General features: G+C 40.3%; 46 protein-coding genes (2 of these 46 running past the window's edge). 12 read left to right on the top strand and 34 right to left on the bottom strand.

What is annotated here, in order from left to right; all coding sequences use genetic code 11:
- The 8 genes from NSQ99_RS07860 to NSQ99_RS07825 all read right to left on the bottom strand — a co-directional run.
- Positions 1 to 86, bottom strand: the beginning of a protein-coding gene (locus tag NSQ99_RS07860) for a PadR family transcriptional regulator (protein ID WP_285855802.1). It extends 241 nt beyond the left edge of the window; 86 of the gene's 327 nt are visible here — the first part of the coding sequence; its start codon is at positions 84 to 86; its stop codon lies off the left edge, out of view.
- A 229-nt stretch (positions 87 to 315) separates the two neighbouring features.
- Positions 316 to 1,029 carry an ABC transporter permease gene (locus NSQ99_RS07855; RefSeq protein WP_340838759.1) on the bottom strand — a complete coding sequence of 238 codons (714 nt, stop codon included), beginning with the start codon at positions 1,027 to 1,029 and terminating at the stop codon, positions 316 to 318.
- A 43-nt stretch (positions 1,030 to 1,072) separates the two neighbouring features.
- On the bottom strand, positions 1,073 to 1,999 hold the full coding sequence (locus tag NSQ99_RS07850; RefSeq protein WP_340836068.1) for an ABC transporter ATP-binding protein: 927 nt from the start codon (positions 1,997 to 1,999) through the stop codon (positions 1,073 to 1,075).
- A gap of 80 nt (positions 2,000 to 2,079) precedes the next feature.
- Positions 2,080 to 2,778, bottom strand: a complete 699-nt coding sequence (locus NSQ99_RS07845) for a response regulator transcription factor (RefSeq protein ID WP_340836067.1) — start codon at positions 2,776 to 2,778, stop codon at positions 2,080 to 2,082.
- On the bottom strand, positions 2,771 to 3,694 hold the full coding sequence (locus NSQ99_RS07840) for a sensor histidine kinase (RefSeq protein WP_340836065.1): 924 nt from the start codon (positions 3,692 to 3,694) through the stop codon (positions 2,771 to 2,773). Before NSQ99_RS07840 ends, NSQ99_RS07845 begins: the two co-directional genes overlap by 8 nt.
- A gap of 200 nt (positions 3,695 to 3,894) precedes the next feature.
- Positions 3,895 to 5,157 carry a group II intron reverse transcriptase/maturase gene (gene ltrA, locus NSQ99_RS07835; protein WP_340836062.1) on the bottom strand — a complete coding sequence of 421 codons (1,263 nt, stop codon included), beginning with the start codon at positions 5,155 to 5,157 and terminating at the stop codon, positions 3,895 to 3,897.
- 163 nt (positions 5,158 to 5,320) lie between these two features.
- Positions 5,321 to 5,494: a hypothetical protein gene (locus NSQ99_RS07830; RefSeq protein WP_251671621.1), complete on the bottom strand. Its 174-nt coding sequence runs from the start codon at positions 5,492 to 5,494 to the stop codon at positions 5,321 to 5,323.
- Between the two features lie 304 nt (positions 5,495 to 5,798).
- On the bottom strand, positions 5,799 to 6,248 hold the full coding sequence (locus NSQ99_RS07825) for an SRPBCC domain-containing protein (RefSeq protein WP_340836061.1): 450 nt from the start codon (positions 6,246 to 6,248) through the stop codon (positions 5,799 to 5,801).
- A gap of 122 nt (positions 6,249 to 6,370) precedes the next feature.
- Between NSQ99_RS07825 and NSQ99_RS07820 the strand changes: the two genes are divergently transcribed.
- Together NSQ99_RS07820 and NSQ99_RS07815 are read left to right on the top strand one after the other, a co-directional pair.
- Positions 6,371 to 7,174, top strand: a complete 804-nt coding sequence (locus tag NSQ99_RS07820) for a helix-turn-helix domain-containing protein (RefSeq protein WP_340836059.1) — start codon at positions 6,371 to 6,373, stop codon at positions 7,172 to 7,174.
- Between the two features lie 26 nt (positions 7,175 to 7,200).
- A complete protein-coding gene (locus NSQ99_RS07815; RefSeq protein WP_340836058.1) occupies positions 7,201 to 8,181 on the top strand; it encodes a BtrH N-terminal domain-containing protein in 981 nt (326 codons plus the stop codon).
- Positions 8,182 to 8,204: 23 nt separating this feature from the next.
- On the opposite strand, the gene NSQ99_RS07810 is transcribed toward NSQ99_RS07815, so the two are convergent.
- Positions 8,205 to 9,119, bottom strand: a complete 915-nt coding sequence (locus NSQ99_RS07810) for an ArsR/SmtB family transcription factor (protein WP_251670341.1) — start codon at positions 9,117 to 9,119, stop codon at positions 8,205 to 8,207.
- A 194-nt stretch (positions 9,120 to 9,313) separates the two neighbouring features.
- Here NSQ99_RS07810 and NSQ99_RS07805 point away from each other — a divergent pair, with 194 nt between their 5' ends.
- From NSQ99_RS07805 to dptH, 3 genes are all read left to right on the top strand, one after another.
- Entirely contained in the window at positions 9,314 to 10,498 is a 1,185-nt protein-coding gene (locus tag NSQ99_RS07805) for an IS256 family transposase (RefSeq protein ID WP_210178541.1), read from the top strand.
- 72 nt (positions 10,499 to 10,570) lie between these two features.
- Positions 10,571 to 11,290, top strand: coding sequence for a DNA phosphorothioation-dependent restriction protein DptG (dptG, locus tag NSQ99_RS07800; RefSeq protein WP_340836055.1), 720 nt, complete (start codon positions 10,571 to 10,573; stop codon positions 11,288 to 11,290).
- Positions 11,271 to 16,673, top strand: coding sequence for a DNA phosphorothioation-dependent restriction protein DptH (gene dptH, locus NSQ99_RS07795; protein ID WP_340836054.1), 5,403 nt, complete (start codon positions 11,271 to 11,273; stop codon positions 16,671 to 16,673). Before dptG ends, dptH begins: the two co-directional genes overlap by 20 nt.
- A gap of 23 nt (positions 16,674 to 16,696) precedes the next feature.
- Here dptH and NSQ99_RS07790 read toward each other — a convergent pair whose 3' ends face one another.
- The 14 genes from NSQ99_RS07790 to NSQ99_RS07725 form a co-directional block, all read right to left on the bottom strand.
- A complete protein-coding gene (locus NSQ99_RS07790) occupies positions 16,697 to 17,092 on the bottom strand; it encodes a hypothetical protein (RefSeq protein WP_340836052.1) in 396 nt (131 codons plus the stop codon).
- Positions 17,093 to 19,135, bottom strand: coding sequence for a DNA sulfur modification protein DndD (gene dndD / locus NSQ99_RS07785; protein WP_340836050.1), 2,043 nt, complete (start codon positions 19,133 to 19,135; stop codon positions 17,093 to 17,095).
- Between the two features lie 36 nt (positions 19,136 to 19,171).
- Positions 19,172 to 19,348, bottom strand: coding sequence for a DNA modification system-associated small protein (locus tag NSQ99_RS07780; RefSeq protein ID WP_340836048.1), 177 nt, complete (start codon positions 19,346 to 19,348; stop codon positions 19,172 to 19,174).
- Between the two features lie 2 nt (positions 19,349 to 19,350).
- A complete protein-coding gene (locus tag NSQ99_RS07775) occupies positions 19,351 to 20,484 on the bottom strand; it encodes a cysteine desulfurase family protein (RefSeq protein ID WP_340836046.1) in 1,134 nt (377 codons plus the stop codon).
- Positions 20,481 to 20,861 carry a DNA sulfur modification protein DndE gene (dndE, locus tag NSQ99_RS07770; protein ID WP_340836045.1) on the bottom strand — a complete coding sequence of 127 codons (381 nt, stop codon included), beginning with the start codon at positions 20,859 to 20,861 and terminating at the stop codon, positions 20,481 to 20,483. The genes NSQ99_RS07775 and dndE overlap by 4 nt, the downstream gene beginning before the upstream one ends.
- Before the next feature lie 9 nt (positions 20,862 to 20,870).
- Positions 20,871 to 22,838 carry a DNA sulfur modification protein DndD gene (dndD, locus tag NSQ99_RS07765; RefSeq protein WP_340836043.1) on the bottom strand — a complete coding sequence of 656 codons (1,968 nt, stop codon included), beginning with the start codon at positions 22,836 to 22,838 and terminating at the stop codon, positions 20,871 to 20,873.
- Positions 22,835 to 24,232 (bottom strand): DNA phosphorothioation system sulfurtransferase DndC, encoded by a 1,398-nt coding sequence (gene dndC / locus NSQ99_RS07760; RefSeq protein ID WP_340836041.1) that lies wholly within the window; start codon positions 24,230 to 24,232, stop codon positions 22,835 to 22,837. Before dndC ends, dndD (NSQ99_RS07765) begins: the two co-directional genes overlap by 4 nt.
- A 1-nt stretch (position 24,233) precedes the next feature.
- Positions 24,234 to 25,322 (bottom strand): DNA sulfur modification protein DndB, encoded by a 1,089-nt coding sequence (dndB, locus tag NSQ99_RS07755; protein ID WP_340836040.1) that lies wholly within the window; start codon positions 25,320 to 25,322, stop codon positions 24,234 to 24,236.
- Positions 25,323 to 25,777: 455 nt separating this feature from the next.
- Positions 25,778 to 26,464 carry an N-acetylmannosamine-6-phosphate 2-epimerase gene (locus tag NSQ99_RS07750; protein WP_340836038.1) on the bottom strand — a complete coding sequence of 229 codons (687 nt, stop codon included), beginning with the start codon at positions 26,462 to 26,464 and terminating at the stop codon, positions 25,778 to 25,780.
- A 12-nt stretch (positions 26,465 to 26,476) separates the two neighbouring features.
- Positions 26,477 to 27,382: a dihydrodipicolinate synthase family protein gene (locus tag NSQ99_RS07745; RefSeq protein WP_340836037.1), complete on the bottom strand. Its 906-nt coding sequence runs from the start codon at positions 27,380 to 27,382 to the stop codon at positions 26,477 to 26,479.
- Complete coding sequence (locus NSQ99_RS07740) at positions 27,369 to 28,301, bottom strand: ROK family protein (RefSeq protein WP_340836036.1); 933 nt, start codon at positions 28,299 to 28,301, stop codon at positions 27,369 to 27,371. The genes NSQ99_RS07745 and NSQ99_RS07740 overlap by 14 nt, the downstream gene beginning before the upstream one ends.
- A 9-nt stretch (positions 28,302 to 28,310) precedes the next feature.
- Positions 28,311 to 29,195 carry a carbohydrate ABC transporter permease gene (locus NSQ99_RS07735; RefSeq protein ID WP_340836035.1) on the bottom strand — a complete coding sequence of 295 codons (885 nt, stop codon included), beginning with the start codon at positions 29,193 to 29,195 and terminating at the stop codon, positions 28,311 to 28,313.
- Between the two features lie 12 nt (positions 29,196 to 29,207).
- Complete coding sequence (locus NSQ99_RS07730) at positions 29,208 to 30,110, bottom strand: carbohydrate ABC transporter permease (RefSeq protein WP_340836034.1); 903 nt, start codon at positions 30,108 to 30,110, stop codon at positions 29,208 to 29,210.
- Positions 30,111 to 30,196: 86 nt separating this feature from the next.
- Positions 30,197 to 31,609 (bottom strand): ABC transporter substrate-binding protein, encoded by a 1,413-nt coding sequence (locus tag NSQ99_RS07725; RefSeq protein WP_340836033.1) that lies wholly within the window; start codon positions 31,607 to 31,609, stop codon positions 30,197 to 30,199.
- Positions 31,610 to 31,878: 269 nt separating this feature from the next.
- Here NSQ99_RS07725 and NSQ99_RS07720 point away from each other — a divergent pair, with 269 nt between their 5' ends.
- Together NSQ99_RS07720 and NSQ99_RS07715 are read left to right on the top strand one after the other, a co-directional pair.
- Complete coding sequence (locus NSQ99_RS07720; protein WP_340836032.1) at positions 31,879 to 32,640, top strand: response regulator transcription factor; 762 nt, start codon at positions 31,879 to 31,881, stop codon at positions 32,638 to 32,640.
- Positions 32,641 to 32,677: 37 nt separating this feature from the next.
- The gene (locus NSQ99_RS07715; protein ID WP_340836031.1) at positions 32,678 to 34,462 is read left to right on the top strand and encodes a cache domain-containing sensor histidine kinase; all 1,785 of its coding nucleotides are present in this window, start codon (positions 32,678 to 32,680) and stop codon (positions 34,460 to 34,462) included.
- Between the two features lie 422 nt (positions 34,463 to 34,884).
- Here NSQ99_RS07715 and ligD read toward each other — a convergent pair whose 3' ends face one another.
- A complete protein-coding gene (gene ligD, locus NSQ99_RS07710) occupies positions 34,885 to 37,308 on the bottom strand; it encodes a DNA ligase D (protein WP_340836030.1) in 2,424 nt (807 codons plus the stop codon).
- 318 nt (positions 37,309 to 37,626) lie between these two features.
- Between ligD and NSQ99_RS07705 the strand changes: the two genes are divergently transcribed.
- The gene (locus NSQ99_RS07705; RefSeq protein ID WP_340836029.1) at positions 37,627 to 38,097 is read left to right on the top strand and encodes a hypothetical protein; all 471 of its coding nucleotides are present in this window, start codon (positions 37,627 to 37,629) and stop codon (positions 38,095 to 38,097) included.
- 23 nt (positions 38,098 to 38,120) lie between these two features.
- On the opposite strand, the gene NSQ99_RS07700 is transcribed toward NSQ99_RS07705, so the two are convergent.
- The 3 genes from NSQ99_RS07700 to NSQ99_RS07690 all read right to left on the bottom strand — a co-directional run bounded on the left by NSQ99_RS07700 (position 38,121) and on the right by NSQ99_RS07690 (position 42,812).
- The gene (locus NSQ99_RS07700; protein ID WP_445670543.1) at positions 38,121 to 38,570 is read right to left on the bottom strand and encodes a DUF6944 family repetitive protein; all 450 of its coding nucleotides are present in this window, start codon (positions 38,568 to 38,570) and stop codon (positions 38,121 to 38,123) included.
- Positions 38,519 to 38,851 (bottom strand): hypothetical protein, encoded by a 333-nt coding sequence (locus NSQ99_RS07695; RefSeq protein ID WP_340836027.1) that lies wholly within the window; start codon positions 38,849 to 38,851, stop codon positions 38,519 to 38,521. The genes NSQ99_RS07700 and NSQ99_RS07695 overlap by 52 nt, the downstream gene beginning before the upstream one ends.
- Before the next feature lie 334 nt (positions 38,852 to 39,185).
- Entirely contained in the window at positions 39,186 to 42,812 is a 3,627-nt protein-coding gene (locus tag NSQ99_RS07690; RefSeq protein WP_340838758.1) for an alpha-L-arabinofuranosidase C-terminal domain-containing protein, read from the bottom strand.
- An 870-nt stretch (positions 42,813 to 43,682) separates the two neighbouring features.
- On the opposite strand from NSQ99_RS07690, the gene NSQ99_RS07685 reads away from it, so the two are divergent.
- Positions 43,683 to 44,915, top strand: a complete 1,233-nt coding sequence (locus tag NSQ99_RS07685; protein WP_340836026.1) for a hypothetical protein — start codon at positions 43,683 to 43,685, stop codon at positions 44,913 to 44,915.
- Between the two features lie 29 nt (positions 44,916 to 44,944).
- Positions 44,945 to 45,400 (top strand): hypothetical protein, encoded by a 456-nt coding sequence (locus tag NSQ99_RS07680; RefSeq protein WP_340836025.1) that lies wholly within the window; start codon positions 44,945 to 44,947, stop codon positions 45,398 to 45,400.
- Between the two features lie 844 nt (positions 45,401 to 46,244).
- Here the strand turns inward: NSQ99_RS07680 and NSQ99_RS07675 are convergent.
- Together NSQ99_RS07675 and NSQ99_RS07670 are read right to left on the bottom strand one after the other, a co-directional pair.
- Positions 46,245 to 50,705, bottom strand: a complete 4,461-nt coding sequence (locus NSQ99_RS07675; RefSeq protein ID WP_340836023.1) for an S-layer homology domain-containing protein — start codon at positions 50,703 to 50,705, stop codon at positions 46,245 to 46,247.
- Positions 50,706 to 51,148: 443 nt separating this feature from the next.
- Entirely contained in the window at positions 51,149 to 51,880 is a 732-nt protein-coding gene (locus NSQ99_RS07670; RefSeq protein ID WP_445670542.1) for a ZinT/AdcA family metal-binding protein, read from the bottom strand.
- Positions 51,881 to 52,217: 337 nt separating this feature from the next.
- On the opposite strand from NSQ99_RS07670, the gene NSQ99_RS07665 reads away from it, so the two are divergent.
- Positions 52,218 to 53,546 (top strand): IS3 family transposase, encoded by a 1,329-nt coding sequence (locus NSQ99_RS07665; RefSeq protein WP_340834771.1) that lies wholly within the window; start codon positions 52,218 to 52,220, stop codon positions 53,544 to 53,546.
- 209 nt (positions 53,547 to 53,755) lie between these two features.
- On the opposite strand, the gene NSQ99_RS07660 is transcribed toward NSQ99_RS07665, so the two are convergent.
- The 4 genes from NSQ99_RS07660 to NSQ99_RS07645 all read right to left on the bottom strand — a co-directional run bounded on the left by NSQ99_RS07660 (position 53,756) and on the right by NSQ99_RS07645 (position 56,084).
- The gene (locus NSQ99_RS07660; protein WP_340838757.1) at positions 53,756 to 54,346 is read right to left on the bottom strand and encodes a Fic/DOC family protein; all 591 of its coding nucleotides are present in this window, start codon (positions 54,344 to 54,346) and stop codon (positions 53,756 to 53,758) included.
- Positions 54,339 to 54,563 (bottom strand): antitoxin VbhA family protein, encoded by a 225-nt coding sequence (locus NSQ99_RS07655; RefSeq protein WP_340836021.1) that lies wholly within the window; start codon positions 54,561 to 54,563, stop codon positions 54,339 to 54,341. Before NSQ99_RS07655 ends, NSQ99_RS07660 begins: the two co-directional genes overlap by 8 nt.
- Before the next feature lie 121 nt (positions 54,564 to 54,684).
- Positions 54,685 to 55,170: a GNAT family N-acetyltransferase gene (locus tag NSQ99_RS07650; protein WP_340836019.1), complete on the bottom strand. Its 486-nt coding sequence runs from the start codon at positions 55,168 to 55,170 to the stop codon at positions 54,685 to 54,687.
- 92 nt (positions 55,171 to 55,262) lie between these two features.
- Positions 55,263 to 56,084, bottom strand: coding sequence for a lipid II flippase Amj family protein (locus NSQ99_RS07645; protein WP_251668084.1), 822 nt, complete (start codon positions 56,082 to 56,084; stop codon positions 55,263 to 55,265).
- Positions 56,085 to 56,200: 116 nt separating this feature from the next.
- On the opposite strand from NSQ99_RS07645, the gene NSQ99_RS07640 reads away from it, so the two are divergent.
- The gene (locus NSQ99_RS07640; RefSeq protein ID WP_210178541.1) at positions 56,201 to 57,385 is read left to right on the top strand and encodes an IS256 family transposase; all 1,185 of its coding nucleotides are present in this window, start codon (positions 56,201 to 56,203) and stop codon (positions 57,383 to 57,385) included.
- A 275-nt stretch (positions 57,386 to 57,660) separates the two neighbouring features.
- Here NSQ99_RS07640 and NSQ99_RS07635 read toward each other — a convergent pair whose 3' ends face one another.
- A protein-coding gene (locus tag NSQ99_RS07635; protein WP_340838756.1) for a tRNA dihydrouridine synthase crosses the window boundary here: on the bottom strand, positions 57,661 to 57,671 show its end. Its footprint extends 910 nt past the window's final position; the window shows 11 of its 921 coding nt (coding positions 911–921); the start codon falls outside the window, past its right edge; its stop codon occupies positions 57,661 to 57,663.

The following is a 57,671-nucleotide window of genomic DNA, read 5'->3' as shown; positions in this document are numbered from 1 at the left end:
TAGCCATAGGTTTCTTCGCGGCTTATAATTTCAAGTACGCAGCCCTCAAGTACGCCTTTGAGCATTTCTGTTAAGTTATCCAGCATCTACACCTCACTATTCTGTATGACAGGTATTCAGTATTACTTACTACCACTATATAGTATTACTAAGTAGCAGTCAAGTCAATAGGCATGCAGTAAAGATTCTGTAAAAAAATGTAATCCCGGACAGGTTTCGTATGTGCATATCAACAAGAAAACCACACCTCTATTTGGCGTGGTTTTCTTGTTGCATGTAGAGTTGGATTGTTGTTCGATTGCTACTCCTCCTGTTTTACCTCAGATCCTCTTTTATTTTTAACCGAATAGCAATAAAAGCGAACAGCAGGAGTGTCACAGTCGCTACGCTAGCGATATGAATTAAATCCCTTCCATGATTATAATCAAATGTGCTGTAGATTGTACTAACTAGCAAGTATTGAGACAAGTAGACGTTGTCCAGCAATGATTCTAAAACAGCGAATATCATACCAACCACATTCAGTACTAAGACCAGCGCGATACCAAAGCTTACAAGCATGCTTCTAGTGAATATGGAGGTACATAGGATTAAGATGGAAAAAGCCCACAGGAGTAAAAACAAGCCGATCAATAATTTTGCAAAATACCCCAGATCACCTATCGAAGTATTATCAAAAAAGATTCCCCTGCCGATCAAATCAGATACAACCATAGCAACCATCATAAAGACCGTAAAAATAGCTTGAACCAAAATTTTTGAAACGACCGAGTAAACTCGAGCCTTCTTCATCGTAATATAATTTTTATAAAAACCAGAATTATATTCACTGAAATAGAAATATACACAGAATACAAAGATATAGATCAATATCCAAGAGGGTGGCTGCGAGAATAAGTGTTGAATAAACTCACTCTCATTCATTTTACTAATATCTATTCCACCAGCTTGAATTGGCTGTGCATATTGCTTAAACATAAATATTCCGAAAATCTGAAACGCGCAAAAAACCAAGAGCAGTATATACATGATTTTGTTCGTAATAAAACGATGCAAGTCCATCCTAAATATATTAAGCATGCAATTCACCTGCACTCTTTGTCAATTCTAAAAAATATTGCTCCAAGCTCATCTTATACTTAACAATGGAATGCACCAGCTTTTGATTTCTAGCAAGTAGATGAACGATTTGATGATTTTCAATATGGGAGTCGTAGATATGCACATTCTGTTGATCAATGACTCTATAATTGCTTATGTTCAGCTGCTGTTCCAAAACTGGCAACACCTCTTCAACATGATCAACTTCAAGCTCGATCCGTTCCTCACACTTAAGCAGTAAATCATCTTTAGAGATAACTTCTATGATCTTACCTTTATGGATGATGGCGTATGTTGTCGCGATCTTCGATAATTCCTCTAAGATATGGCTAGAAATAATAATGGTAAGCCCCGTCTTATTCAACTCTAGGATTAACTTTCTCATCTCAACGATACCTTGCGGGTCTAAACCATTAATCGGTTCATCTAATATTAAAACGTCTGGACTTCCAAGCAACGCAATGGCAATACCTAGCTTCTGCTTCATCCCCATGGAATAGTTTTTTACCTTTGTCTTATCAGAAGCATCAAGGCCTACTAGTCGTAACAAGTCAATAATATATTGGTTTGGGCTCTTGAGCCCATAAGCGATAGCTAATAGCTGCAGCGTTTTATATGCGGTGTACTGAGGATATAATCCCGGATTTTCAATTAGCAGCCCCATTCTCTCAAAAAAAGACTGGTCCTTTGATTCTGAGCGGTCAAAGAAATAAATCTCACCCGAGGTGGAATGAATTAGCCCTCCAATCATTTTGAGCAAAGTGGATTTACCCGCTCCATTTTGACCAATCAATCCGAAAATTTCACCTCTCGCTATTTTGAAATCTGCGTTATATACCGCTGTTTTCGCCTTAAACTTTTTTGTAAGCTGTCTAACTTCTATGATTGTGCTCGTCATATTTGACACCTCCCGTTAGACATAGTCTACAAACTAAATGCCAATATATCTCTCAGAAAAGGTAAAGAAAGTTCAAAGTTTTATGGACTTAATCTAAAACCAATTCCCCAGACGGTATCAATATAAGTTTGATCATCATACATTTTAATTTTTTTGCGAATATTGCTGATGTGAACAGTAATAGTCTTGTCCTCTCCCATATACATATCGTCCCAGCCGAGCTCGTACAAATCCTGCTTCGTAAATATGCGAGAAGGGTTTTTCAGCAATAGCTCAATAATTCGATATTCCTGCCTTGTTACATTAAGCTCGGTTTGATTAACGACGACACTTCGAGTGGTACAATTTAGGATAAGATTTTTGTGACGATAATGATCAGAGCTTTCCGTTTTTGTGTTTCTATGTAAATGTACATTGATTCTTGCAAGCAGCTCCTTCACTTCAAACGGCTTTGTAACATAATCTACTGCACCTAACTCGAATAAATTCAGCTTTTGATCTAATTGATCTTTGGCCGATAACACGATGACCGGCGTATCGCACTTCAGTTCATCCCTCAAATACTGCATAAAGCCTTCCCCAGACAGTCCAGGAAGCATAAGATCCAAAATAATCAGCTGAAATTGATCGCGTGCTGCAATGAGCTTGGCTTCGGTACCGGAGTATGCCTGTGTGCATCGTAAATTCTCTTTTTGAAGAACATCCTTAATAATATTGTTGATATGCTCGTCATCTTCAACAATTAGAATTTGGTGCGGCTGCACCTTGAACTCATACATATTCCTTCTCCTTCTCAGCCTTCACAAAAGTTATACTTAAACAAAATTGCTTCCCTTCCAAGCTTACCTGAACACTGCCACCCATTTTCTCCATTAATGTTTTCACGATGAAAAGTCCTAACCCAGAAGAATGTATGCTCCGTGAAAGATCTTCTTTATAAAAACGAGTAAAAATTTTATCCGCTTGAATGGACTGGTAATGCTTCAATTGATTAGTAAAGTGAATAACAACCTTATCCGACTCGTTTTCACACCGAATGGAAAGTGAACGGTCACGGTCACCGTGCAAGAAATAATTTTTAATAATATTTTCAAATATTCTTTCCAACGCATTGCTATTACTAAGTATGTAAATTGGCGATTCAGGCAACTCCAATTCAGGCTCTGACTCACCACGAGAAAACTCATCAATAAAATAAAATAGTCGCTTTTGCAAAACATCTATTACGTCCAATGAATCTAACTCTAAAACGAATTCCGGGTTTTGAAGTTTTGTATAAAAGAATAATTCATCTACCAATGTGACCATTTGCTTCATTCTAGTTTGAGCTAGCCCGATGTAACGCGATTTTTCCGTTAAAGATTGTGTACTTTCAGCCATTTGAAGATAACCGCCAAGTGATGTCAATGGCGTTCTTATGTCATGAGACAAGCTTATAATGGTCGTATTAATTTCTTCATTTTTTTTAATAAATTGCTGGTTTAATTCCCTCTGACCTCTTAACAAGCTGTTGCAAATATCGACTAGTTGATAAATTTCTTTAGGTCTGACTTGTATATGGACAAATTTGAAAGAATCATGCTTAGAAATAAAAGATAACTGATTACCGATATCTTTTATCTGATTTTTATAGTAAAGAAAATATACCGTCTGAGCTAATAATGCAGTGGATAATAAGATCAGGGCTATAATCATAATCCAGCTTCCTTTCTAATCTACAATAAATATCCTCTTTTCTATTTTCCATACTGTCATAAAACTAGAGAGGTGTCTATTTCAAAACGAAACATTAAACTAAGAAAATCCTTATAGATCCTTAATAGCAATCGAGTAGGAGGGGGCGGCTAGCCCCCGTCCTCTCACACCACCGTGCATACCGTTCGGTACACGGCGGTTCATGTCATATTCCGCAAAAGACTGTATCTGTCCGTTAAACTTCTCAGTCCAAGAGATGACCAATATTGGTTGTTCATTGACCGATGAAGAATCGGACTACATGCAATTCGCCAGTGTTTCTTCCTCGAATTTCCCCATTCATGTGCCTTTTGTTTCGAAACGCCTAACGACAGCAGTTTTCTGACCTTTGTCTTCGGCTGCTTCCATTCTTTCCATATACACATTCGAAGCCTTCTTCTTATCCATTCGTCCAACGCTTGGAACACACTTTTCGTATCGGCTAATGCATAATAACCGCACCAGCCTGTGAGATATTGATTAAGTTCCTTTATTCGTAGTTCGATCGGGATTGGCTTACTCCGAGAGGTGATCGCTTTAATCTTTGCTTTCACTCGATCTAGTGATAGCTTTGCGATCTTTATTCGCGGATTTTTCTTCTCCCAGCTGAACGTGAAACCTAGAAATTTACGCCTCCATGGACGGTCAACCGCGCTTTTCTCTCGGTTAACTTTCAACTTCAGTTTTCCTTCGATGAATGCAGTAATGGAGCTCATCACTCGTTGTCCTGCCTTCCACGTTTTCACATAGATGTTGCAGTCGTCGGCATATCTCACGAAACGAAGGTTCCTCTTTTCCAGTTCCTTATCTAACTCGTCTAGGACGATGTTCGATAATAGCGGACTAAGTGGACCTCCTTGCGGAGCCCCTTCCGTTGTCGCTTGAACGAGACCTCCTTCCATTACTCCCGCTTGCAGATAGCCGCGAATAAGTTTCAGCACCATTTTGTCTGTCACTCGTTCCGCCAGCTTTGCCATTAAGCGGTCGTGATGGATTCGGTCGAAGAATTTCTCCATGTCAATGTCTACCACAATGCGGTATCCCTCTTCCATGTAGCTTCGTGCTTTCCTTACCGCATCATGCCCTCGCCGTTGTGGGCGAAATCCATAACTTTGCTCGGAAAACGTTGGGTCAAATACAGGCGTTAATACTTGGATGATTGCTTGTTGAATGAGGCGATCTGTCACCGTAGGTATGCCTAAGAGCCGAGTTCCACCGTTCGGTTTCGGGATTTCGACCCGACGGACTGGGCTCGGTTCATAGGCTCCTTTCTTTATGCTTTCGCGAATGGTTTGCCAATGTTGTACGAGGTGTCTGCGTAAATCTTTTACCGACATGCCATCTACGCCGTGGCTTCCTTTATTCGCTTCGACCCTCGCTAGCGCCGATAGCATATTTTCTCGTGACAGTATTTCTTCGATCATCCTTAGATACAACTCCCTTGCGTGAATGATTCTTTCTCTTTGTGCCGCTGATGAGCTCTGCCCTTCCGAGTACCCTCGCGTATTCACCGCTACTTTCCTCAGATAAGTCCTTTCGGATTGTCTGCTTTCATCGCCCATCCTCGAACGCCAAGATTCTTCATTCCTATTCCATGTTCGGTCCTTCCGCTAGCTGTTGCAACAGCCTGCGTACTATGACCTCTGCTGACTTCTGTACGTTCAGCTCGCCCTCGTGGGCAAGGTTACGAAGTTCACTTCGCATTCCGCACAGATCTCCCCAGGTAAGAACGCTATCTTCCTCTCCATCTATCTGCTTCATTTACTCTCGTACGCCTTCGGCAGTATGGACTTCAGTTTGTGCAGCAACCTCATCCAACGTACGCTAGCCTTGTATGAAGTTCGTGTCCCTCAGACCGGAGATTTGCCGCTGGCTTCCTTCAGATTCCACCTCGCGATGGACACCCTTGCCTTAAGCTATGGCTACTACTGCCTTCACCATTCGGGACTTGAACCCTAGAGATAGCGCCCATGCTGGGCACACTGCAAAAAAGGCTGATTCAGTTAGAATCAACCTAGTCTCGGTGAATCGGAACACACGATTAAGATGCTATACCAATCTATTGCTAAAATCCAAAATCTAAAGGCTTTCCAGCTTCCGCCATTGTCTTAATATTACAAAGAATCATCCACCAGTATTGCTCTGTCTTTTGGAATAACGGGTTATTCTCTGTCCATTGATCATTAATAAGGTGTAGTTTGGTGCAGCCCCCTACTCGTTCCAACGATAAGATGACTCGGCTTTCCATCTGTGCATGCTCGGCATAATGAGATGGACCAGGATGATCTGTATAGCTCAGCACTCGGTTTGGCTCATATTGAAGGAGCTTCCCATAAATATGTACCGTGTCATCACCATGGGCGCCTGGTCCTACAAATTCAATGTCCTCGCCCACCTGAAATGTTGAACGGATGGCTCCACCCAAAAATGCTTTTATCGATTTCTCTGGATTGACTAAGACATCCCACACCTGCTCAGGACTTGTACCGATATAAAATACATACTCTAATTTCACGAAATATTCCTCCCATAGCTATTCCTTTAGTAATCATTTTAGTTTATGGTGAGATCATAGCATGCCGGATATGCTAATGATTGTAAAATCGCGCCAACCATAATGTTTCAGGGGTGGAACCAATGAATAATCAACTTCGCAATCCGAATATGGGAATCTTAAATTTTGATACGGGTATGCATAAGTTTTCAATTTCACGACATGCTCCGTCTAACGATCTTTCGTTCTTTATTCAGCATTATTGGCTAATCACATGGGATTTACGAGAGCATCCCCCTTATTCTCAAGAGGTTTTGCAGCATCCAGGGGTAAACGTCGTCTTTCAGCGTGGACATTCGTATATACGTGGCATTGAAAGCAGAAAATCTATAAATGTGCTTCAGGGGGAAGGACAAATTGTAGGTGTGCTCTTTAGACCTGGGGCTTTTCATTGTTATGTTCAAGCACCTGTCTCTACTCTTACAGATCAAACCGTTAACATCTCTGACTACTTTACGCTAAATGTTAAAGCGTTCGAAGAAGAATTATTTTCGCTAGAGCGCGAAGAAGAAAAGATTCTGCTTGTCGAAAAGCTATTACGACAAAGCAAGCCTGATTATAATGCAACGGTCGATTTACTTAATGAAGTAATTGATGAAATTATTCATAATACGGAGATTACCAAGGTCGAACAATTAGTTGAGCAGTTTGACATACCTAAAAGAACATTGCAGCGCTGGTTCAATCAATATATAGGAGTGAGCCCTAAATGGGTCATTCGGCGCTATCGCATGCATGAGGCGATCGACCGGATAGAACGTGGAATGGATTTGACTCAATTGGCCATGGATCTCGGCTATTTCGATCAAGCCCATTTTAGCAAGGATTTCAAGGCCGCTGTCGGCAAATCTCCTACGCAGTATATGAACGTTAAACTATCTTATTAATGAATTGTTGGAGGAGAACGGAATATATGACGACCATTATTGAAAATTTTGTTGCATATGAAGGCGAGCATTGCGAGACAACTGCCATGGGCAATCTACTGCAGCATGTAGGTATTCAATTGTCTGAACCAATGCTGTTTGGTCTTGGGCAAGGTCTTGGATTTATATATTGGGACTCGAAGGGAATGGAGTTTCCATTTATCGGTGGAAGAATAAAAACAGATGTATTGAGCGCTAACCTTGCCAATCGCATTGGCTTAACTGTCAACACGCTAGAAACATCGTCCGTCGATAAGGCTTGGAAGAACGTACGGCTTTGCATTGAAAAAGGAACTCCCGTTGCACTGAAATTAGATTCCTACTACTTAGATTATTTTACGAACAAAGTACATTTTGCTGGTCATTATGCAGTCATGTACGGCTTCGATGATGAGTTCGCCTACATGGCCGACACCAGGCAACAAGGTGGACAGGTGAAAACGCAATTGACTAGTTTAGCTGCTGCAAGAAATGCAAAGGGATCGATGAGCTCGCGGAATCGTTCCTTTACGATCGAAGCAATCAAGAAATTACCACCACTTATTCCCGCTATTCGCAAGGCGTTATCTAACAATGCACATGACTATTTGAACCCACCTATTCGTAATATCGGCAATAAAGGCATTGTTAAAATGAGCAAAGAAATATTGAAGTGGCCTTCCCGCAGTAACAATTTCGAGCATGATTTGTGCTTAACCGCATTACTGATGGAGCGAGCAGGAACTGGCGGGGCTTTATTTCGAAATCTGTTCCGAGATTTTTTGCGAGAATGCGCCGATCAATTGGAAGAACCGAGAATCGAACAAGCTCACCGCATGTTTTCAGAAATCGCCCCACTGTGGGTAAATGTCTCAAATTTAATTGATCGTGCGGGCAGAACAGGAGATCAACAGGAGCTAGTACAAGCATCTGCCCTTCTACTGGACATAGCGGATAAAGAGCGCAGTGCTATGGAGTTATTGTTATAAGAGCAATCACTCCATAGCCGCAACTACTTGCATACGATTTGGCAGCTTATATCCTGATTGTAATTGCCGAAGCCGCTGCCAAACAGTGTAACCCCGCCACAATGCTTCGCATCGCTACGACTACTAATTCGCATAACGATCTCTTCATCGGCACATAATGATAACGCATCTATCGTTACATTAGATACCTGTACACCGTCAATATACGTCCCTTGCTCATTGATACGAATATGCTTCAATACACCATGCTGAATATCCTTATGCCACCACTGTGGAGTGAAGATAGCCCTACCCTTCCCTATCTTTCCTGGGAACGTCCACGCAGCAACATCGATTCCATTGAAGCTAAATACAATGTCAGAGGGCTGCAAATGTGTCGAAGAGCATGGTGTTTGGGAGCAAATCTCTAAAGATACCTCAAGCGCACTCGCCTGCTCACTGTACAGCATAAAATTAGGTATACGGTATTCAATATAGCCGCTGCTAAACCACAAAACATGCGCATCACGATGAACAGGATCTCCGAAATACCTAGGATCATCACACATACCGAGCATGCTCTGCTCTGAAGCAAGACCGCAAGAAGGCTCAATATTATAGTCTGAATACATACCAATAGGAATCATAACTTCATATTTTTGCAGCTGTTGCTTCCTATCACCATGCTGGCATTTAAAATTCAATACCATCTGATCAAGCTGCAAGTAGCACAGCTTCTGCTGTCCTCTCTTACCTGCGATCAGCTCGCTGCGAACAATACCAGCCTTTTCAAGCATTTGAATATGACGTGTAACGATCGGTGGTTTTATCTCTAGCGCCTCGGATAAGGCGCGAATATTCATCGGTTGTTCGTTTAATAGCTCAATAATACGAATTCGAGTAGGTGATGCGAAGCTTTCTAATATCGAAAAATTATCTCGATTTACCGAGATTTCCATAATAGATCCCCATTTCTCTATGTATCTAGCGATAATTGTATAATTTGAAAGTTAATTAATCAATAGATTAGTTCGCATTTGACACGGTATTTTGAGAGTATAAAATATTATGTGTAAATGAATAAATGCAAAAGGAAGACCTTTTCTTGTAGAATTGAGTTACCACACAAAATTCACAGAGAGAGGTCTTCCCTATGAATCATTTTACAACAGATTTAGTCCAAGCTCTAGTTACAAAACAAGATGTGACTGAAATTTTTCGTATTCACCTCGAAAGAGCGATGAATCACTTGTTAACAACCGAGTTAACCGCCTTCCTAGATTACGAAAAGTATGATCGTGCAGGCTTCAATACAGGCAATTCTCGTAACGGCAGCTATACACGTACGCTCCATACGGAATACGGCGATCTGCACCTTCAAATCCCTCGTGATCGTAATGGAGAGTTCAAGCAGCAGACCGTAGCGCCCTACAAGCGATCCAACGACACGTTAGAATCGTTTGTCATTCATATGTTCCAAAAGGGCGTAACCATGACTGAAATCGCTGATCTGATCGAGAAAATGTATGGGCATCATTACACACCACAAACCATATCTAACATGACGCAAGTGATGGTAGAGCATGTTGATGCGTTCCTAAAGCGCCCATTAGCCCAGCGCTATGTCTGTGTCTATTTGGATGCAACCTACATTGCTGTAAAGCGTGAGACTGTTTCGAAAGAAGCCGTTTACCTAGCTGTAGGCATTCGTGAAGACGGTTCTAAGGAGGTGCTTAGCTATGCCATCGCTCCAACTGAGTCTGCCTACGTATGGAAAGAGCTTCTGCAAGACCTTCGAGAAAGAGGCACAGAAGAAGTGCTACTCTTTATTTCTGATGGGTTAAAAGGTATGGTTGATGCCATTTTCGAGGTCTTTCCAAGTGCCAAATACCAAACCTGCTGTGTTCATCTTGCTCGCAATCTTGCTCATAAAGTGCGTGTGTCTGATCGTGCTGAGATCTGTGATGATTTCAAAACAATATACCGCGCAAAGGATGAGCAAGCTGGTCGTGAAGCGCTAGAACGTTTCTGTGATAAGTGGAAAACTGCTTATCCTAAAGCAACGAAAGCTTTAGTGGAGAATCCGTATATCTTCACGTTTTACAGCTTTCCACAGTCGATTTGGAGAAGCATTTACTCTACGAATCTTATTGAATCTTTTAACAAGCAGATCAAGAAATACACGAAACGGAAAGAACAATTTCCTCACGAAGAAGCACTAGAGAAATTTTTAGTTTCACAGTTCGAAGGCTATAACCAACGCTTTGCTACAAGATGTCATATTGGCTTTGACCAAGCTCGTGCAGAACTACAAGCCATGTTCAAAAGCAACACGTAATTCAACTGCTACAAGTAAAGGTTATTTTTATTTACACAAAATTCTTGACGCTACCCGCATTATTACTCATTCATGTATATTAATCAATTAGTTATTAAATTTAATCAGTTTACTAATGCTGACTATAATACGATTTCTCCAGTTTACTTCTGTATTGAATCTGAAAAACTCAATAAAAATCGTGATGTTGTAAGAGAAAGTCATCTACTATTAAAAGAACAATATACTTATTTGTTCTCTCATATTCATACGATTTACCAACTAAGTCATATGCAACTGCCAGACTATGAAGATGAATATCAATATCCAATTTTAACTTATGCTGATTTCAAAGACTTGGAATATGATCAAGAACTAAAAAATAGTATACACGCTTGGATTAAAGAGTATCAGCACATCTTTTCAAATGCAAAACAAGTTAATATTAACGCTGACTCCTTACAAGCATTAATAAAAAGTTTATTTGAATGTATTAAGATTGGTATGAATATGGACAACATTAAGCGCTATAAAGAAAATGCACTGCATGTTGGTCGTAACACCTTTACAAAAAATGGTCGTTCGTTAGGAACAGTTCTTTCATTAAGTCAAGAACATTTATTATTGTTAATCGCTGTATCTATTAAAAATGAAAGAACCCCTTTATCTAACCTCTACCAATCGCTCGAAAAAAGAGGGGTATTTTTAGATAAACATTCCAAACTTCATGTACGGGAAATATTAACAAAACTAAATTTGATCGATAAAAAAAGTGATAGTGGAGATGCTCAATATGTTAAACCAATCCTATAATAATATAGCTGAATTAATTCTTAACTATTTTGACGAACATACTTTTTATCCAGGGGATCGTTTTTATTTACAACTTGAATCGCAAGAAGAAATCGATTTGTTATTACAATCTCTACAAACCACTGGTTCAAATCGTATCGAAACCTTTACATTCTCACATGAACAAAGTACAGATCAGTACCAAACATTCTCCATCTTGTTAGATAACCAAATTAAATTAGTCATAGCTGCTACAAATGATACGGTTACAGCTGATTATTTAGTTATGCTCCGTAACCAGACAGGTGAGCAACAAGGGGTATGGAACAATACGATGCTACTTAGTATTGTTCAGTCCTCCCTAGAATCAATTACAAACGGAAGTAAAAATCTACAAATTGAAGGAATGCCATTACACGTTGACTCTATTATTTCTACTTTGCATGAAAAAATTCAAAATAGTACATTATCTATTTCTGAAAAAGAGATTTTATTTCAACGGATGAGTGATATTCAGTTTGAACAATCATTCCAGCAAATTACATTTCACGATTTTATCGACATATTTAAGATCGTCGAAAATAATGGCTTGTTACCCGAAAACTATAAACAGTTAGGTTTATTCTTTGATACCGATCTAGAAAGTTATCGTGGTAAAGCTATGAGAGAACGACTACAAGCTAACAAAGACTTATTTCAATACATACAAAAACATGATGAACGTGCTCAGTTGACTGGAGATTATAGTATCTTTGAAAAAAAATTTCTTCCTAAAGATATTGAAGAAATCAAGAAAAATGATTGGACAGGATTCAATTTTTCAAAGATCTACACTATGAATGAAAACTTTAACAAGCAGAACAAGCATTCACAAGTAAAGTTTTCTAGAATCATTAGTACGTCTACCGATATCATCTGGGAGCGTCCTACCTCAGATCATACTGCGGGAGGTTTAAGAAAACGTCACGTCATCATTTTTTCAAATTCAAAAGAGCCTATTACTTTAGGTTTAGAATTTGATGTTTCCAGCAACATTAGTAAATTAGAAAGAAGCTTCTCTAAAATCAAGCAAAGTTTTAACTGTGACTGCATCATGAAAATCACAAAAAACATTATCAATTTGGAAATTACTTCTCAATCAAATGGACTTTCAGCATTAAAGTATATTTATAAACATGAGGATAAAACTACTTTAAGTTGTGAATTTAATATTTTAATACTACCCGTTAAATCAATGTATTTTTCTAAGTATTTAACAAACTACCAAGTAGATATTTCAAGTCGTTCTGTGTTTTTAAGATTGCCAATTGAAACAGAATCACTATACTTTGGTGATGAGAATGACTCACCACAAATAACAGAACTTAACAATAGTGAAGAACGAGTAGATATTTATCAAGGTAGTTATTTTAGAGTTACACCATTAGATACTTGCTATAACGATAATGATGAGTTAATTTTTAACCTTAACTTTATCGAGGAGCAATGTACTCTTCCATGCAAAGTAAAACGTGAATCAGTACACGTGACGCCATTGAAAATGACGGTTATTCGAAAAGAAAAACTTAAACATAAGTATTGTTACTACTATCCAAGTTTTGACAATAACAAGATAATTCAAGGTAATCGTGAAAACTCACTTTATGAAGAAGAATCCATGTTTATTCAGTATGAAAAGTTATGGGTCGATAATGGTTATATGGCTGCTAGAGTTGATAATGATAATGCACTGGAGGAAATATCATTAAGCCTCTCGCTTGAAATGAAAGCATTATACAGTAAATTCATTAATAGAGTAAACATTGAAAAAACACTACCTTCTCTAATGGTTTATCAAAGCGATGAATTAAGAAAAAGTGCAATGGAGTATGTACAACAGTATAATTTTGAAATTAATAACCTCAGTGATTCTTCTCCGGCGGGACAGAAAGGTAAAGATTTATTCTTACTTGGTACAGTTGAAAGTTCGAATGACTTTTATCTTACACCATTTCATCCACTCATCGTAGCCTATCAATTAAAATTGTTCGATGAAGTTGCTGGTGAGGATATCGATGACAATATTATCAAACGTTTGACGCCTTATGGACTATTACCGTATATATATGTACACAATAAGTTATATCGAGTAGATGATTCATTCGATATGCCTGAATGGATTAAATACCAACCGATTGAAAAAATATCATTGCATGATTCAAGTAAGTATCTTGCTACAATCGTGTACGATAAATTAAATCAGTTCCATAAGCATTTTAGGTATTTATTCACGGCATCTGCTCAATCTCCATTGTTAATCAATATTATTAACATTAATAATGATAAAGAAGTTGTTAAAGGTATCTATAGATGGTTTATTGCATATGTCGCGAAGAATGGATTGAATAAATCAATTAAAATTCGTATCTCTTTCTATCAATCTAATGCTAGCTCTAGTTTCATAGATGATATGAACAATGATAAATTATTTGATCTTCTTAGTGAAAAAGAATTCCAAAAAGTAATTGCTGATTATTCATGTGAAGAAATAGTAAATTTAATTCAACGGGATATCACTTACTACAGACATACTATGGACAGTGAATTTAATTATAGTCACATTACATTTTATAATATTAATGGTGTTGAGTCTGATGCATCTAACTTAATGTCTCATCTTCAGTCTGGTATCACATTAAGTGGTCTTTACTCTACTGTACCTTATCTATCAACTGAGGAAGATTACCGAAATGGATTTGGAATAGGCAATTTATTATTTAATAAACAAGATTTACTTATTAATACTGCTTATTATTGTAATGAATTATCACGTAATATGAAAAACGATGCGAGTGATAACTATAGAAAAGGTGAAACGATCGTTACACGTACTACCAAACAAGATGAACAATTACTAGAATCAATCTATCAAGCATCTAACTGGGTCACAATTGTTGATTCTAAACTAGATCTATCCTATTTCCAGAATCAGTCTAAGTTAACCGTTATACATTATAACGATCAACATTCCGATTCTAGTAAGTATGACGCCATTACTGTTACTCAGCAAGCTGACCAATACCATAAAGTGATTCGAGATATTCTTGTGTCTAAAGATATTGAAATCGATTCAAGAACAATTCCATCCATCATTCAATCATTTAATGTTTTCAATGGTGAATGGTTACTGAAAATAGTTGGAAGTTCTGGTCATTATGATCGCGAGAAACTTAGTATTATCTCTGCGATCAAATATACACTTGCATATTTTTATCATCCAAATATTACATGGATCCCTATATCTTTAGAAGAAATTTTACGTATTGCTGGAATATCTGGTCTAACGAAATCAAAAGGATTATTTAACTTAAATACGTCAACAAGTGCATCTGACGATTTACTTCTAATTGGTGTTGAAGCTCATCCTAATCAGCTAAAGTTACACTTTAATCCTGTTGAAGTGAAAATTGGTTTGAATTCAAGTTCCGTCATTAATAAGGCTAAAAAACAAATCTCTGTTACTAGCGATATTATGTTTTCTTCATTAACTGAAGATAGTTTTAACAGTAAATACTTCAAATTTTTCTTTGCTCAATTAGTTATTGTCAATTCAAAAAAACTAATTGAAAGTAATTTCTGGAACAGTAATCAACAATATTCACTTAATGATTCTATCATTCAAAAACTTAAAAATAATGATTTTACTATTTCAACAGATCTTAATTCGTTCATCGGGAAAGGTACTGTACTTTCATTCAAACAAAATTCCTATGTACGAAATTCATTATTCGAAAACGATATCTTACACTTGAATTTTAGTGAAACCGATGGATATATTGGACTAACTAAGTCAATGGATGAACTAGTTGCATGGATTCAAAATGGTAATAGTGATTTTCCGACTGAAGAATTAATAAGTAATATTTATATCGCAAAATCTAACGTCTCAGATCGACTTGAAATTAATGAAACCAATCAAAATGTAATTCAAGAACAACAATTAATTGAATCTCTTTCTCAAGTTGCGGTGACAAATGATAATTCAGATATTCCAACGATTGTCAGTGAAGCTGAGCGTGTGTATGAAGATCCAGCAATCATTGAGTTAATAAAAGATACAAACACTACGATAGACGAACAATCTGTATATGAGGAGGCCGAGTCCGTCAGTCAATCCAGTCACAATATTGCAGCTGAAGACAGTAGAGAATATGATTCTTACAAGCCTAACACAGAGGTACGACAAGTTGCTTTAAGTTCGACTAATCAATCAACCGAAAATGTAGAATCCAATAGGGATAGGGATAAAGCTAGAATTTTAGTTGGAACTTTATCTAACTCTACTAAAAAGATTTATTGGGAATATGAGCATTCCCAACTTGCAAATCGGCATTTACTCATTTCAGGCATGTCAGGTCAGGGAAAAACTTATCTTATTCAATGTTTACTCTTGGAACAATCTAAGCTAGGTATTTCTAATCTAATTATTGATTATACGAATGGCTTCTTGCCGAACCAACTTGAACCAGAATTCGTTAACGCTTTAGGAAATAAATTAGAGCAGCGCGTTGTTTACCAACAAAAGCTTCCGATTAATCCATTCAAGAGTAATGTACGTGATATTGGTGGCTTCTTACTTCCAGAGAGCTCCACTGATATTGCGGAGCGTGTTAAAAATGTATTTTCTAAAGTGTACTCTGGTTTAGGGATTCAACAGCTAAATAGCATTTATGAGGTTACAAAAATAGGGGTAGAAAAATACGGAGATTCATTCGACTTAGAGTTATTAAAAGAACTACTAGAGAAAGATCCTTCACCTTCAGCAAAAACAGCTCTATCTCAAATCAAACCTTTAATTGATCGGGCTCCATTTGATTCTAACCAAACGTTCAATTGGAATGATCTAATTGAAGCTAAAGGAAAAGTGCTTATTATTCAACTCGTTGGTTACCCAACAGACATTCAACAGATTCTTACGGAATTTTTACTATGGGATATCTGGAACTACTCGTTACAAAATGGAACAAAGGATGTTCCGTTTCCAATTGTACTTGATGAAGCACAAAATCTTGATCATAGAGAAGGCTCTCCAACCACTAAAATGTTAACTGAGGGTAGAAAATTCGGTATTTCTGGCTGGTTCGCAACCCAATTTTTGAAATCTCAATTAGATCAAGGTGAAATTGCTCGTTTGCAAAATGCATCACAAAAAATCTATTTTGCACAACCTGAACAGGAATTATCTTTTGTTGCAAATAGCCTTTCTAAGGATCCCCAAGAACGTAAACGAATGGAACAAGATTTAATACAACTTAGAAAAGGTCAATGTATCTACTTCGGTCCGATCGAAGATCATAATGGCAATCTAACACCTACTCAAGTACTCAAACTGGATATTACACCATTAACTCAAAGAATAAATTAATGAAGGGGCGACTGCCCCTTCTTTTAATTTATGATTATACTATATAGATCATCAATTGGATTATCTTTACGAAGATTGTTGATTTTGTCATACAATGCATGAGTCCCAATTTCTAATAAAACAGCTAACTCGTCAGAAATTCTCGAATCATCTAACTCTTTTTCATACTTCTCTATTAAGATATGCTTTAATAATAAGTAATCATTATCTGCAATCACATCCGGTAAATCCCATGATGTTTTTGAATCCATTTCCTTAATTTTACGCTCATAATAATCGTAATTGGGTTGTGTTAAACTTAAAGCTTCAGCAATTGCAAGTTTAATAACTAGCGGTCTTTCGAATATATCTAACTTGTCTTTAATTACGTCAGTATATACTTTAACAAAGCCTCTAACTCTTCTTTTTTGATTTTTCATCTATATCCCTCGTGTAAATTCAAAGTAACCCTCTTTAATTTGAGTATATTTCTTTTCCTCATTGTAATCGAGCATATAGTTTTTATAAGTATGCTCTAACATAAGTTGTTCATACTCTGAGCTTACTTCTGTATCCGTAGATAAAATAACAACTTGGTGACTTAGATACTTATAATATTCCTCAATCAATCTAGTTCGATGAACACTATCTAGTCTTCCTAATGGAGTATCGATAACCATAGGTAACTGAAATCCAGAAGCTCTTGTTAAAGCCCAAATTAATGATGATGAGATAATTTGCATTTCCCCTGCTGAACGTTCCAACAAACTAATTTCAGACATACGATCGTTATATAATCTTATACGATATGAGTTCGTATCAAATTCAATTTTTCCAAATTCATCTTGCTTTCTAATCAGCTTATTAAGCATGAAACTGAATTCTTCTTTGATTTTATTAGTTTTTATCGTTGTTAATTCATTCGTATATGTCTGCATAAGTTGATGTAACTTATCAAGCATATTTAATCTTTTTTCTAACTTCTGTGTATCATTAGTATTGTTAGTTTTTCTTGTACTTTTATTTTTAAGTGTTAGTAAACTATTTTTTAATTTATCAATTTTTCTTTTTAGTACATTCGAACGATACTTAGATTGACCAATTTGTTCTCCTAATCGATCAATAGACTCGTTTTCTTTTGAAACATCCACTTGTTCAGGTGCATTACGAATTTCTTGTTCTATCTCATTTAATTGTTCATCGATTTTTTCTTTTCGCTTAACCAATTGGTTAAACACTGCTCGATCAGGACTTTTCAAAGACTGGAGGTATGTATACTGATTATCAGTTAAATCATGTCGAACTAAGATGTTTTCATCAATCGTATTTGTAATTTTTTGTTGATTCATCCATACTTTCTGACTGGAAGTATATAACTGTTCTATTTGATTCTCAAGTAATGGTGGATCTATTTCTGCTTTTAATATCTCACTAATAAACGAGTGATATGGTTGCAACTGCGCTTCAAGCCTTAATTTTTTCAGTTTTTCCTGCTTCTCTAATTGAATTCTTTTTTGTAGTGTTCCCACAAATGGAGATATTTTCAGTAGAAACACATTATTGATAAAGAAATTTTTAGTTTGAACATCAACCTCTTTAGCCTCAGCTTCAAGAGCTCCTCTACGAGCAACTAAAACTTCTCTTGATTTTGAATTAGTGAGCATTTTTTTATCTCGCTGCTCCCTAATTGTATTAAATAATTCCTCATTATTTCTAAGGTCATTATTAATCTTTTGTAATTGTTCCTGACTTTTCTCTAATTCTTCTGTTATTTTCTTAATTTCTTCTCTATGATCGGAAATAATATCTTTGGAGTAACTTTTGTTAATTTCTCTTTCAGTAGATAACTTACTTGCATATAAGTCGCTTGTTAAATCTTTATATGCTTTGATCCCTGTGATCTTATGAATAGCATTTTTCATTTCATCATTTTTACTATTTGAGTCTGCATTAGCTTGTTTAAACACTAAATCTTTCAACTCTTCACCATCAAAAATAAAGAACGGTGCAGCATCAAATGGTATAAATCTATCCATATAATTATAAAAAGCTTCTATATTATTTATTTTTCTTGTGTTTACTCCACCCGTATGTTTAGGATTTCTTGTAGATATTTCTCTTTGTTCATTAACAAGCTTCTTACTACCATCAAAAATCCATTTAACAACAATCTCTAATTCGAAATCTTCTCTGATCTGAATGGCTAAGCGAATCGAACTTTCACGCCCACCCTCATCAAAAAAAAGATTATTGATAGTATTAGAGAAAATTCTAGTAAATTCTTCTTTTTTCATACCTCTATTACCAAATAAAGCGTAATAAACCGCCTTTAAGATTGTCGTTTTTCCCGCACCATTTAGTCCACCAATAAGTAGTATATTTTTTTTTTGGTTTTCACTTTGAACACTATTTTCGAAATCGATCTCTTGAATCCCGTAATATGTTTTATAATTTTGAAATTTTAGCTTTTTCAATGTAATCAATTTCTATCACCTATGCTTATCAAATTTTAATTATCTTTAATTATCTTTCGAAGCATAAAAATCAATTAATTCCACAAATGATGTCTGTCTTTCTTGTTCGCTAGCATTACTACTTGCCTTTTCTTTCATCTCTTTTATCAACTTATCTACCAATTCATATGGTACCCCAATTTGATGGCAAAGTTTAGCTAAAAGACGAGCTTCATCGTTCATAACTAGTCTCCTTTTAATAATTGAGTAAAAAAATTAAGTTCATCAATCGTATTATTTCTTGAAAGTGAGATTCTTAGTGAAGACCTTACTTGATCTAGGCTACATCCAATCCCTTGTAATACATGTGATGGCTTGGTGGTACTACAGGCTGAGCCACTAGATAAAGAAATTAGGTGGCTTACTTTCTTGATCAACAATTCGTTAGGTATTCCATCAATTCGAACATTAACAATACCAGGAATTTTATTTGTTATCTGCGCGGATGAATTTAAGTGAATAATACCATCAAATTCATCTTGCAGTTTCCTTACTAAGTACTCCTCTAACTCCATCAACTTACTTCTCGTCTGATTGAGGTCGTTGTATGCGATTTGAGCCGCTTTTCCCATACCCACAATTCCTGGAACATTTAAAGTACCACTTCGATAATCAAATTCCTGACCACCGCCATGCAATAATGGAGTTAACACTCTCTTCATTCCATTTATTTCTTTTTTAATTATAGCCGCACCAATACCTTTTGGACCATGAAATTTATGGGCACTAATTGACATAAATGGAACTTCACTCTGAGCTTTTGTAATATCTACTTTTCCGATTACTTGAGTTGCATCAGAATGTAAGATAATGTTTTTTCTTTTGCATAGCGATGCTATTTTTTCAATATCATTCAGAGCACCGATTTCATTGTTGCCCCACATAACCGACAATAAGACAACATCATCACTTAGTTCTGAGATTAACTCATCAATATTAACGTGTCCATATTTATCAACTGATAAATAGCTGATATTAAAACCTTTAGTTGCTAAGTATTTCATTGATTCTAATACCGATGAATGTTCTACCGCAGTTGTAACTAGAGATTTCTGCTGACCCCAGAATGGATCTGCAATACCCTTTATAATCATGTTATTACTTTCCGTAGCACCACTAGTAAAGATAACTTCATCTTCTCTACAGCCGACCAGTCTCGCTACCTCATTTCTAGCGTTTTCAACTGCGGTTTTAGCTTCTATTGCTAAAGGATAATATTTACTTGAGGGATTACCGTAGCCTTCCTTTAGATAAGGCATCATTGCTTCCAAAACTTCATCATGCATTTTTGTTGTCGCACTGTTATCAAAATAAATCATACAGATTCCACCTTATCCACCAGGTTTCTCATTAATTTGTTAACATTTGAAGCCTGTATATACTCTCTTTCCAAAATCGCAGTCCCTCTTTCCAAATGGGCATTGAATAAATCAGGGAAGAATTCGTCATCCGTAACTTCTCTATTTTCAAACTCAGTGATAAGAGCTTTATACAAAAAATCATACTTACCTGTCAAAGTGCTTCTATTAAAATCCAAGCCTAACAGTGGAATATTGATTAATTCTACTTTTTCTTTTTCACGTAGTGACAATGAAACAGCTATTCTAGCTAGTATATTCGGAGTCAGATTTGTTTTCGATTGTAGTTCCTTTAACCGTTCTGCTGTTGCTTTAGTGGTTTTTAATCGATATTGCATAATGTTCTCCTATTTCATATCAAAATAATTTGATGAAACTTGTACTTTAGCGTTAGTCAAATCAGCTTCAATAGTATATTCGTTCGCAATATACGGTTTTAGTATCTCATAATGTTCTAGGTCTATTTCTGAGTCCGTAGATAGAATGATGACTTGCTCACTACATTGAGGAATATAACTCTCAAGAATGGCTTTTTTATGCGTCTGATCCAGTCTGCCCAGCAATGTATCGAAAATGAAAGGTAGCTCACGATTAGATGTTAATTTGATTGCCCAAATTACACTCAAGAACAAAATTTGTTTCTCCCCTGCGGATAAATGTTCAACAATTAACTTTTCACCTCTATTATTGAATAAAGTAAGTTCATAAGTTCCGTGGTTAATATTCACCTTCTTAATAAAGTCTTTCTTCCTATATAATTTATTTAAGATCTTTACTAACTCATTTTCAACAGATTGTAGTTTTTTACGAATTTGAACATAACGGAATTCTCTACTCACCGACACTAATTGATTGGAAATAGTAAATATATTTTTCTGTTTATTGTTATCAATAATTTCTTTGTTAAGTTGAGATAATTTATCTGCATATTCTAGATCTTTCACTTTACACTCATCAATCATCTCATTAATGTTTATAAGATTTAGTTCTAGTAAACCAATACTTTTCTGAACATCATTCAAACTTTCCAAGATCTCTTGTAAATCACTAGCACGGTCATTTGCTTCAATTGTATCTTTTAATTCACGAATTTTTCGTAGATACACTTCATTTTGATCAATACGTCTTGTTATTACCTTTTCATCAAAATGTTTAATTTCATTGAACAAGTTATGGATTTCTTGTACTTGGTCAGGTGATGCTTTATGAATAGGTGAGCTTATTTGCGGTTTTAATCGCGTAACTAAAGCTTCTACGAATTGTTCGCCATTAATTCTATTAATATCCAGTTTTAAATCCGCGAACACATTTTCTATTAATTCTGCACTTATACTGTGCTTTATTTTTGTAGCAGCATCATTTTTTTCTTCTTTTTCAAGAGTACTGACAACACTAGCTAATTCCTTACGTACCAACAGCATCGGCAATAATTGCGAAATATCTGTTTTATTACTTTCTAGCATTACTTTACGGTCAATTTCTAACTGAAATATTTCATTCTGTAATGCATCTCTCTTTTCTTTAAACAAGCCACCATGAATATCAAATTGATGTAACAATTCATCTTTTTGATTTTTTAATTCATATAACTGAACGTTCGTTTCAGCTAATTGAATATTATAGTATTCTATATCATCTCTAACTACACGTTGTTTATCTTCTAGATCCATAATTTCATTCTCAACCTCGGGTAATTCATCTTTAATGTTGCCCTGTTTCAACATATGTTTTAGGTCTTGCTCTAGGCTTTCAAACAAATCTAGGTTAAAAAGTATGTTACTCGTCTTGTTGATATAACCAGACAACACTTCTTCTGAGATCATTTGTGAAATTTTCTCACCATCAAACAAACAAGCTTCAAACAGTTGAGGCGGGAATTCTTCTCGTAACTTTTCAAAAAACAACTCTTTATCTACACGATCTAATTCTATTTTATTTCGAATAACACTACTGATTTCTTTAATATTTGAATCACTTAATACCCATTTTCGAGAAATGGTATATTCAATCTTCTCGAAATTCTCCCTCATTTGAACATCTAACAATATTTCGTAATTACTTTCACCGAATGCCTGAGCAGTATTATTCAACTTAGTTTTAATCTTGTCATAGTATATAGGTGTTTCAGTCTTGAATCCAAAAGAAAGCGAGCCAAAAAGTGCAATTTTCACGCTATCTAAAAATGTAGTTTTACCGGCACCATTTTTCCCTCCAATTAAAATCACCTTTTGAGTATCATTTTTAGGCTTTAATTTGAATTCGTAATAACCTCTATATCCACCAATATTAAGTAAACGCAGTCGTGTTAACTTCATTCCTTATATCCTTCCACTTTTCCATGATGAACTATATCTTGATTCAGTACTTTCTGAAATTCTTCAATAAGTCCACGTCTTATTTTATAACCTACATAATTTTTCTCGATATTGATAAGTTTTTTGATCAATTGGAAATCCACATCATTTTCTTGACATATCAATTCAAGATCAGTGATTTGACTGCTATCAAAGGGAGCACGTTCCTCTTGATCCCAATCTAACATTTCTCCGTATACATCAAAATAAATTTGAGGTAATGAGTCCTCCCAATCTCCGCTTTCAATCCATAACTTCCTAATCTGTTTCAATTCATCAATCTGGATTAATTTATAATCAGGTTCGTATGGATTTTCAACTTGTTTTTCGGTCTCTAGCAATTTCTTCAAAATAAGTTGGCGCGCCTCTAACGTATACGGTCCCAATCCCAATCTTCGATCATCACCTTCACCAACATAATAGATTGAACCATTCATCCTAGATTTTTCCCTTAAGTTTCGATCATCACGGATTGATGCTAACCAATTTCTAAATTCTAAGAGTGGCGTCATCCAACTTTCACCACTATCAATAAATCCAACGAGGGCTTTATCCTCTTTAACAACGGTACAAACCCAACAACCAAATCGGCTATTACCACAAGAACCTGCCGTTTCTTTTATTTCTTTATCGACAATAAGTGGGCATTCACCAGCAGATGAATTTTGATATAAAGCATACAGTTCATAGTTATCAGTTCCCCAAGGAGTTTTCGCTTGATTAACCAAAAGATAATTCCAAACATCATCTAGTGCAAACTCTCTAATAGGGGCATATACAAATGCATTTTTCAAACTAGAGTGCTTCATTAATTTTGAGCCCTCTATCGTATGCTGTTTAATAGACTGCGCCCTAGTTGCACTTTCTTCTTCACGTACTCCCAACACCATAATAACTTCACCAAATTTAGATACTTTATCTAAAATAAATCGATTAGCAGGGTCAATTTTCATACGGTCAGTACACCATCTGAATTTTTGTCTTGGAGATGGGTATCCCTTCCCAATTAACAAACTCCAAAAAGTATTCTGTACTTCTGGTTTTACTTTATGTGTTTCGATAGGTAATTTTAATTCTATACCTTTTGTCTGAATAGAATACAGAGTATGATTAATTGATGAGATTATGAGTGGTGTTTCAACCATCGTATCTGATGAAATGATATAGACTTGTTTTTTTCTTTGTTCTAGCTCTAACTGTTGTAACATTTCAAATACTAACTGAACAACTACTGTAGAATCTTTACCTCCACTGTAGCCTATTACCCACGGTCTATCATCTGATAAATAAACTTCTTTTAATTCATCTATTTTAGTTTGATATTTACTTTTCGATTGTAACAAGTCTTTTAGCATATTAATCACCTATTTTTTTATTTTCGAATAACAAGTCTTCTTCAGTTAAAGATAATCCGATCTTAACCTTTATTTTATTTGCAGTTAACCTTATCGTTTCATTATTTTTATTAATTCTACCAGTGGAACTATAAGCTCGTCCTAACCAGTCACGATTACTTCTATTCCAATCAATATCTCTCAGACGCTTAATATAGCTAGTCCAATTCTCGGGATGATGAACATATAAATAATTTCCAATTACTCCGAGAGCTTCTAAACAAACACCTTGCGTACTGATATAATTCATGCGAATTTCTGCAGGAGATATTTTCCGTTCTTGCACCATGTTCCACTCGAGCATAACTTCAGTTAAGTTAGTCCAAAACTCCATAACAAATTTCTCTTCATCTTCAGTAATAAACTCTCCCTTTTTCTTATTTAAAAGTCGGGAGTTTGTCTGAAATATATTACTTAATGAAAATAACTTCGGGGATAGTTTCGATAATGATTGTTTTTGTCGGTCTGTATATCTCTCTAAAAATGGAATATGATTAATTACTTTTTTACTCAAATTAGCTAACTGATCCCTGTGATCATATAATATGCCCAGAGAGGAAGTGGTGTTCACCGCGTGACGATTTAAATCAGCAAACATCTGTTGACTGCGAACCAAACCTTTATCTTGAAAAAACACAACAGAAATCGTTTCATCGCCCAACTCAGGATTAAGTCTGAGCGCTTCTTCAATTGCAGCTCTCCTATGCTGGCCATCATTTATTAAGAATCGCGCATCTAGATTAATATTTAGAGTACCTATATTTTGAAAATTTTCTGACTGAGCATAAGCCTTAAACTTCATTTCACCATCAATAGATGCTGTTAATGATGAAAATACATAATCACTAGGATTATCAAGAATATAGCTACTGATTTCAGGTACACGTGATTTATTAAGTAAGCGCTGTGCTCTATACTCGGGCGGTATTTCTTCTTCATCAAACAAGAATATTCTTGAGATTAATTTTAAGGGGCACATCACTACATAATACTCTCGCTGAGCCTGTATCCCTCGAATAGCAGGAAAACTATAACTAAAAATCCCTTCCATACGAGCCTCCCATTACGTACGTAATTTTATATATTTATTCTATAACTTTTTTTTCCGAATCTCAATAGTGATTATTTATATACGTTAAAGTTTCTATTAATAACGTATTATTGTCTATTAATTAGAAAATCCTCTAATTATAAAAAAGATAGAATTTTTCCTTATCTGTACTACGCTATTCACATTATAAAATTTAAAACATGTCTTTAGTATAATCTGAATAATGCATTCATTTAAATAAAAAATAACTTGTAGTATTAATGAATTCACTTCTTTCAATTATCTTACGTTCCTACATACTTCTTGATCCATAAGCAATTTATATAGCAGCATAACTATCAATCCCCATTTCCTGAGAGATTAATTATTCCAATCAACATAAAAAGCGACCACCCTCCTGTTCCTCACAGAAGAGCAATCGCCCCTACTAGCTCCCATATCATTCCCTCACACACTTACGCATTACCCTGCATCCCCCCAACAAACCTCCTCGTAATCTCCATCGGTCGAGTAATCGCTCCACCAACAACAACACTGTAAGCTCCTAGCTCCAAACACCGCCGACTCATCTCCGGCGTAATCACATTCCCCTCCGCTATAACAGGAATCGAGACCGCCTCTAGCACATCCTTCAAATACTGAAAGTCTTGCTCATACAGCTTCTTTCCTTCCGTAGCTGCTGTATAGCCATGCAGCGTCGTAGATACACAGTCGAAGCCTAGCTGCTGTGCGTTCACAGCTTCCTCTACCGTAGCTATATCTGCCATCAGCTGCACTTGTGCGTTACGAGCTCGAGCATACTGGACAAGCTGCTCGAGCGTTTGCCCTTGAGGTCTCGTGCGGTTAGTCGCATCTAAAGCGATCATCTCGCAGCCGCTGTCTAGCAGCTCATCAATCTCGCGCGTTGTTGCGGTGATGAATACGCCGCTATCCTCGTAATCTCGCTTTACGATCCCAATAACTCCTAGCGAGCACGCCTGCTTTATCGCTTGGATATCCTCCTTCGTGTTCGCACGTATTCCTGCAGCTCCGCCTTGCTCCGCAGCTACCGCAAGACGAGACATGATGAAGGAGCTGTGCAGCGGCTCATGGGACAGCGCTTGGCAGGATACGACTAAGCCCTTATGAATCTGCTGTAGCATAGCCATCCCCTCCTACACCTCAGCGATAAGCTGCAGAATTTCATCATTCAGCGTGGACAGACTTGCATGATGCTCCTCGGAGACAGGCAGCAGAGGAGAGCGCGGCTGTCCGGTTGCGATGCCGCGAATCTGGAGTATTGCCTTGCATGCTCCATACAGTGACGGATAGGCTAGCAGTCTATTAATGATCGCATTAATCCTGTACTGCAGCTCCTGCGCTTCACGTATTCTTCCTTGCTCGAATAAGGCATCCAGTGCACAGAACAGCTGTGGCATTACGCCATACGTCCCGCCGATGCCACCTGCTGCACCCATAATTCTGCCCGCTAGAAACTGCTCATCGGGGCCATTGAATACGATAAAGTCCTCGCCTCCAGCCGCCTTTAGCTGCTGCAGCTCATACGTGCTTTCTCCAGACATCTTCACGCCGATCACCTTCTCCTGCTGCGCAAGCTTCGCACATAGGCTTGCACTTAGCTGGAAGCCTGTCGTCTGCGGGATATTGTAGATGATGAACGGAAGTGAGCTGCTATCGATCATCGCCTGCCAGTGCTGCTCAACCGCCTGCTCTGATAACCGATAATAGATCGAGGGAACCGCTGAGATCGCATCGGCTCCACACTGCTCCGCATGCCTTGCGAGCTCAACCGCATCTCTTGTTGCATTTGCTCCGACATGAACGATGACGGTTAGTCTTCCCTTTACTGCGTCCATCACCGCTTCAAGCACAGCCTTTCTTTCCTCCACGGTCTGCAGCAAGCCTTCGCCTGAGCTGCCGCCAACATATAGTCCGGTAATGCCTGTATCGATATAGTACTGTGCCAGTAGCCTTACTCGCTCTATGTCTACCTCTCCCGCTTCATTATATGCAGAGTACATCGCCACATAGATTCCCTTGAAGCTCTCATGCTTGCTCATCCTTCATGCTCCTCACTAGTGATTTGTCTGTTATAAAGCCTCGAACGGCGCCATAAAGCGCTGCTTTATTCCCGAGCTCTGCTGCAACGATTGCAGGCAGCACGAGTGACTTCTTCGCAATCTCCCTCAGCCTGCTGGTCAACTTATCGATAAGATAAGCTCCTTGTGCCGATACCCCACCGCCGATAATGATTGCTTCAGGATCAAGCACATAGATGATCGGGATTAGCCCTCGTGCGAGCTCACTTACCCATTCATCGATGACCTCAAGGGCACGCCCATCACCTGCTCTTGCCAGCTCGAACAACGCTGCACCATCCCCAGTAAAGCCAAAGCGCTGCTTCGCGTCATTCAGTAATGCCTTCATCGAAGCACGGCTCTCATAGCTAAGCTCAACGAGCCCCTTGATTGGCATATGACCGACCTCTCCTGCTCGAAAGTTCGTACCGACGTAAAGCTCATTGTTAAGCACAACGGCTCCCCCAACACCTGTACCGAGCGTCACCATAAAGAAGCTGCGGAAGCGCCGAGCTGCACCGAGCCACTGCTCTCCTAGAGCAGCCGCATTCACATCATTGATCACTCGCGTCGGCAAGCCATGCTTACCTTCAATATGAGACTTCAGATTCGTACCACCATACGTTGGCATCGTAGGCCCTGCATACAATATCTCTCCGTTCTCCATATGAACGACACCTGCGGTACTAATCCCTACACCGACAATGTCAGCATGAAGCTGAAGGCATTGCGACACAATCGTATCGATCTGAGCTGGAATCTGAAGCTGCAGGTCGTCTTGCGCAGTCGGCATCCGGTCATGCAGCATCAGCTCTAGACTGCTGCTGATGACAGCATACTTCATCTCGGTTCCACCAATATCTATTGCTAGATAGCCCTTCATCGCAACCCATCCATTCACGAGATCATATTACTTCACAGCTCCAAGCGTAATCCCCTGTGTAAATGCCTTCTGGAACAAGATAAAGATCGTCAGCATCGGTAGTGACGCTAGTGCTGCGCCAGCCATCATCACGCCATAATCGGTCCGGTATTCACCCTGCATCGTTGCTATGCCAAGCGGCAGCGTCATCATATTCGTGGAGCGTGTAATGATGAGCTGGCTAAAGTAATCGTTCCAGCTCGTCATAAAGGTGAAGATCGCTAATGCACCGATCGCTGGCTTAAGCAGCGGCAAGGCGATCGTAATAAATGAACGCAGCTCTGAGCAGCCATCGATTTTCGCAGCCTCTAGTATCTCTGACGGGATCGTTTGAGAGAATTGCTTCATTAGAAACACACCGAATGGCCAGCCTATTGCCGGGAAGATAAGCCCCTTGTACGTATTGATCCAGCCCAGCTTCGCAAGCAGCGTAAACAGCGGCACTAATATGACCTGCTTCGGCAGTGCCATCGCGGCAACGAGCACTGAAAATATAACTCTGCGACCTGGAAACTGCTTTTTAGCTAGCACAAAGCCAGCAGTTGAGGACACTAGACAGATAAGCACCATCTCAGAAACCGCTACAAAGAAGGAATTGAACGTCCAGCGGCCAACCGAATTCTTGAACAGCGTCACCCAGTTATCCAGCACGGGCTCGAGCGGGAACCATTGTGGCGGCAGCTGTGTTGCAACGACCTGAATCTTAAATGCGCCGGTGATGATCCAATAGAACGGAAAAACAAATACGATAGAAAACATGCAGAGTAGTATCATCGATATGATGCGATAAGGGTTCAAGCGTTCAATGAATGGCTTGTGCTTTTTTGAAGGAACGTTGTCTACTTTAAGCTTGATTGTATGTTCATGACTCATCTTGATCACCCCTTAGTATTCAACATCGCTGCCGAAAAATTTGAACTGAATAATGGAGATCGCTCCAATAATGACAGCTAGCATAACGCCCATAGCGGACGCCATTCCAAAGTTACCGAACGAGAATGCTTGCTCGTAAACGCTATACATCACGGTCGAGGTTTTATACAGTGGTCCACCTGACGTTAATAGCTGAATTAAGCTAAAGCATTGGAACGTGTTAATGGTCGTAATAACGATGACGTATAGGTTCGTAGGCATCAGCATCGGCCAGATGATTTTCGTAAATATTTGTCCAGAGCTCGCACGGTCTAGCTGTGCCGCTTCAATATATGAAATAGGTATATTCCCTAACGCTGCCACATATAGGATGATCGGCTGGCCAACCGATGTCGTAATGAGGATTACGGTGATTGCCATTAGCGCTGTTTTCGGATCTCCAAGCCAGAACATAGGCTTCATACCGACTAACCCCGTCAAATAATTCAATATCCCAAAGTTCGGATGATAGATCCAGTTCCACACGACCGTTACCGATACGACGGACGTTACCGCCGGTAAATAAAAGATCCCGCGGAACAGTGAGCGAAGCCATTCCTTCTTCTTATAAATGGTCATTGCGACAAAGATCGAAAAGGCGATGACGACGGGTACTGCAACAAGAACTAGCACAACCGTATTAATGACCGACTGATGAAAATTCGAGCTTTGCAAAAGCTCCTTAAAATTCTGCAAGCCTACGAATTTGAAATTCGTTAAGGAGTAATCGAAAAAGCTAATATAGATCCCGTGAATCATCGGGTAGACAACAAACATAATAAAAAAGGCAAGTGCAGGTAGTAAAAACAAGTAGCTCGTAATCCATTCCTTCTTAAATCTCCTTCGAGACTTCAGCTTAAGGGATGTTGCTGCCATAGCGTTCGCTCCATTCTGCGCTTCATTTTCGCTTTTCTGAAAGGGAAAGGAGTAGCAGCAGCGCTACTCCTTATATGCTTCCAGCTTTAGTTGCTTTCTCTGTTCTGCTTACCCTTGGCAATCGCTTCGTTACCTAGTCTTTCAAACTCAGCCAGTGCATCTGCTGGAGTTGCTGCCTTCAGCAGCACCTGCTGTAATGCTGGGAACCAATAGGTACGAATTTCCGCATAGCCATCTGCAATCGTTGGCGGGGTAGTAATGAACTTACGAGCAAGCTCAGAGTATGCGTACTCGGAGCCATCATAGATACCAGTGACAGAGTTGCGTGCAGATAAGCCTCCTGTTTGCTTTAAGGCTGTAATGCTCCACTCGGGGTCATTAACTAGAAAATCAATAAATGCCTTTGATGCTTCGATCTTCTCTGCATTGCCATTGTCAAAGATAGACAAGCCACCTAGAAACGGCTCTAATATTGGAGCTTTACCATCCACGGTTGGATATGGCAGCAGTACATCCTCAAAGTCAGAGGTTTTGTTCGGTGCAAATTGTGTTTTTAGTACGGCAGAGTAGTTAATGGCAAATGCCATCTTCCCTTGCAGGAACAAATCATTATGGTCAGAGGCTGCCATTGAGGAAGCTCCCTCTGCTAGCCAGCCCTGCTCAGATGCGTTAAGAATCCACTCAAGCGCTGCTACTCCCCCTTCATTATTAAGGGCAATCGCATCGTTCGTATCATTAAGGAAGGTCGAGCCTGCAAGATTCGTAATGAAGCCCCGAGTCCCTTGGTCACCGGCCTGCGACTTCGCGAAGAAGCCGACTGGAATAACATCTGGCGCCTTTTCCTTCACGGCCTGTAGAGCCGCCTCGAACTGTTCAACGGACCACGTACGATCCTCAGATGCAAGCGGTAACAAATCTAACGCACCAATGTCCTCGAATAACGTTTTATTAACGGCCATCGTAAATGGGCCAGTATTGAATGGGTACATATACATCGTGCCGTCGACGGAGGATTGCTCGATAATGGCCCGCTCGATATCGCCACGCACCTCTGGAGTGAACATATCGTCAATCGGTGCAAGTAAGCCGTTCTTCGCCCAATCAATGATCCGACCAGGTGCATCATAGATTACATCTGGTGCAGTATCTGTTGCGATCGCCACATTCAGCTTTTCAGGTCCACCGTCAAAGGTAAGCATTTCAAGATTGACCGTAATGTTTGGATGCTTTTCGTTAAAGGCTGCAATCAGTTGCTTTTCAAATTTACCAACCTCACCATCTAAAGCAGTGAAGTTCGGGAAGTTCCACCACGTAATTTCGACTGGATCAGCTGGCTTCACCGTTTCTTCTGCTACTGGTTTCTCGGAAGCCTTCGCCTGAGTTGTCGGTTGAACATTGTTGTCGGAGTTACTTGTGCTTGAGCCTGAGCATGCTGTCATGAATGTTAATAGTAGTGCGGTAATTGCTAACAATAATGACTTTTGTTTTGATTTGTGCATGACTGTACCCCCTATTCATTGGTAAGGTGATGATCGAAAGCTTGCAATGCTTTGCTCTCGTCTCAGCCTTGATAACATCGTAAGCTTTTCTGTCGCTAGATAAAATCCCGCTAATTTTACATCTGGGGTGCTATGTTTACCTATTTGTTATTCCTACTCGTTTTTTGTAAATCCGGTATATTTTTCATAGGTAATATTGCTTATAATCAAGTTAAAGCGATTACATCGTACATTAATAATAGTTTTTATCGACAGCAAAGGAGGAATGAATGATGTTGAAGGTTATGCTCGTAGAGGATGAACCGACGATTCGAGAAGGGCTAAAGCATTACTTTGACTGGAAGGCTTTGCAATATCATCATATCCTTGAGGCCAGCAATGGCTTAGAAGGTCTTAACCTCGCCTTACAGGAAAGGCCCGACCTCATTATTACCGATATTCGTATGCCGCTCATGAGTGGACTCGATATGATTGAGCAGCTTCGCGTTGAGCTTCCAAGCAGCTTGTTCGTTATTCTTACGGGCTACAATGAATTTGAATATGCGAAGCGCGCGATTAAAATAGGCGGCGTAACTGAATTTCTCCTTAAGCCGCTGCAGTATGATGAAAGCTTATGTGCAATTGAACGATGCACGTCGCAGCTCCTCCAGATTAAAAGCATCCCTAGCGAAGAAACCTCCGAATCCGTACTTGAACCCGATGGAGAAGATCAGCTATTTCAAAAAATTGAGCAGTTTATTCTGGAGCATATCGATCAGGAGATCTCGCTCCCAATCGTAGCTGAACGCTTCTTCTATAACCCATCCTATCTTAGCCGACTCTTTAAGCAGCGGCTAAACAAAAATTACTCCTTGTTCCAGGCAGAGGTCAGAATAAATTATGCGAAGCAATGTCTAGCACAGCCTAGCAATCTTGTCGTCGATGTATGTACGATGTGCGGCTATCGCAGCTATAAGCATTTTGTAAAAACGTTTAAGCAAATCACCGATATGACACCTACTGAATATCGGAAGCGATTGGGGCTCGCCTAGTATGATCAAAAGCTGGAGATTAGGTCTACATAACAAAATGAGCAGATTAAATCGGCAAATATTCCTCATTATGATCATTACAGTAACCTTCCCACTTTTAATTATTTCGGCTGTGCTCTACTTCAACTCCGTCCATGCACTAAAAACAGAGTACGAAAGTAGCTCCCAATTGATTCTTACCAACCTTTCCTTCAACATTGACCAATACCTGCAAAGCATTGAAAAGGGGACGATCACCGCGTTAATGGATGATGAGCTTCAGCTTGCACTAGAGCGCTGGCCCAATACGTCACTCGAGAACGAGGAGGAGCTGCGCTTAAGGTACGAAACGGAGATAGAGAGCTTTGTCGGTACGATTGAGGTCTCGATCAAAAATGTGGATAGCGTGCAGATCTATGTTGGAGATCGTGTCTTCTATTCTGCTAGCTTCAATCGTTCAGATTACAATATTGGGGATTTTACGCAGGAGGAGTGGTATCGCAGGACGATTGAAGCAGGCGGGAGAGTCGTGCTGTTCGGGACCCATAAGCCGTTTCACCGTGTCAATGCGCTGGATTCTGTCATCTCCATCGCTCGGGTCATTAATAAGGCTGGAACGAAAAAGGCGCTCAGTGTCATTCTGATCGATATTCGATTAGATTCGCTGCGAGAAATATTAAGTAAGTCTGAAACGACGAATCGCAGCTTCATCATCTTGGATGAGCAGCATGAATTAATTTATGCGTCAGATGCAGCCATGGATGAGCAAAGCATACAAGCAATCACCGCCAAGCTTGCCCAGCAGCAGCTAAAGGCTAATGATACGGGTCACTTCTATGTGAATATTGATCAGGTGAAGTCCTACGTAAACTATGTGGATTCATCCTATTCAGGCTGGAAGGTCATTCAATATATTCCTGTGAATGAGATGATTAAGTACGCGCGTAATATCCAAGGGACGATCTTTGCTCTCGCGTTAATGTCGTTCATTACGGCGCTGCTGTTCTTTATCATTCTACATAAGCGTGTCACAAAGCCGATTATACGGCTGAGTCAGCAGGTGAAGCAGGTCGGACTAGGTAACTTCAATATTAAGCTCGATAGCTCGAGAAACGATGAATTCGGTGTATTGCATCGAGGGATTAGTAAGATGATTACTGATCTGAAGCAGCATATTGAACGACTGTCGGATGCTAAGGTTCAGCAGCGTATGACGCAATACGGTGCATTAAAAAGCCAGATCAATCCTCATTTTTTAGCTAATACGCTGGAAACGATCCAGATGAAGGTCATCATTAACGGTGATCGGCAAACGAGCGAGATGGTCGGTAAGCTGGGACAGCTATTCCGCACCTTCATTCCATCTGGAAAGGATACACAGACACTGCTGGACGAGCTTAAGCAGCTGCGATTGTACATTCAAATTCAGCAGTTTCGCTTTGCCGATAAAATTAGCTATGAGGAAGACTTGGCAGTTGGCAGTGAGCAGGCGGTGATATTGCACTTTATTCTGCAGCCGATTGTGGAAAATGCGATTGTTCACGGATTAGAGCCACAGCTTGAGCCTGGTCAAGTGACCATACGGACGCTTATTACTCAGAAGCATCTGTACATATATGTTGAGGATAGCGGAATTGGCATGGATGAAGCACAGCTTGAGCAGCTTCGTTCAAGGCTGGATAAGCCTGTTGACTTAATCGAGGAGGAGCATATCGGCATTAAAAACGTGCATGACCGAATCCGCTATTACTACGGGGAGCCCTACGGGATTACGATCGACAGCGAGAAGCATAAGGGCACGACGATTACGATCTCCCTGCCTTATATCGTGGAGGAAGATTAGTAATAACTGCTTTGGTTGCCCTTTGTCGTGGTGGGAGGTTTTTATTTACTGCTTGCCAGGTATGGTGGAGTGAGCACACTCTGATTTCATTAAGCAGGGCTGTGACTGAGAGAAATTACGTTTCTCTCGTCACAGCCCTCATTTTGAAGAAATCTTTTCACTGAGACGCAATAAAAAGGCCCACCTTGGTACGCATTGTTAAGAGGCGTGGTAGGAACTGGTGACTCCAACTTATTATAAACAGAGCGAAATAGCCAACAACAACTGCAGGGTGCAATGCTATAAGCTCTTGAACTAAGCATGCTTGCACAGGTGTATTACATTTCCTTGTGCTACGAAGGTAAACTTAAAGCTTGTAGCACTTTCTCTATGAATTAAGCCTATTATCGCTCATTTCATCATTTCATTAACACCAATATTCTCTAACTAAAAAACCCCTCCCAAGGATCCTTACCAGCGATCCGCTTAACTGCTTCTTCCATCGTAATGCCATCTGGCTCAACACTATCAAGCTCATCCCATGTGATCGGCATCGACACCCTTGCCCCTGCTCTTGCTCTTAAGGAATATGGAGCCACACTCGTTGCACCTCTGCCATTACGAATCCAATCAATAAATATTTTGTCGGCACGACTGGTCTTTCTAACATTGCTGGTGTAACGATCTGGCCATTTCTGCTCCATAACCTGCGCAACACTTTTAGCAAAGTCATGGAACTTATCCCAGTTCATGCTCGCTGGAAAAGGAACCACGACATGATAGCCTTTGCCTCCGCTCGTCTTAAGATAGGACTTCAAAGAAAGCTCTTCAAGCACGCTTCTTACATCTCTCGCACCTTGACGAACTCTGCTTAGCTCCATGCCTTCATCTGGGTCTAGATCAAACACCATAATGTCTGGCGTTTCAAGTGTGTCCACTCGGCTTCCCCAAGTATGAAATTCCAGCGTACCCATTTGTGCTTCGTATATGAGCCCGGACAGGCTCTCAATACAGAAGTAATCCTCCATGCTGCCATTGCCAGTCGTAATCGGAACGGTGATCACTCCCTTGCCCTTGCTATCCGTGCCTGGGTGCTTTTTATAAAAGCAGTTTTGTGCAACGCCTCTAGGACAGCGTACAGACGTGAGAATTCGATGGCTCACATAGCGCAGCATAGGCTCCGAAACCTTGGCATAGTAGCGAACGACATCCTCCTTCGTGACGAGAGGCTCTTCGAATACGACCTTATCTGGATTCGTAATTTTAATCCCTTCGATGACAATGCTTCTTCTCGGTTTCCCCGTCCTTATAGTCGAGGGTCGAGCTAAGGTTTCCTCCTCCACTTCCTCCCGCTTAATATCTCGTGGATTCTTATCTACCCGTAGTCCCTTGAAGCTTGGCTGCCTTAGCAGGTTGTCCTTCGTCCATTCAGCAAATTTAATCTCTGCTACTAGCTCGGGCTCCAGCCATATGTACGTATCGCTTGCTCTAGGCTTAGGCACATGCTTGAACGGGCAATCCTTCCGCTTTAGCTTCTCGAACTTCCCCTCTAGCATTCTAACGTCCGCCTCACTCATGCCAGTACCCGCACGCCCAACATATACGAGGTCCTCACCCTCGTAGACGCCTAATAGAAGTGAGCTTATTCCGCTCGTTTTTTTGTCGGTCAGCGCATAGCCTGCAATCACGAACTCCTGCCGTCTATCGCATTTCAGCTTAATCCAGTCACCATTTTTGGTTCCATTGTACTTGGACTCGGGCTTCTTCCCAATGATGCCCTCCATTCCGGTCTGGCAGGCTACAGCAAAGCTTTCCTTTCCATTGCCTTGAATATGTCGGCTGTAGTGTAGGTTGACAGGCGCATTCTCCATCAGCTGCTCGAGTGCAGCCTTTCTGTCAATCAAGGGGCGATCTCTAAGATCCTCGCCATCCAGCGCTAGCAGATCAAACACGATATAGGTCAGATTCTGCCCCCGCGGATTTTTTATATAATTTTGCAACGCCTGAAAATCCGTCTTGCCCGCTTCATCCGTTATAACAACCTCACCGTCTATAATCATCGCCCTGCCAGCGGCAAGCTCTGTAAGCGAAGAAGCGATTGTTGGAAAACGGTTGGTGAAATCATGCCCGTTCCTCGTGATAAGCCTGACGGTGTTGGCCTCCACGAACGCGACAATTCTGTAGCCGTCATACTTCAGCTCATAAAGCCAGTCCTCCCCCTTAGGAACGGCTCGTGCCAGCTTGGCGAGCTGCACGTCGACTCTGTTGAAGGGATTGCTCGCTACCTTTTCTTCCTCGCCTCTTTCGATTTCATCCATCGTGCGTCCGGTCCGAATACTCGTATTAAATTCCTCTATTCCGCTAGTCCCTTGAACGTACTCATCTCTTTCCTTCAGCAATAGCCAGTTGTCCTTGTCATCGCCTTCCTTAGGCTTCAAGCGGATTAATGCCCATTTGCCCTTGAGTCGTCTGCCGCTTAGTGTGAATTTTAGCTCCCCCTTGCGAAGCCCTTGCTCGACATCGATATATGGCTCCCAGTAGCCCTCATCCCACAGCATAACGACTCCACCGCCATATTGCCCCTTCGGAATCGTACCTTCGAAGTTGCGATATTCCAGCGGATGGTCCTCGACCATGACGGAAAGTCGCTTATCCTTTGTATTGTAGGAGGGGCCCTTAGGCACAGCCCAGCTGAGCAGAACACCTCCCCATTCGAGACGGAAATCATAATGCTCTCTTCGAGCCATATGGTGCTGGACGACAAATCGCAGCGCTTGTCCCGAGGCTGCTTCTGGCTTTCCCTCTGGCTCCTGCGTTATGCCAAAGTCCCTTTTTTCGTTATATTCAGTAAGCTTCTTTGCACACATTTATAATTCACATCGTTTCCTTGTCGGTTTCTTGTACGTATAACCTGTATTGTTTCCAATACATGGGGCAGTATTCGGCTTTCCAGCTCGAAACGACCACTGATGCGACTTCATTGGAATTAGGATATCTACATTTCTGGAAACTGTTGTAAAATAGTAAGCAAGCATCATGATTTTTTATAGAAATTATGGAAAAATGAGATTTGTTAATAGAACGTAGGAGATAAAGAGATTAGTGAGTAAAATAAACATTTGAAGCAGGATAGACAGATTCGAACGAGGAATGAGCTTGTTTATCTTGTTAAGTGAGGTTATCGAATGAGCAGACTGAAAAAATCCTTTTTAGCTCTAATAATATTAACTTTATTACTTGCTGTTTTTCTTCATTACTGGGATGTGGTATATGGTCGCATAATGGCTGCTTCCTTCTTCAGTAATCTCAAAAGTGGTCACTTTCAAGACGCATCGAACGATGTGTATTATTCAAGTCAATTTAACCTCGGCAGTGATTTGAGGAATGCGAATGAACTATGGGTGAATAGAGTTCAAGATTTGAAGAACAGAGGAACATATATACAGGATTATCAAGATTTAAAGGTATTCCATGACGATGGTGAGGCAGTTGGTAAAGTAACCTTATCAATAATGGAGAACGGAAAGAGTAGCAATTACAGCGTTATTTTCTACTTTAATGGAAATATATCTAACTTTGGCATAGCTAGATTTGAACAAGTGTTTGATCCTGGACAAACCTCTGAATGGCAAACGGCTATTTCTGGTGAGATTTAAACCTATATTCATGAAAGAAGCATCTAATCGTTATTGTCTGATGCAAGTGCTGAGATGACTGAGCCAACTGCCTGCGTCCAGCTGCCAATGGCGTTCGCCTGAACCCCCTCTTCGGTATTCGGATTAGCGTAGATCTGCATGGTGACGCCAATGATTTGAATGATATTTCCTATATTGTCTAATGACTGGCTAAAGGTGAGATTGTCTTGCAAATCTAACGATAGGCCCGAGCCGACCAGCTGCAGCTCATTACCGACCATCTCTAACCGCTCACTAGCTGTCTCATTCTGATTCAAAATGCCAGCAATAACCGTTACGTTCCCGACGGACTGCAAAATATCTCCTAATTCATCCAGTGTTATCGCCCCATTATTAATCGATAACACACTTCCTACCGCCTGCAATGCATTACCAATGATATTCAAATCTGTCTGCATCGAGTCTGAAAGCCTATTTGTCGGTGTAGACCCAATGGCCGCGACAATGTTGCCAGCTGCTTCAACCCAGCCTCCAATTTCCGCAATTGTGTTCGAATTGCTTGCTTGCGTAAATGCATTGGTACTGCTGGGGGCGTTTGCTCTTTTGGGGCTGCGGGTACTGCTGGAGCTGTTGGTGCTGCTGGTACTGTTGGAGCTGTCGGTACTGCTGGTACTGTTGGGTCTGTTGGACCTGTTGGGTCTGTTGGACATGTTGGAACTACTGGACCTGCTCGGTCTGTTTGAGCTAGTGGTGCTACTGAGATTAGTCGAGTCATTCAAGCCATTTGTACGAGTGGAGTTAGTAAAGGCAACTGAGCTATTGACGCTCGTTAGATATGTAGTTTTATGCTTCTGCCATGGTTTCTTCTGCTGCCTGCTGCGATGTCGCTTATCCTTACCGCTAGAACCACCCACACCTCTCACCTACTCGTTATGTGATCACCATCCATTAGTATATGAGAGGCTCTGCAATAGGTTAGACTAAACCGTTTCGTTCTGCTGTAAAAACAAAATAAGCAATAGGATCTCAACACGATGTTGACACCCTATTGCCCTTTAACTATGCTTACTGTTCTTATGACTATTGGTTCTCATCGATCAACCTATTTATTACTCTACCGTTACCTCTGCATACCCCTTTAAGTACGTATCCGCTAGCTCACCCTTCACTCTGAACACGCCGCGCTTACTGTATTGAGCTTTATCGACGTTATTCCACTTGACCGCAACCTGTTCTGTCGAGCCATCGCTTTTCGTTACGACTACGTTAGCTGGTAATGAAGGAGCTTTACCTACAGTCGTCGTTAGCTGTACATCTTCTACAGCCGTTATGGCTGGGCCTGCTTCTGTTCTTAGTCGCAGGATCGTCACCGAATGAGCAGGAAACTCGTATTCGAAGGACTCAGCTAGATTAGACACCTGCTTCTGAATCGGCTCGATATTATTTGGATTATCAAGTGAATTTTCATCTGTAAATGCAGGGGAAGATAGCTCAAACACTGTTGCTTCCGGAGCGATAAATGCGGCCCCATTTACATTTACCTTCGCATTTTGCATAGTCGATGAGCTGTTCACAACCTTCAATATAATATCTCCAGTGCTCTCATCTACTGAAGCTGAGCTATATAATGGACCTTCTGTCGTTCCTTCGTTCAGATCGAATAGCAGATGATCATCCAAATAGACTTGAATACGAGAGCCATCGACGATAATTTTCACCTTATACGTTTTATTGCTTGCAATCCCTTGATCTAATACCGGCGTAATGATGCCTCTTGAGCCATTCGATGCTTTCTCAATAACGGTGCGAGTATTGCCCCAACCACCTACATTCAGCCAGTAATAATTGTTGGCATCGTTAGCCGCAAAGCCGATCAGGAACCCTTCATTCCCACTCTTCTTCGTCGCCTCTAGCTCGAGCGTGTAGTTGCTCCAGCTCTGCCCGCTTCCAAGCATGTATCTCGTATCCTGTCCATTACTTGTCTGCTTTAATACGCCGTCTTCGATCTTCCAGCTAGCTGCTGCATCGTTATATGCTGTGAAGTCTGAGCTCGTAGAGCTGTCAGAGAAATCATTGCTGTATAACACACTGCCGTCCTGCGACGTTACTTTCACATTGTCGTATTCCACCTGCGTTGCCCATGTCGCGAGAAATATCGAGCCAGTAATATCATTGACGCTCTCACTGCGCTTCTTCGCTTGGATCGGCAGCGTCTTATCCCCTTGATGATTCATAAATAGCTTCTGCACATAATAATTCGGCGTCTTAGCAGTACGATACTGATCGAACCATATCATGTCTGGTGTCCACTGCGTAAATTTGGCCGGCTGACGACTGAACAATGGCGCATAAGCAGCCATCTCTACAATATCCGCATTGCGCTCCAGCCCTGTCATAAATGCCGCTTCCGTAATTGCTGACTCCATATTGTTCCTCTTGCCAACTCCGTGTGATGCATATTCACCCACGAATACCTTTGGACCTGTACGACTGAAATCATCATAGCGATCTACATTTTCCAGCATCCAGGACGGCGATTGATACATATGCTCATCAACAAGATCCGCTGGGTTATTATTCTGAGCTAGCCAATGATAGGCATCACTATATGCACCATCGCTCGGGAAGGCACCAGAGCTGAAGATCAGCTTAATCTCCGGATGCTTCTCCTTAATGGCATCATAAAACATCTTGTAACGTTCATAGTATTTCGCACCCCATAGCTCATTGCCAACTCCTAAGTATTTCATATCAAATGCTTCAGGATGTCCATGAGCGGCGCGCAGCGCTCCCCACTTCGTGTTCACATCTCCATTGGCGTATTCAATCAGGTTAAATGCGCTATCAATATATGGCTGAAGCTCGTTAAGCGGCACCGTATCCGGATTCGCGGTACACGATTCGATCCCTACAAATATAACGGGCAACGGCTCTGCACCAATATCCTCAGCAAACTGGAAGTATTCCTGATAGCCTAAGCCGAACGATTGATAATAGTTATTCGCCCATTGATTGCGTTGTGTTTCTCGCTCAGCCACATCACCAATCGTGTTCTCCCAGCGATAGTGATTGTCTAGAGAGCCGCCTTCAACAATACAGCCGCCAGGGAAGCGTAAAAAGCCGGGCTCCATATCGTCAAGCAGCTCTGCTAGATCATAGCGCAGTCCATTGCTGCGGTTGTTCCACACCTTCTGCGGGAATAACGAGACCATATCTAGTGAAACGGTCGCTTTATCATGGATTAACAGGACGAATTTCGCCTCGTAATCTGTCTGTTCAGCGGTAATGACACATTGAAGCTTCTGCCACTCCGTCGTTAACCCGTCGATGCTGCATGCTCCGTACACACTATTATCCCTGCCTCTTAGCTCAGCAGTGATCGGATGCTGAAGCTTATCTTCGCTTTTCGCATAGAACGAAAACTCGTAGCTTTCGCCAGCTTCTATGGCTATACCTGAGTAGCCAGCATTAGAAATACCTACTCCGTCACCAGCTTCTGTCGCTGTCACTTCGATATATTTGTGGTTTTTATCGTTCAGTGGCATATCTGAAGAGGCTTGAATGGTCCCTTTGCCGCCACCGAACTCTTCCAGCACCCATCCATAAAACGGCGTATTAAATTCAAACGAACGATTATGGATGAGCTCACCGTACAGCCCGCCATCTGCCGCATAGTTAATATCTTCATAGAACAAGCCAAACATCGTCGGGCTAATCTCATGCTGTGGTTGATCAGCATCCACATTGATCTCATAGGCTACTGCGCCTTCAGCCCATATGGTAAGGTCGAATTCCTTCGTCTCCTGCTCGTTGTCCTTGGTTAGCGTTGCTGTTAACGTTACTTTAGCGTCCTCAGCATCCTTCGCTGGACGCGTCACTTTACCATCATCACTAACATATGTCTGGTCGGAGGATTGCCAGCTTATCGTTGTTCCGAGTGGTCCTTGCGCGGGAAGCATAAGATCATTCGTAACCTCTTGCGCATTTACACCAAGATTCAGCCATTCCTTGTCGAGGGCAATCGCTTCTGCAGCCTTCAAGCCCTCGCCCATCACCTGCATAATCTCTTGCTCATTAAGCGCTCTATTATATACTCTAAATTCTTCAAGCTTTCCCGCATAATTGGGATCTGTAGCGTATTGTGATTTGCCTATGTAATTCGCTGTCGTTACACCTAATTGATCTGGCGTAATCGTTAGATTCGTATTTTTAAGAACCTCGATCCCATTAATGTAAATGATCGCTGTTTTATCCTCTATCGTTACGGCGATGTGCTGCCATTGATTCGTTGAGGTGAAAGGAACACCTGTAAGTGATTGCACGGCATTGTCTAGATGCAAGCCTAACTGAATAGACGAGCCATTGTTCAGCGTAAAGAAGATATAATTAGTCGTTGAAGAGCCAATATCGAAAATTCTTGACCAAGCGGGCAGTGAAGCAGGGTTGATCCAGGTCGATATCGTCATCGCTTGCTGCTTGGCTAAGATGCCGTTGGGCATTTTAACATAGCCGCCCTTAAGCTCAATCGCCTCTCCCTCTCTCCCCTCTTTAAAGCTTGCTGCACCAACGATGACGCCATCATTGCCATGACCACTTTCATCTACGACCGTCGTACCGTCTGTCTGATTGAAGGTGTAGTGAAGCAGCAAATCCTCTCGGAAGCTCACTTCCGTAAGCTGAGTGTTCGCAGTTGTAGCAGCACCGTTGCTCGATTCACCGTTAGTCGCAGACTGCATCTCCACCGCCGGACTCTCCTTCGAGCTAAAAGCCCAGAAAAGTAAGCCTATCATTAATAATAAAGTTACGGATGAAATGATAAGTATATGCTTCCTGCTTAATCTCTTGCCAACTCTCATATTTATAAATCCCCCTATATTTTTATTAGTTACGGTGTAATACCTGGTGTAAACGGTTGCAAAACTGCTCGAATAACTTAGATGCAGAGAATAATCTAGTAGCTCTGGAACAAAATCAATCATTGAATCATGATTAGTCATTCATTAATATAAATATTAATAATTAACATCATTATTAAAATTTTACAATGATCTACTGCAGAAATCAACCTTTTTTCGTTCAGGTTGTTAGAATGAATGTCTCTCAACTCGATGAAGTCGAAGAGTACGATATAGCATAACAAAAAAAGAGTGTGCTTAATGGCACACTCCGATCAACATAGAGGAACTTAGGTAACTGAGAAGACTGAAAAGCACTCAATGAAATTCTTAAACAATTTTCTGCTAATAGACAAGTGCCTCTATTCAAGACTTTTTTCAAGACTTTTTAAGGATTCCGGATAATAAGAATGTAAAATGTTACTTCCTTATCCTTGGTTAAACAGCTGGTAAAGCGCAAATCTAACAAATAATAAAGAAGAAACTGCTGCCTTCAATTCGTTGAAAGCAACAGTTTTTGTTTTTATCATGACATTTGATAACAGTCATTCTGTTCTATTAGCTAGTTATATATTAAGCATTTGGCTATGAACTTATTCATTTGTTGATGGATTTGAAATCTATCAAAATGATTCTACTGTTAGAAGTTTATGGTATTGACATGGAAAAAAATTCAATATATATTTAATATATTACAAAGGAGGTATTTTTTTGAAAACAAATATTTTGAAAGTTTTAGCACTTATTTTAATTTCATCTATGCTAGTAGTGCCTGTTAATGCTTCAGAATCAGATTTTTCAATTATGGAAAACAATCCCCAAATCGTAATAAAATCTGATTATGCAGAAGAAGGAACACGCGTATCTGTGAAAGTTTTGGAAAGTGATTATGTTAAAGAAGAGACTGTTTTTTATGGAACAGTCAAACCAAATGAACCTTTAGTGCTAACTCCCGAAATCAGTCAAGATATTTTTAATGATGAAGTACAGATAATAGACTTAGTGTATAATGTAACTTTAGTTTCGCCAGATAACCATATTCAAATGGAGTACGTTAGCATACCATACGTCTCTGAGAAACATCCTATTAAACACGATGTAATATCTGAACTCAATAATTTACAGACAGTAACTATTGAAAGTAATTTTAATCAGGATAATCACTATAACATCCCTAAAGTCGGCACTGCCCCCAATAATTCAATGAGTTTAGCGGCAGCACCAAATTATCTTAGTTGTGAAAGACTTGACTCATTTGTAGAAAAATGTATATTAGAAACAAGAGGCTATTCTGTGCCAACAAAGATAGCAACTGTACATGTAGGAGATGGTGAGAAAGTAAAATTCAATTTTAAAACAGGTGCTAACATTAAGGTAGGTATCGGTTATAAAAAAGGTAGTTCTTGGACGGTAGAAGGAACGACGTCAAAAAGTATAAATAGTACTCTTCATTATGATTTCACAGGATCGTCATCAACGAATACTCAGTATGATTTGTATGCGAATGTTGATTATGTTTATGAAAAATTCGACCTAGTTGCTTTACCTTCCTCAGGCGGCTCGGCAGGGCAAAGAATTGTTATAGGTACTGAATACAAACTTATACCTGGCAAAGTAATTGGCCCAGCAGACACTCCTATAAAATCGGTTAAGAATAGCAATAACGGAAAGCCTGCATCGGAAGTATTAGCAGACAAGTGGGGAGCTAATTTTACTATTCAGTCTGTGACCGGACTTACAAAGTATTATAGCGTTGAAAGTACTTTTTCTGGAGGACTTAGTATAGCGACTCCAGCAGGTACTTTTACCTCTAGTGTATCTACAAGTTATGTAAAATCTCATGAAATAGCTTATTCTGTACCTAGTGGTAGTAAGTATAAATATCTTCATTATGACTTAGATAGAAAAGGTAAAGAATTCTACGTAACAAGAGCTTTAAAATAACTTATTCTGTAACTTCTTGGAGATGACTTATGAATTTGAAATCATTAAGTATAAGGGTTGGTTTGCTTCTTTTTGTTCTTGCCATTTTATTTACTTCTTTATATTTAATATTTAAACCAGACGATGACATCAAGCCATTACATTTTTATAGCTATTCAGGTAAATTTGAAGGTATAGTTGAAATAGATGGGAGAACTCCTTATAATGGTAAATACTTCTTATCCATAAGCGATTTTTATCCCGTAGAAGAAGAGTTTTCTGATTACTTAAGTAAATTTCAAGACCCAGAATTTTCAATTAAGTATATTATTTTAACAAATGACACCTATATTTTTGATCATCGAACTACTCCAGGTAAAATGATAACTTTGGAAGAAGTCAAACCCTCGTTGTTTACATCGTCGGATCGTCTTCAATTTAAATTATACTTTGACAGATCCGATAGAGTAGTCCAGCTAATCACAAAGGTATTAGAGTTATATTAATATCTTAGCAATATAAAGATAGATGTGAACTCGATCTGCTTAAAAGACTGGAACAATATCAGCATCTAAGTCATAACAAAGGTGAAATCCAAACTTGGATTTCACCTTTGTTAATTATGAATCTAGTAATGCCCAAATCCTCTAATAAGACAGTTATACTTCAGCTCAACAAGCAAACTCCTTTGAATTCGACGTGGTTTTGCTTGTTTCTTTTCTATCCTATTGTTCCTATCAAATATCTTATTACCTTTCACAGATCGCTTTAATGCCATACAAGTGATTTTAGAAAATAATTGTATGTGTGTAAGATCATTTTTGTAATCTCTGTATCATATTCCTTTTCTTTGTAATAGGTAGATGGATTTAATACGCAGTTGTAATACTTCCAATATAGATCTTCATCAAAGTAATTTTTTTCGAGTAAAGGATAAATAAAACTTCCGTCCTCACAGTTATAATTTTTTTTCAGTTCTTGTCTACTTTCAGTCATGACACCCTCGCTTGTATTAGTTATTGATTTGATTTCCATAACGTGTTGAAATAACGAACCCGAAGGCTTAGTAACATAGCGGTCGAGTCGTAGACCTAGCCTTGCAGGGTTGTTACGGAATACACTTCTCTGAAAAGAGCATTACTAATCACTACTTCTCCGCACTCAAACTACTCACTTCTTTTTCCAATTATGTTATCCTATATTCAAAATAAGCCGAGTGCTGTGAACACTCGGCTAAACAATTGGCTTGGATGGGCTTATCCCTTCTAAGTTGAAGATTATAGAACCCACCTTTGGCGGTAACCTTGGGGTGGGTTCTTACTTTTTCTTGTCGTTATCTTAGAGTAGCTATTACAGTGACTCCATTAACAACTGATACAAAATAACTGCTGCTTGAGCGCGGGTTGCCGTTCCATGCGGAGCGAACTTGTTATTACCAACGCCACTGATAATACCCGCTTCATGCATAGCATTCACTGCTTTCTTAGCGTAAGCTGCAATGTCTTGCTCGTCTTGGAAGGCCGCTGCCGCTTGATCTGCATTCAGCGTAATGCCTGCCACCTGGATAGCGCGATAAGCCATAGCTGCCATCTCTTGGCGAGTAATCTCGTCGTGAATGCCGAACGATCCATCCGTCCGTCCATTTACGATACCGAGCTGCTGCGCTGTTGCAACGGAGCTATAATACCAAGCATCCTGCTTAACATCTAGGAAGCTGCTTGATGCATTTGCTACGCTCAAATCTAACGTCTGCATTAGCATATGAACAAATTCAGCTCTTGTCACGGATTTGCCCGGTGTAAACGAATCCTTCGTTACCCCATTTACAATTCCACGTGCTGCTAGACCTTCTATGCTGTCGCTCGCCCATGCGATTGCCTTCGCATCATTGAATCGTACAGCATTAGCGATTGCTGCGTATTTACTGAAATGCTTCACTTTGAATACTACCATACCAGTATGCTTATCGTAATGAGCATGTTTAATGACTTCGATGTTCCCCTCTTCCGATAAGTAGTAGAGCACGATTTGATGTGGTTTTTCTCCTGTCTTCAGCGTATAAGGAATTTCGACTCTCACCTGCTGTCCTGGACCGAAGCTAGTAATTTTCTTACCGCCAATGCTTAAATTGAAGTCATACACCGTGTTCGAGCCTACGAACTCGCGGACTTTTTCTGACAGCGTGCTGTTGTCAACGGCGGCGACGCTCAATTGAATGTTGGCATTGCCAGCTGTTCCCTCGAACAACGAAACTGGCAGCTGTACAACTCCGAAACCTAATAAAACCTCGATACGCTTAATACCCGCTTTTTTCGCTTCCTTCACTTGTTCAGCAAGCATGGAGATAGTAACCTGCTTAGCCTGCTCAACACCAGTAACGACAAGCTTCATCGTACCTGCCTTTGCATCAGACAACGCTTTTTTCAAATGTGCAGCTTGAACCGTAGCAGTTGCATGACCGTTAGAATCCACATTTGCCTTTAATTCATCAGATGCAATTGGTGCTGGCGGTGTTGTCGGCGGAATACCAGGTCCGGTATATATGCTATCTGTTACTGCGTACGCTGCTGTTGAACGCTCTGATTCACCACCATCATTGACAGCAGTGACCTTATAGTAATAAGCCGTTTTCGGTGTTAAACCGCTATCCTCTAGCTTCGTTGCAGTAATCAGCTGCGTATTTACTTTGACGTAGTTGCCCTCTGCGGAAGTAGAACGATAGACGTTATAGCCGCTTGCATCCTCTGATGCTGTCCAGCTTACATCAATTGTACTCGTTCCTTTTGCTATTGCTGTTACATTAGTAGGAGCTGCTGGTACCTCTGTCTCTACTGACTTGAACGTGAACGAATGATGAATTGGAGCTGCAATCAAATTACCAGCTGCATCTCTTAAACGCATGATGTAGATATTGCCAACCTCTCCGTTATTCTTCGTCACATGATTAAAGGTCACGAGGGCGGATTGATCGTCCTCTGCCCACATGATCACAAAATCATCAGAGAAATCAAAGCCAATGCCAAAGTCTCCTCTATGCATAGGCTCATTGAATGTTATCTCTAGCTTATCGCCAGCTTCGAGCTCAACCTCGTCATTAAGGCTGAAATCAATATCAGCGCTAAAGTTGCTCGTTGTCTCCGGACGTAATGGACGATTTCCGTCGTCTGTCGCGCTGTTCGGATATGGTGGCCAGTTCGGCTCAGGACCGATTCTCTGCACCGATTCCGATGCGTTCCAGCTAACAGTTTCCTGATTGTTCTCCAGCTTAGACTTGTCAATGGAAAGCTCGAACATACTGCCAGGCATCGCCTCCATCTGCAGCTTCTTCAACGTAATGACCTCAAAAGCATCGTTCGGTATAAGATTGTTGCTGTTCGGATTAGTCGTTACACCGTAGTTTAGAATCCATGCTTGTTCCGTATCCTCCTGTGGCGATTGAGACAACAGTCGACCGTCAGCATACACTTCTACCAGATCCTTATTGATCCTGCTCGTAAAGCCATACATGACTGCTGCTCCGTTATCATTGCGAGCGGTACCATGGCGAAGAGCAGTTGCGACATCAACGCCCTGGAAATATACGGTCTTGCTGTCCTTAGCCGAACCAACGGTCGTAATCTCATAGCGTCCGATCTTAACCTCATCCTCTGTCAGATTAAACACCGCGGTGCCGTCAACTACATCAGCTGTCCATGTGTTCTCTGTTGGCTCGTTATCCTCATCTAGAAGGGTGAGCTTAACCTTCGTATCATCAGAGTGAACCTTAATGGAGACAGGCACCCCTTCCGTGACGATCTCATTTTCTGTCCATAGTGTGTACTTGCCAGGGCGAGACCAGCGGATATAGGAGCTGTCGATATCATACGGAGAAATGGACATATCAGCGATGCTATCGTACTTGCCGACTCCATAGCTTGGCGGATCGCTATGCGGAAAAAGATTGTTTACCTCGAGCGACTTACCGTTAAACTCCTTTTCCATAATTGCCAGCATGAATGGCACATCTCGATCTTGAATGGCGTGAGCTCCATCGCGAACTCGTACCGCAGCATTGTCACTGCCTAAAAACTCATAGACCTCCTGTGCCGCTGTCATTGCCATTACGGAGGATGGCGGTGTCGTCCAATCGAAGTTGTTATCTGCGACAAATGCGATGAGTGGTCTTGGTGCCATCAATGCCTCAACGGCATGCGAATCGAATGGCATATAATCCATATCCTTCTGTTGCTGGAACGCAGCAGCTGTACCAAGACCCAGCCAGAATGATTCGCCAAAATACTGAATGCTGTTAAGACCCTTCTGGTTTCTACGATAAATGCGATCTAACGGTGTATTATAGTAAAACAGCTTGCCTTCAGCCGTGTAACGGAAGCTGGATACACCGGACTGTCCGCTGTCTACCGGCGCTGCTGCACCGACGCGATCATCCATCGCTGCTGACATTAGCGCGTATTTACCATTTATCGATACACCAGTTGTCATTGATTGATAAGGGTTAATATTCCATTGGTTCATGCCGCCGTTAGCTTCAGCACTAATCTCCATCGCATCAATAATGCGGGAAACGGTCCAAGCTGCCGTCATGATTGAGCCAGTGTTGAAATCATATTCATAAGGGTTAAAAGGATATAAATTGTAGTAGTTTCCGCTTCTGTTAAATCCACCCCAGTTCGAGACATTAATTACGGCGTAGCCGTTTTCTGTCGCCATGGCTGTCTGACCGAAACCAAAGGCAATAATGACTGGCCAACCACCTTCAGGCGGTGTGCCCGTTGGAACAATAACATTACCAAGACTTCCAGTCACGGTTCTGTCATTATCATTAATCGTGACATTGATCTGGTTTGTCGGCTCATTTACGATGATCGCGCTCTTAGGCGTCGGATATTTTCTTCCATAATAGTAGTACTGAATGAGATCTCTAAGCTCATCTCTGCGCTCTAGCCAATCAGCCTCCGTTGCGACTCGACCGTTCGAACCTGCCTCAGAATCTATAAACTGGAACAGATCATTAAGGCCCGGTGAATGTGGTAGAGAGGTAATATTTTGCGGGAAGCTAGCGCGCGGCGGTGTAGGCTGCAGAGCTGTTTTATCGACCTGGGCGTTTACTAGCACATTTTTCTTATCCGTTTCTATCCCCTCTTTGTCGATCTGGACACCAAGCGTCCCTGTTCGTGTAATGTCAACAAGCGTAAGCTCGAATACCGTGTCACTTACCTGCGTCAAGGCGCCCTTCTCTGCTGTTGCGGATGCATAGTTGGTAACTGCAGTAGGGGTACCGGCGCTAAGAATGATGTCATCCAACGACAATTCTGATACGGCACTGTTGAACGTAAGCCTTAAGGCAGAGCTATCCGCCACGAACGCTGTTCCTCCGACATTGGCCACGCTATAGGTAACTAAGGCTGCTTCACGATAAATCATAATAGCCTTTTCTTGATCGTCCACACCGTCCTTCGTAATCTTGAGCGTGACGGTGCCTTCATTCAACACGTCGCTAATTTCAAGCCTGTACTCGGTGTCGCTTGAACCTTCTACCACAGTCAGTGAGCCCATTGTTGCACTCGCCGTTCCAGCTGCGAGCACAATGTTGCTGTCCTCTAATCCAGGTACCGGTTCCTCAAATACGAGTGTAATCGCATCCGATGTTGTCACATTTGCTTCGCCGTTCGCCGTTGCAGTGTAGCTCGTTTTCACGATTGGGCTATCATTAGGCTCTTTTTCCTCGGCAAACACAGCACCCATATCGAATAGAGTAAGTGACATGATGGCAACCAAAAACAATGAAATAAAGCGTTTACAAGATTTCATGCTTTCGTCTCCTTCAATTTTTACTTTTCCATAATACTGCATGTGCTTTCACCTCTGACTGGCAACGCCTCCTTTTCATTCATTCGCTTCAAGAGTGATTGTTCGCGCGTTCATTTTCTTCATTCGCTATACATGATCACCTCTTCTGAAAATGATGACATAAGTTGAAAATTGTATGACAGTAGATGTAGTACAACAGTATTCTGTTGAGACAAGTTTTATGTATGAATAGTTATTGTCCTCAATTTAATTCTAACTAAATCCAAAGCTACTAAGACCCACCTTGCATCATGCTTGGTGGGTCTTAGTTAAATACTCAGTATACGATACGGTTTCAAATCTATTTCGAAGCTATATCTCTTTTTTTCTCTATCTCGTTTCGTTAGTATCAGGTATGCCTTGGAATGCCATTCTTATGTAGCTGCAAGACGCTTTACTTTAAATTAATGTGCCATCATCTCATGAGCAATCGTATGACCGTCCATTACTGTTGGATAATACGTCGGCCAATTTACCAATTCCTCTAGCAAAGCAGCGCGATCATCTCCCCAGTACAGGTGATAGTGTCCCGCTTTCGTCGGGTAAATGCTATGGTCACTGAATTGAATATAGGTCGGCACACCTTCTGCAGGCTCAGCTAATTTGAAAATAAAGCGAACGCCACGATTTCCTTTTTCATAGGTCAAGATTTCATACCCGTCACTAACATATTCACCAGTGCTAGCTTGCTCACCCTCATAGAAGGTCACTAGATTACCGTCAATGACAATCCGATCAACCGTTGTTTTATAGCCGGTGTCATAATACTCCTTATATTCCTCAGCAGACATCGAATCGTTATGTGCTGCCTTGTGTTCAAACACTTCGTCTAAAGTGCCGTCTAAGAGATAAGGGTAGACAGATTGCCAGTCTCCCGCCCAGTCTGATAGCTCACGATCCTTAATCTGGCTATCCTCAAAATAACCTGCATAAATTTGATCTAGTTCCTCATCATGAGCATGACCGTGCCCGTCATCGTTGTGGTCATGCGCATGGCTATGTCCATCTTCCTCATCGTGCTTATGATCATGACCGTCATCTTCGTTGTGCGTATGGTTGTGACTATCAGAACTTTGCTGTGCCGTCACCAAGTTGTTCGTACCCTCCTGTTCTACATCCTTAGACTGGCACGCCATTAGCAGGACACTTAACGCTACGATACTTGCCCACATCATTGTCTTTTTCATAATAAGCTCCTCTCCATTAATCGTAATGATTACGTTTTATATAATAAGCAGCGACTATTTAATTGTCAATACTAATCGTAAATATTACGAATTAAATTTTCGTGTACATATTGCTGATCGACATATGATGAGTAGCCTGTACAAGCAATACACATTGGACACAAAAAAGAGTGAGCTCTTGCGTAGAATGGTACCTGTAGTTAAGACACTTGAAAAAGAGTGTGCGAACTACAGGTTTTTTTATATACTAGAAATTAAGATTAGAGGACGAGGACTAGAGGCTACTATGAGTAAACTATTATTTTCACCCAAAGATGTACAGCTACTTCAAAAGAATCCAAATGTACAACAAGTTAGTGAACGTACCATTACGTATACAGATGCATTCAAAAGTAAGTTTATCGATGAATACTTAACCGGGAAAACACCAAGACAAATCTTCAAGGAATACGGATTTGATGAAAAAATGATTGGTATCAAACGAATTGAACAATCTTCATCACGTTGGCGAAAAGCGTATGAAAAGAATGGTTTAATCGGGTTAACGGATACACGAAAGTCTGGATCAGGTAGACCATTAAAGCGTGAATTAACAATGGCTGAAATAATGGAAAGACAGGCTGCACGTATTCAGCTATTGGAAGGGCAGATAGAGCTGCTAAAAAAGCTCGAAGCGACAGAAAGGAGGCTACTAAACGAAGGCCAAAAAATAAGCACAAATAAGATTTTTCAATTACTTTCAGACACACTCACTACGTTTCCATTTGAACGCATGGTAACCTATTTTTGCGAACTATTAAATGTTTCTCGTTCAGGCTATTACAGCTTCTTAAAAGCGCGAGATACGCGAGTAATTAAGGAACAGAAGGATTTAGAAGCACGAGATTTGATTTTAAGAGCCTTTAATCGGCGTGGTTATAAAAAGGGCTCACGTTCAATCAAGATGACGCTTGAACAGGATTACAAGTGTGTTATGAGCCGTAAAAAGATCCAACGCATCATGCAGAAGTACGGGATTGTCTGTCCTCACCGCAGACCAAATCCTTATAAACAAATAGCAAGAGCAACGAAAGAACATCGTGTTGTGTCAAATAAATTAAACCGAGAGTTTAAACAAGGTGTCCCTGGGAAAGTACTTTTAACGGATATCACCTATTTGCCGTATAACGGAAAGTGTATGGCTTATTTGTCGACCATAAAAGATGGCTCTACCAACGAAATATTAGCTTATCATGTCTCGGACCGAATCACATTAGACATTGCAACAAAAACGATTGAAAGGTTAGTACGCAATAAGAAAGTCAAACTCCACCCAAAGGCTTTTATTCATTCAGATCAAGGATTTCATTATACAAGCCCGAAATATCAAAAACTACTAAAGAAACACAATTTAGATCAATCGATGTCACGCCGAGGAAACTGTTGGGACAATGCGCCTCAGGAATCATTTTTCGGTCATTTTAAAGATGAAGTGAACTTTGAATCTGTCCAAACTCTGGATGAACTTAAAGCGAAAATCGATCATTACATCGTCTATTACAACAATTATCGTTACCAATGGAATTTAAAAAGGATGGCTCCTGTACAATACAGAAACCATCTCTTAGTTGCGTAATCTCTTTTTTTTACTGTGTCCTTGACATAGGTACCACTTTAGCGCTCACTCCACTTATTACTTACTATGGCTCTGCATTTATATAGATTTATAATCAATTGATCTGTTAAACAGAAAACCAGTTCTAATGGTTCGAACTGGTTAGGTATGCATAAATATTCAAAATTCCAATTCAGTAGTCAAAGTTATTTCGCATAAGTTATCTATACCTAGCATCTCTTTTTACTAGTGATCGTATATAAAATATATTTTAACCTTTGATTATCATATGGCGACTCTATCATTGCCTTAAGCATAATAGCTGGATCAACTTGTGTAAAGTCGATGTAAAGTCCAACTTCTAATGCTAATGAACGAATAAACTCACGTTGAGTACGACCGTTCCCCTCTCTAAACGGATGAAGAACATTCAATTCAGTTAGATAGTGGGCTAATCTATCAACAGTTTTTTCAAACTCTAAGCCCTTTAACCAATTTTCACTCTTAAGTTCATCAAGCAATATTATTGCTTGATTCGCCAAAAATTGAACTGGTGCAAAGCGAAAATGATCTTTCGCAATATCCTCCTCACGTAACTCACCTGCAAAGGGATATATATCATTAAATATAAAGCTATGGATTGTACAAAGATGACTCAGATCATAACTCCCCATTATAGGTTTCAAACTTAATAATCTCAATCGGTCAAGTGTTACAATTCGCTCAAACGCATCTAATTGCTGTTGATCTTTAAATCCAGGTATATTAATGAGGACATTGCTATTGGGATAACAATACCTAGAATTACTCTGTTTATACATTTTTTGCAAGTTCTATTGCTTTAGCTATAAATTCTGCATTGCTCATTTTCCCAGCAGCTTTTTGTTCAACTAGTTGTTCCTCTTCAGTGGTCAAGTACATCCCTTCAATAGCAAGTGATGCTTTCGCATTTAGTAATGCACGCTTTCTTTGCTCTCGAGTGTATCTTTTCACAAGCAACACCCTCTTTTTATTAGGAGATACAATACTTATATTCATATAGCTTGACCACCTTTACTACTATAAATACTCTCTTAACATCATTATATCAAAAATCATTTGCTATCGGGAAAGATAATCGCGATTTATTTAGCCTGCCAAACAAACTCATGAATCGAGTTCAGCGTACCTTCTGGAATGCAATTCTCGATGTCCCATCATCAAGCACAATTTCTCCACAATACACATAACCTAATTTCTTTAGTAAACTTTGCATCGGTATGTTTTGAACATGTGTATCAATTCTAATATTGCCCGTCTGCTCAAATGCCCAATCTAAGCAAAACGTTGCAACCCCTCGCGAGCCTTCTGCTGAAGCAGTGCGATGGATGACTCCATAAGGCTCATTGTTCAGCCATGCACCGCCTTTAATGACCTCATAGGTCGGGTCTTCCTCTTGAGCATAATAGAACACGCCAACAACCTTCTCCTCATCGATGCAGACATAGAGCTTCTCCTGACTAATGTCGTCCTCAATAAGCACTCGTTCAGGATAGTCATCGCCCCATTGATCCGGATTGCCCTGCTCCTTCATAAAACTTCTCGCGTAGTCGTATATGGACATGATGATGTCAATATCACCTAATGCTGCTTGTCTAATCTGCAAATTGTTCCCTCCACCGTAACTATCCTCTGCTGTTCATCATTATTAGCATATTCCATATACAGTAATCATTCATAAAACCCTGTTCAATAGAATTAAAGCAAAACAATAAACTTCGTTAACCAGGCTATGTATTTCGCACCCCATATGAACAACAATTGAGCAAGTAAAGTACCTAATAACCGTGACGTTACCATCATCAGTGACATACTTTTGAGTTTATTATAGCTCCCTCTTTCATTAGCAACATCGTCTGCTAATACAGATATTTTGGGGTCAATTAATATCACTAATAGTATCGTTGCGATACCGTTAATTAAACCAGATGCCATTGTTGCTGTAGAAGCTCTCTCAGGGGCTAATAATGATGCATATAATGCGGATAATACACCGATTGTATATATGGATGTGATGACCATATTTACGCAAAACAGCTTGATCGGTATATCCTTCATCTTCGTATCCTGTAAATATGAAAACTTAGGCAAACTGAAATGAGTGATGGCACGTTTTACGTACTGTAGAGAAAATATCTTTTTCATTAATGAATGAACAGAGCCTTTTTCCTCGGATAAATGTATGATTGCTCTTGAAAACAAAGCGATAAAAGTAGGAAATAGAAGCATTCCAAATAATGTTCCAACCGTTGATGCACTGATAAGCACTCTAAATTGTGCTTCTACAAACTCTAGGGTATTTTCTTGGGGGGCCTTATCGATCAGACTGCCAGTGAAAGGCTGTTGCATCATATTCGCAAGACGCGAAACGACAACCATAATGTTGAAGAGAGATAAAGCAGAAGCGATCATTTTAACTCTTGCACCTGACAACCTTGCAGCGTAAGCAAGTGTTTCTACCGAATGGATAATAAAAATAAACAAAAATAAAAATATTAATTTTACAGATATGAGCTCCATGCCATTACCTTCTTCGAGAGTATAAAATATTATGTGTAAATGAATAAATGCAAAAGGAAGACCTTTTCTTGTAGAATTGAGTTACCACACAAAATTCACAGAGAGAGGTCTTCCCTATGAATCATTTTACAACAGATTTAGTCCAAGCTCTAGTTACAAAACAAGATGTGACTGAAATTTTTCGTATTCACCTCGAAAGAGCGATGAATCACTTGTTAACAACCGAGTTAACCGCCTTCCTAGATTACGAAAAGTATGATCGTGCAGGCTTCAATACAGGCAATTCTCGTAACGGCAGCTATACACGTACGCTCCATACGGAATACGGCGATCTGCACCTTCAAATCCCTCGTGATCGTAATGGAGAGTTCAAGCAGCAGACCGTAGCGCCCTACAAGCGATCCAACGACACGTTAGAATCGTTTGTCATTCATATGTTCCAAAAGGGCGTAACCATGACTGAAATCGCTGATCTGATCGAGAAAATGTATGGGCATCATTACACACCACAAACCATATCTAACATGACGCAAGTGATGGTAGAGCATGTTGATGCGTTCCTAAAGCGCCCATTAGCCCAGCGCTATGTCTGTGTCTATTTGGATGCAACCTACATTGCTGTAAAGCGTGAGACTGTTTCGAAAGAAGCCGTTTACCTAGCTGTAGGCATTCGTGAAGACGGTTCTAAGGAGGTGCTTAGCTATGCCATCGCTCCAACTGAGTCTGCCTACGTATGGAAAGAGCTTCTGCAAGACCTTCGAGAAAGAGGCACAGAAGAAGTGCTACTCTTTATTTCTGATGGGTTAAAAGGTATGGTTGATGCCATTTTCGAGGTCTTTCCAAGTGCCAAATACCAAACCTGCTGTGTTCATCTTGCTCGCAATCTTGCTCATAAAGTGCGTGTGTCTGATCGTGCTGAGATCTGTGATGATTTCAAAACAATATACCGCGCAAAGGATGAGCAAGCTGGTCGTGAAGCGCTAGAACGTTTCTGTGATAAGTGGAAAACTGCTTATCCTAAAGCAACGAAAGCTTTAGTGGAGAATCCGTATATCTTCACGTTTTACAGCTTTCCACAGTCGATTTGGAGAAGCATTTACTCTACGAATCTTATTGAATCTTTTAACAAGCAGATCAAGAAATACACGAAACGGAAAGAACAATTTCCTCACGAAGAAGCACTAGAGAAATTTTTAGTTTCACAGTTCGAAGGCTATAACCAACGCTTTGCTACAAGATGTCATATTGGCTTTGACCAAGCTCGTGCAGAACTACAAGCCATGTTCAAAAGCAACACGTAATTCAACTGCTACAAGTAAAGGTTATTTTTATTTACACAAAATTCTTGACGCTACCCCTTCTTCTTTAGATTCGTCAGCTTACATTTAAATAGCCAAATTATGTAATATATTACCATTACATAATATAGTTGTAAATAGTAACTAGCAGGGCTATTACCTGATAGTAGTGCGACAGCCTTGGCATCTCTCAGAAAAAAAAGAAAGTAGAGAGGCCATCGCCCCTCTACTTTCTCTTCATAACAAACCTTCACAGCTTCATTAGGCTTGTCCTTCTACTATGTGAGAT

It is taken from the genome of Paenibacillus sp. FSL W7-1287 (assembly GCF_038004245.1).
Taxonomy (GTDB): Bacteria; Bacillota; Bacilli; order Paenibacillales; family Paenibacillaceae; genus Pristimantibacillus; species Pristimantibacillus camelliae.
This window is presented reverse-complemented; position numbering and strand designations above follow the sequence as displayed.

Bases quoted from the DNA above. Each gene is read 5' to 3' on its own strand.
- NSQ99_RS07855 (WP_340838759.1), bottom strand. From the start codon at position 1,029: ATGTATATACTGCTCTTGGTTTTTTGCGCGTTTCAGATTTTCGGAATA.
- NSQ99_RS07850 (WP_340836068.1), bottom strand. From the start codon at position 1,999: ATGACGAGCACAATCATAGAAGTTAGACAGCTTACAAAAAAGTTTAAG.
- NSQ99_RS07845 (WP_340836067.1), bottom strand. From the start codon at position 2,778: ATGTATGAGTTCAAGGTGCAGCCGCACCAAATTCTAATTGTTGAAGAT.
- NSQ99_RS07840 (WP_340836065.1), bottom strand. From the start codon at position 3,694: ATGATTATAGCCCTGATCTTATTATCCACTGCATTATTAGCTCAGACG.
- ltrA (WP_340836062.1), bottom strand. From the start codon at position 5,157: ATGATCGAAGAAATACTGTCACGAGAAAATATGCTATCGGCGCTAGCG.
- NSQ99_RS07830 (WP_251671621.1), bottom strand. From the start codon at position 5,494: ATGAAGCAGATAGATGGAGAGGAAGATAGCGTTCTTACCTGGGGAGAT.
- NSQ99_RS07820 (WP_340836059.1), top strand. From the start codon at position 6,371: ATGAATAATCAACTTCGCAATCCGAATATGGGAATCTTAAATTTTGAT.
- NSQ99_RS07815 (WP_340836058.1), top strand. From the start codon at position 7,201: ATGACGACCATTATTGAAAATTTTGTTGCATATGAAGGCGAGCATTGC.
- NSQ99_RS07810 (WP_251670341.1), bottom strand. From the start codon at position 9,119: ATGGAAATCTCGGTAAATCGAGATAATTTTTCGATATTAGAAAGCTTC.
- NSQ99_RS07805 (WP_210178541.1), top strand. From the start codon at position 9,314: ATGAATCATTTTACAACAGATTTAGTCCAAGCTCTAGTTACAAAACAA.
- dptG (WP_340836055.1), top strand. From the start codon at position 10,571: ATGTATATTAATCAATTAGTTATTAAATTTAATCAGTTTACTAATGCT.
- dptH (WP_340836054.1), top strand. From the start codon at position 11,271: ATGTTAAACCAATCCTATAATAATATAGCTGAATTAATTCTTAACTAT.
- NSQ99_RS07790 (WP_340836052.1), bottom strand. From the start codon at position 17,092: ATGAAAAATCAAAAAAGAAGAGTTAGAGGCTTTGTTAAAGTATATACT.
- NSQ99_RS07780 (WP_340836048.1), bottom strand. From the start codon at position 19,348: ATGAACGATGAAGCTCGTCTTTTAGCTAAACTTTGCCATCAAATTGGG.
- NSQ99_RS07775 (WP_340836046.1), bottom strand. From the start codon at position 20,484: ATGATTTATTTTGATAACAGTGCGACAACAAAAATGCATGATGAAGTT.
- dndE (WP_340836045.1), bottom strand. From the start codon at position 20,861: ATGCAATATCGATTAAAAACCACTAAAGCAACAGCAGAACGGTTAAAG.
- dndD (WP_340836043.1), bottom strand. From the start codon at position 22,838: ATGAAGTTAACACGACTGCGTTTACTTAATATTGGTGGATATAGAGGT.
- dndC (WP_340836041.1), bottom strand. From the start codon at position 24,232: ATGCTAAAAGACTTGTTACAATCGAAAAGTAAATATCAAACTAAAATA.
- dndB (WP_340836040.1), bottom strand. From the start codon at position 25,322: ATGGAAGGGATTTTTAGTTATAGTTTTCCTGCTATTCGAGGGATACAG.
- NSQ99_RS07750 (WP_340836038.1), bottom strand. From the start codon at position 26,464: ATGCTACAGCAGATTCATAAGGGCTTAGTCGTATCCTGCCAAGCGCTG.
- NSQ99_RS07745 (WP_340836037.1), bottom strand. From the start codon at position 27,382: ATGAGCAAGCATGAGAGCTTCAAGGGAATCTATGTGGCGATGTACTCT.
- NSQ99_RS07735 (WP_340836035.1), bottom strand. From the start codon at position 29,195: ATGAGTCATGAACATACAATCAAGCTTAAAGTAGACAACGTTCCTTCA.
- NSQ99_RS07730 (WP_340836034.1), bottom strand. From the start codon at position 30,110: ATGGCAGCAACATCCCTTAAGCTGAAGTCTCGAAGGAGATTTAAGAAG.
- NSQ99_RS07725 (WP_340836033.1), bottom strand. From the start codon at position 31,609: ATGCACAAATCAAAACAAAAGTCATTATTGTTAGCAATTACCGCACTA.
- NSQ99_RS07720 (WP_340836032.1), top strand. From the start codon at position 31,879: ATGATGTTGAAGGTTATGCTCGTAGAGGATGAACCGACGATTCGAGAA.
- NSQ99_RS07715 (WP_340836031.1), top strand. From the start codon at position 32,678: ATGAGCAGATTAAATCGGCAAATATTCCTCATTATGATCATTACAGTA.
- ligD (WP_340836030.1), bottom strand. From the start codon at position 37,308: ATGTGTGCAAAGAAGCTTACTGAATATAACGAAAAAAGGGACTTTGGC.
- NSQ99_RS07705 (WP_340836029.1), top strand. From the start codon at position 37,627: ATGAGCAGACTGAAAAAATCCTTTTTAGCTCTAATAATATTAACTTTA.
- NSQ99_RS07695 (WP_340836027.1), bottom strand. From the start codon at position 38,851: ATGACTCGACTAATCTCAGTAGCACCACTAGCTCAAACAGACCGAGCA.
- NSQ99_RS07690 (WP_340838758.1), bottom strand. From the start codon at position 42,812: ATGCAGTCTGCGACTAACGGTGAATCGAGCAACGGTGCTGCTACAACT.
- NSQ99_RS07680 (WP_340836025.1), top strand. From the start codon at position 44,945: ATGAATTTGAAATCATTAAGTATAAGGGTTGGTTTGCTTCTTTTTGTT.
- NSQ99_RS07675 (WP_340836023.1), bottom strand. From the start codon at position 50,705: ATGAAATCTTGTAAACGCTTTATTTCATTGTTTTTGGTTGCCATCATG.
- NSQ99_RS07670 (WP_445670542.1), bottom strand. From the start codon at position 51,880: ATGGCGTGCCAGTCTAAGGATGTAGAACAGGAGGGTACGAACAACTTG.
- NSQ99_RS07665 (WP_340834771.1), top strand. From the start codon at position 52,218: ATGAGTAAACTATTATTTTCACCCAAAGATGTACAGCTACTTCAAAAG.
- NSQ99_RS07660 (WP_340838757.1), bottom strand. From the start codon at position 54,346: ATGTATAAACAGAGTAATTCTAGGTATTGTTATCCCAATAGCAATGTC.
- NSQ99_RS07655 (WP_340836021.1), bottom strand. From the start codon at position 54,563: ATGAATATAAGTATTGTATCTCCTAATAAAAAGAGGGTGTTGCTTGTG.
- NSQ99_RS07645 (WP_251668084.1), bottom strand. From the start codon at position 56,084: ATGGAGCTCATATCTGTAAAATTAATATTTTTATTTTTGTTTATTTTT.
- NSQ99_RS07640 (WP_210178541.1), top strand. From the start codon at position 56,201: ATGAATCATTTTACAACAGATTTAGTCCAAGCTCTAGTTACAAAACAA.